Origin of the sequence: Pandoraea capi (assembly GCF_902459735.1) — a bacterium.
GTDB lineage: Bacteria > Pseudomonadota > Gammaproteobacteria > Burkholderiales > Burkholderiaceae > Pandoraea > Pandoraea capi.
This window is the reverse complement of record NZ_CABPRV010000011.1, coordinates 1-57,671: the sequence shown is the minus strand read 5'-3', so window position 1 is coordinate 57,671 and position 57,671 is coordinate 1. Positions and strand designations below refer to the sequence as shown.

Genomic DNA, 57,671 nt, shown 5'->3' with positions numbered 1-57,671 from the left:
CAGGATCGGATGCTGAAGCACTTGCTTCGCGAGCCCGCTGCGCGTGTTCGGAAACATTCCCTTGCGCGCAATCCAGTGCACCGGATAGTTGGCGAGGGCGTTGCACACCACGCTGCTGTCGTCGCTGCCTTCCACGCGAATGATGAGATCGAGTTCGTCGGCCATGAGGCGGCGCTGCAATTGCACGGAGACGTCGACCGTCAACTCGACTTCGAGGGTGGGGTAGTCGGCGGCGAGGCGTCGCAGGTAGTTCGGCAGCCAGCTATGCACGACGGTCTCGATCACACCGAGCCGTAACCGTCCGCGCAAGGTGCTCTCGCCTGACGCTGCCGCTTGCAGACGTCGCGCCGCCTCCACGACCGCTTTCGCATACCCGAGCAGATATTCGCCGTTCGGCGTGAGACGAAACTCGCGGCTTTCCCGATCGACCAGTTCCGTCTTCAATTCCTCTTCGAGCACTTTGAGCCGTTGCGAGATGGCAGCCGGCGTGGCGTGCAGGGCGGCGGCCGTCGCGCGAAAGTTGCGCAGGACGGCGAGCGTGACGAACGTTTCGAGAAAGCGCGTGTTCATGAGGGGCTGCGAGCTGGGAAGCTGCCCAAATCACGCAATGTACGGTGAACGGGGCAGTGAAAATAAATGCAACGAACCTCGGGAAAACCCCCGAGGTCGTTAAGAAATTCTATACGGCGGTGCGAACAAAAACTCGTTAGCGATAACTTTTTTTTCTTTCTATGCTTCTGCCTATCCGATGCCGCCATGGCATCTCCCCCAAAACGCAGGATGCAGGATCCGTCATGAACCAACGCGCCACCCCGCACGACTTCACTTCGCAGCGCGAGACCATCACGCCTTACGAATTCCGTCAGGCGGTGCGCTCGGCGCAGTTCCGTGGTCCGACGGCCGGCTACTGCGGCGACTTCGCGCAGGCGAATCTCGCTATCCTGCCGGTGGCGCACTCGCATGACTTCCTGCGCTTCTGTCAGAGCAACCCGAAAGCGTGCCCGTTGCTGGGCGTGGGCGAGCCGGGCCAATGGCACGTGCCGTCGCTGGGTCGCGAGGTCGATATCCGCACCGACGTGCCGGGCTACAACGTCTATCGCGACGGCAAGCTCGACGCACAGGTCGATAACCTCGCCGAGTTCTGGCAGAGCGACTTCGTGGTGTTCGCCATCGGTTGCTCGTTCTCGTTCGAGGACATGCTCGCCAAGGCGGGCATTCCGCTGCGTCACGTGGACGAAGGCTGCAACGTGCCGATGTATCGCACCAGGATCGCCAACCAGCGCGCAGGCAAGTTCGGCGGCGAGCTGGTCGTGTCGATGCGCCCGATGAAGGGCGCCGATGCGATTCGTGCCGTACAGATCACCACGCGTTTTCCCGGCGTGCACGGCGCGCCGATCCATATCGGCGATCCGGCCGAACTGGGTATCGAGGACCTGTCGAAGCCCGATTTCGGCGACGCCGTGACCATTCGCGATGGCGAACTGCCGGTGTACTGGGCCTGCGGCGTGACCCCGCAGACGGCGCTCATGGGTGCGAAGCTGCCGCTCGCGATTGCGCATCGTCCGGGTTACATGCTGATGACGGATATTCCGAACGCCTCGCTTGCCGTCTTCTGATGGCGACACCGGCGCGCACGGGGCGGCTTGCATGAGTGCGAGTGTCCGGGCGCGTCGAGAGTGAGCTTTCGACGTTTTTGCACAACGTATTCGATGTGATGTATTCGCTTCGGGACATTCGTCTTCGCATCGCATCAACCCCTGCATCACCCGCGTCAACAAGTATCACGTATTAACAAAAGAACCGCGCCATGAAGGGCTGCGGCGGGAGAGGTGTTGCCCGCCGGTGACGACTCACGCCTATCGGATGAGCGCGGCCCGAGTGCAACACACGGCAAGTCAGGACATCACCGGAGTCTTTTTCTCATGGAAAGCAAAACCCCACTCGCGCCCCCCGCAGCGTCGAATGCCTCCGCCCCCGCGGAAGCCAGCGGCAGCCTGTTCGGCTGGTATGGCGACGCCACGCCGCGCGAAAAGCGCGCGTTCTGGAGCTGCAAGGTCGGTTACATGCTCGACGGCATGGATACCCAGATGCTGAGCTTCGTCATTCCGACGCTGGTCGCGACGTGGGGCATCAGCCTCGCCGACGCGGGCTTCATCGGCACGCTCACGCTGCTCGCTTCCGCGCTCGGCGGCTGGGTCGCGGGCATTCTGTCGGACCGCATCGGCCGCGTGCGCACGCTGCAACTCACGGTGCTATGGTTCGCCGTGTTCACCGGGCTGTGCGGTCTCGCGCAGAACTACCACCAACTGCTCGCCGCGCGCGCGCTCATGGGCTTCGGCTTCGGGGGTGAATGGACGGCCGGCGCCGTGCTCATCGGTGAAGTGATTCGCGCTCGCGATCGCGGCAAAGCCGTGGGTCTCGTGCAGTCGGGCTGGGCCATCGGCTGGGGTCTGACGGCGATTCTCTACTCGGTGCTGTTCTCGCTGATGCCCGGCGATCTCGCCTGGCGCGCCCTGTTCCTGATCGGTCTGCTGCCCGCGCTGCTGGTGCTGTTCATCCGTCGCTACGTGCAGGAACCGGAGGTGTACCAGAAGGAGAAGGCCAAGCAGACGAAGTCGGAGGACGCGCCCGGTATGGCGGCGATCTTCAGCCCCGCGCTGCTGTCGACGACGATCCGTGCGGCGCTGCTGACGACCGGCGCTCAAGGCGGTTACTACGCGATCACGACGTGGCTGCCCACGTTTCTGAAGACGGAGCGTCATCTCACGGTGATGGGCACCGGCGGCTATCTCGCGATGATCATCTTCGGCTCGTGGGTCGGCTATCTGGCGAGCTCGTATCTGACGGATCGTCTGGGTCGCAAGCCGAACTTCATTCTGTTCGCCGTCGGCTCGATGGTGATCGCGTTCTCGTACACGTCGCTGCCGCTGACTGACAGCGCCATGTTCTGGCTCGGCTTCCCGCTCGGCTTCTTCGCCTCGGGTATCTTCAGCGGCATGGGGGCGTTCCTGACGGAGCTGTTCCCGACGCGTGTTCGCGGTTCCGGCCAGGGTTTCTGCTACAACGTCGGCCGCGCCGTCGGTGCGCTGTTCCCGTTCCTGATCGGCATGCTCTCGAAAGAGTACGGTCTCGGGACGACGATCGGCATCTTCGCCGGTGTGGCGTACGGCGTGCTGATCCTCGCAGCGCTCACGCTGCCCGAGACGCGCGGTCGTGAACTCGACTCGCTCGAGACACGCACGCACTGATCGCCGAACGACCGCACGACATGTGCCAATGATCCACCGCGGCAGCCGTCGCTGCCGCGTCAGATGCGCTCTGTTGAACCTCTCCCGATAGCGAAATCGCTAGTGTGAGGATCCGTCCGGTGACCTCCGAATGGATCCGCGCCGGGATTCGTGCGTCCTGTGTTTCGGACTGCGAATTGAAAGACCGATAACGGGAGACGATACGACAACGTGTCGTTCTCTCTTCTGATTCTCGTTTGACCTTTGCTTTGCGAGTGACACCATGACGAACGCTCTCACGCCCTCCGCCCAAAACCGCGCCCCTGCGCATCAGACCGCTTCGCGCTGGCAGTTCTGGATCGACCGTGGCGGCACCTTCACCGATATCGTGGCGCGCCGCCCGGACGGCTCGCTCGTCACGCACAAGCTGCTCTCCGAAAACCCGGAGCAGTATCGCGACGCAGCGGTGGCCGGTATCCGTCATCTGCTGGGACTGGCGGTCGGCGAGCCGATCACGCCCGAGCTGGTCGACATGGTGAAGATGGGCACGACCGTGGCGACCAACGCGTTGCTTGAGCGCAAGGGCGAACCGCTCGCGCTGGTGACCACGCACGGCTTTCGCGACGCATTGCGCATTGCGTACCAGAATCGCCCGCGTCTGTTTGATCTCGACATCGCCTTGCCCGAAGCGCTGTATGCGGAAGTGGTGGAAGTCGACGAGCGCGTCGGGGCGCACGGCGAAGTGGTGCGCGAGCTGGATCTCGACGCGGCGCGCCTCGCGCTCGAAGCCATCTACGCCAAGGGCATTCGTGCGCTGGCGATCGTGCTGATGCACGGCTATCGCTATCAATTGCATGAAAAGAAGCTTGCGGCGATGGCGTGCGACATCGGCTTCGCCCAGATCTCCGTGTCCCACGAAGTCTCGCCGCTGATGAAGCTGGTCTCGCGCGGCGATACGACGGTCGTCGACGCGTATCTGTCGCCGATTCTGCGCCGCTACGTCGAGCAGGTCGCGAAAGAGATGCCCGGTGTGAATCTGCAATTCATGCAGAGCAGCGGAGGGCTCACGCGCGCCGACAACTTTCAGGGCAAAGACGCCATCCTGTCGGGTCCTGCGGGTGGCATCGTCGGCATGGTCCGAGCTTCGAGCGCTGCGGGCTTTGAACGCGTGATCGGCTTCGACATGGGCGGTACGTCGACGGACGTCTCGCATTACAACGGCGAGTTCGAGCGCGTGTTCGAGACCCAGGTCGCCGGTGTGCGCATGCGCGCACCGATGATGAGCATCCACACGGTGGCCGCCGGTGGCGGTTCGGTGCTGTCGTTCGACGGCACGCGTCTGCGCGTGGGGCCGGACTCGGCCGGTGCGAATCCGGGACCGGCGGCGTATCGTCGCGGCGGCCCGCTGGCGGTCACGGACTGCAACGTCATGCTCGGCAAGATTCAACCGGCACACTTCCCGAAGGTCTTCGGCCCGAACGCCAACGAGCCGCTCGACCGCGATGTCGTGGTCGAGAAGTTCACCGCGCTGGCCGCCGAGATCGAGCGGGCGACGGGACGTCGTCAGACGCCTGAAGCCCTTGCGGAAGGCTTCCTCGAAATCGCCATCGGCGCGATGGCCAACGCCATCAAGAAGATCTCCGTGCAGCGCGGTCACGATGTGAGCCGTTACGTGCTGACGACGTTCGGCGGCGCGGGCGGTCAGCATGCCTGCGGTGTGGCCGATGCACTCGGTATGACGAAGGTCTTTGCGCATCCACTGGCAGGCGTGCTGTCGGCCTACGGCATGGGGCTGGCCGATCAGACCGCCATGCGCGAGCGCATGATCGAAGCGCCGCTGGCGGACGACGGTCTCGTCGCACTGGAAGACGCGCTTGGCGCGCTCGCCGACGAAGCCGTGAACGTGCTGCTCTCGCAAGGCGTGCCGCCCGCACGCATCGAGACGGTGCGTCGCGTTCACGTGCGCTACGCGGGCACGGACTCGGCGATCGCTGTGCCGTTCGGCAGCGTGGCACAAATGCGTGACGCGTTTGAAGCCGCCTATCGTCAGCGTTACTCATTCCTGATGGATGGCGCGGCGCTCATCGTCGAAGTGGCGTCGGTCGAGGCGATCGGCCTGTCGGACGCCCCCGTCGATATCACGCCGTTGCAAGCGCGCACGTCGGGCGTGCCGCAGCCGGTGGATCAGGTGAAGCTGTACGCGGGCGGCACGTGGCACGAAGCGTCGCTGTTCGAGCGCGACACGCTGCTCGCGGGCGACACCATCGACGGTCCGGCGATCGTTGCGGAAAAGAGCGGTACGACGGTGGTCGAGCCGGGCTGGCAAGCGCAAATGACGGGGCAGGGCAATCTCGTGCTCACGCGTGTGGTGCCGCGCGAGACCCAGCGTGGTCTGGGTACGCAAGCCGATCCGGTGCGTCTGGAAATCTTCAACAACCTCTTCATGTCGATCGCCGAGCAGATGGGGTTGCGTCTGCAAAACACGGCGTACTCGGTGAACATCAAGGAACGTCTGGACTTCTCCTGCGCGTTGTTCGACCGCGATGGCAATCTCATCGCCAACGCCCCGCACATGCCGGTGCACCTCGGCTCGATGGGCGAGAGCATCAAGACCGTGATCGAGCGCAATCGCGGCAAGATGCGCGAAGGCGACGTCTTCATGCTCAACGATCCGTATCACGGCGGCACGCACTTGCCGGACGTCACGGTGATTACGCCGGTGTTCGTCGCGAGTGATGACGACGCCACGCGCGTGGGCGCGCCCGAGCCGCTGTTCTACGTCGGCTCGCGGGGTCACCATGCGGATATCGGCGGCATCACGCCGGGCTCGATGCCGCCCGACTCGACACACGTGGAAGAAGAAGGCGTGCTGATCGATAACTGGCAACTCGTGGCTGCCGGTGAACTGCGCGATCGCGAGACGCGTGAACTGCTCGGCGGCGCACGCTATCCCGCACGCAACATCGACCAGAACATGGCCGATCTGCGCGCCCAGGTGGCGGCGAACCAGAAGGGCGTGGACGAACTGCGCCGCATGGTGGGCGAGTTCGGACGCGATGTCGTGCTCGCTTACATGGGGCACGTGCAGGACAACGCGGAAGCCGCCGTGCGTCGCGTGATCGGTGCGCTCGCCGACGGGCACTATCGCTATCCGCTGGATAACGGTGCCGTCATCGAAGTGACGATTCGCGTCGATCAGGCCACGCAGCGCGCGACCATCGATTTCACCGGTACGTCGGCCCAGTTGCCAAACAACTTCAACGCGCCGCGTGCGGTGTGCATGGCGGCGGTGCTGTACGTCTTCCGTACGCTGGTGGATGACGATATCCCGCTCAACGCCGGTTGCCTGAAGCCGCTGACGGTGATCGTGCCGCAAGGCTCGATGCTCAATCCGGTGTTCCCGGCGGCGGTGGTGTCGGGCAATGTGGAGACGTCGTCGGCGATCACCAACGCGCTTTACGGTGCGCTGGGCAGTGTGGCGTCGAGCCAGGGCACGATGAACAACTTCACGTTCGGCAATGAGACGTATCAGTACTACGAGACCATCTCGGGCGGCAGCGGAGCGGGCAACGGCTTCAACGGGTCCGACGCCGTGCAGACGCACATGACGAACTCGCGTCTGACCGATCCGGAAGTGCTGGAGTGGCGCTATCCGGTGCGTCTGGAAAGCCACCGCATTCGTACGGGCTCGGGTGGTCAGGGACGCTGGCAAGGCGGGAACGGCGCGGTGCGACGCATTCGCTTCCTGACGCCGATGACCGCGTCGATCCTCTCCAATAACCGAGTGCACGCACCGTTCGGCGCGCAGGGCGGCGGCAACGGGGCGCTCGGTGCGAACTACGTCGAACGCGTGGATGGTTCACGCGAGGATCTGGCGCACATCGGACGTACGCAGATGCAGCCGGGCGACATCTTCGTCGTCGAGACCCCGGGAGGCGGCGGTTTCGGTCAGGCGTAAGCGCAAGTTAAGGCAACGCCCTTCGATCACCGCAGACGCGGACGTCGACGTGATGGCTTCGTCGGCACGTCCCGCCGGATAAAGTGACAGCGCATCGTGCAACGCGATGCGCGTAACTTCGGCGTCACTGGGAAATGACTGAAGTGAGGCCGGTTCCCGGAAGCGATGACGGGCTTTGCAAAGGCGGTTCCCTCACGCCTCCGTACGATGCGACATGTCTGAATTGACTGACCGCAACGTACGGAGGCGCTTTCATGTCTGAGTCGTCGCAACAACCTTCCCACGCTGTACCCGAGTCCGCGGGGACGGACGATGTCATCGCCCAATACGAGCGCGTATGCGCCGAAATGCGAGGCGTGGGGCAGAAGCTGCACCGGCAGATGCAGGAGTATCAGTCGGTACTCGACGAGGTCGCACGTCTCGAAGCGACCGATACACCGCAGGCCCGCGAAAAACTTCAGCGACTCGAAGCGCTGGTGCACAGCGAAGACTTCCGGCGCGACGAGCGCGAGATACGTCGCATGTCGGCGGCGCTCACGCATAGCGTCGAGCGTCTGATGGCCGACTCGCCGATGGCGTGCGCGTCGGCCGCTTCGTCGACGGCATCCTCGTTCTCCGCATCGTCTCCATCGTCCCCGACGTCCCCAACGTCCGCTTTGCACGGTGACGCAAAGCCGGGGCAACCCATCAAACGCGCGCCGTTTCGGCGTCGGACGTGCGCCTGATGCGGAGCCGCTCATGATCTATCGACATCAAGGGCAGGCGTCGCGCATGTATTTCCATGCACCGGGCGTGTCCGGCACCGCGTCGCTTCCTTCCGCCGTTTCCCGTTCCGACGATCCGTTGCTCTCGACGATCGCCGTGGCCGACGGCCGTCTGAGTGACTTGCAGACGCAAGCGAACGCGTGGCTGGCGAACGCGCAGGCTCGCATGGCTGTCGCTCGCGAGGCGGGTGCGTTTGTCGCATCGGTGGCAGCGATGGAAAAGCGGGTGAGCGCGGGCGGCAGTCCGCAGCAGTTGCCACAGCCGTTGCGTGACTTTGCCGTGCGTCACGGACTGGTGGCTTCGCACGCGGCGGAGGCGTCGTTCGATGCAGTGGGTCTGCAAAGCCTTGGCGCGAAGCTTCAATCGCTCGCGGCGAACGATGGCGCGTCGAGCACGAGCGCGCAGATCGAACTCAAGCGTCTTGTGACCCGCTACGACAACACCCTCACGTTGTACAACGCCGTCGTCTCCAAACTCGGCGAAATCATGAAAAGGCTCGTGAGCAGCATTTGAGCTGCGCCCACGACCGGCATTTCGCTGTCTCGATTGACCTCATTTTTCAGGAACCCAACGTTATGACTCTTGTGTCCGGCACGAACTCGTCGCTGCGTACCGCTTCGTTCAATAGTCCGCTCATGGGCGGCTTGATCCGGGATGTCTCCATCGGCGGCGTGGTCCAGAAGCTCGACTTCCACGGTACGCTCGCCGCCTACGCCATGTTGATGATGGAGATGAACAACGGCGAAGCGCAGAACATGATTCAGGAGATGCAAAGCCGCCAGAAGGAAGGGCAGGAAGCGCGCGACGCCGCCAACCAGATCGAATCGCTGATCAACGACATCGGCTCGGATACCTCGAAGAAGGTCGCGCTCGGCGATGGGGTGCGCGGCTTCTTCGACAAGCACAGCATCGAGATTACCGTCGACCAGAACGGAACGAAGAAGACGCTGATGCAATGGGAGAGCCGCAGCAAGCGCCTCGGCGAGAGCGGCTATCAGGCGCCGACCGGTACCAATAACGAATACTCTGCCGCGAACCTTCGTGCGCTCAAGGCGGCGGCGGAAGGGTTTGTCGAGAAGGCGTCCGACAGCCGTACCGTCGATCAGATCAAGATCAACAAGAAGCTTCAGGAATACAACGGCGCGTCGACGCTCGTGAACACCATCTACTCGTCGCAAGGCTCGCAGCTCAACCAGATCAACGGGTCGATGCGCACGTGAGCACGCCGGAGGTCCCGGACGTCGCATCGTCGGTTGACGCTGGCGAGCACCCCCCCGATGCGCCGGCCATTCTCTCGCGGTTCTTCGAGCGCGGCGGCGCGTTGCGCATGCTCGCAGATCTCGATGAGGCCGATATCGCAAGTGTGCGGGCCTACGCTGCGCAGCGCTTCCGTGAAGGGCATGTCGCGCGCGCTCAGCGCGTGTACTTCATTCTCGCGACGCTCGACCAATGGTCGTTCGACGACTGGTACGGGCTGGGGCTTTGCTATCAGCGTCTCGGACAGCACGAACAGGCGTTGCCGTGCTTCGCGAAGGCGGGCGTGATCTGTGCATCCGATCCGCGTCCGCCCTATCTCGCCGGAATCAGTTACGAGCACATGGGCAATTTCGCTTTTGCGGGACTGTCGTATCGCGCGACGCTGCGTATCTGCGCACAACTGCCCCAACACGAAACACTCGCGCGCTCGGCCCGGGGCCGGTGCGACGCACTCAACCGCAACACGGAACCCACTTCATCATGACAGTCATTCACTCCATAGGCGCGGGCTACGCGCCGATTGCAGCCGGTGGCGTCGACGCGGTGTCTACGGGGAACGGGACACAGGAAGCGCTCGAATCTGCGGACGCCTCTCGCGCCCGTCGACAGCGCCAGGACTGGCTCGCTACCGAGGACTTCACCCCCGACACGCCGGGCGGCGCCGACTGGCGCGACGCCAACGACGCATTCTCCCGCATGTTGAACCGCCTGCTGACCATCGGCAGTGGCCTGGCTGCGAGCGCGTTGCGGTCGTCGAGTCTTGCCAACGGATCGACGCAGGGTTCGGATCTCGCCGCGCTTGAAAACGTCGATCCGTCCACGCTTGCGATGCTGGCGTCCATGATCGCGATGGACTCGCTGGGCGATACGGCGAAGTCGACGCAGCGCGCCCTGGAGTTGCTCGCAGAGCGGCAGGACAAGCTACGTCAGGAAGACATTCAGAAGTATCGCGAGCAGATGGATGCGAAAACCGAGGACGCGAATCAGGCCCGTAAGGGCGGCATCTTCGGGGTCGTGTTCGACTGGCTCATCGCCGCCGTCGATGTCGTGGTCGGCGCAGTGAAGGTCGTGACGGGCGTACTCACGATGAATCCCATGATGATCGCGGGCGGCGTGGCCGACGTCGGCGCGGGGATCGCGGGATTGGGCGCGGCTTATCACAAGACGATGGCGCTGACCGATCCGAAGAACGCGGCGTATCACGAGAAGGAAGCGGCCAAGTGGGGGCATGCGCAACTGGCGTTCCAGATGCTCGGCATGGTCGTGGGCTTCGGCACGTCGGTGAAGGGGTTCCTCGCCAAGCGCGCGACGACGAAGGCCGCCAGCCGCGTCTTCAAGGCCGGTGCTGCCGAAGCGCTTGAGCAAGCGGTGAAGTCGGGTGACAAGGCCGCCGTCGATGCGATCAAGACGCGGGTGGTCTCTGAGATCGGCTATGTGATCGGCAACGAAGTCGGCAAGCGCGTGGGCAGATCGCTGCTTCAGAGCGGCACGCAGAGCGCACGTCGGCTGGCGCGTGCGGGGTTCAACCGCATGGCCGAGCAGTTCACGCAGCAGATGATCGAAAAGATGGCGTCGCGCGCCTTCGACAAAGTGGCGAAGACGGCGGCCAAACAGGTCGCGCGTGGTAAGGGCGTTAGCGCGAAGGGGCTGACCCGCTCGTTCACGTCGCGCATGAACACGCAAGGCTACTTCGCGCTGGCGCGGGGTTCGTGGTCGCTGTCCCACGCGGTGCGCGGCACGTTCGCGGGCGCCAATGCGCTGGGGCAAGGCATCGTCGGCGTGCAGCGCGCGAAATTGCAGAACGAAGCGCGCGATCTCTCCGTCGACATGATGTGGTTGCAGATGCTCATGCAGATGAACGGCGACGACAAGAAGCAGACGGCAAAGCGCATGGAAACGCTGGTGGGGCAGCAGAACGACATTGCCGTATCCACGGGGGAGCAGGTGCAGAAGACGGGCGAGATGCGCATCCGGATGGCGGCGTCGTCGGCGCGCGCATAAGGCACCCGGACACATTGAAATCATTTGAAATCCACGGCACGGCGACACGTCGTGCCGACTCATTCTGGAGCAGGACATGACGACGACTATGCATTGCGCTTTCACCTTCGCGAATTTCGGTTCGGCGGGCGACGTCGCATCTGGCATCAATCACCGCTCGACGGCAGGCGAGGCGAACGTCGGCACATCGCGTATGACGGGCGTTGTGCCGCGCCTTCGCGAGCAGGTCGACGGCCTGCAATCGGCGCAGATGCTCATCGCGCTGTTCCTCTCGATGCGGGTCGCGGAGCGCAACACCGATCAGGCCTACCGCACGCGTCACGATTCGATGGTGTTCGAGCGTGGGCTGACGGCACGCGCGGAGAAGTTCAACGCCAACCGGTCGCACTACAACTCGGGCCTGATGTCGGCCATCGGCGGCATCGTCTCCGGCAGCTTCTCGCTGGTCGGGGGCGTCGGTTCCGGCGCCGCCGGGTTCGGCGGTGAGCTGGGCAAGCTGCGCGTGGTGGGGACTGCGGTGGGGGAAACGACCAAGGGTGCGAGTCAGTTCGTGAAGTCACCGTTCGACGTGGTGTCCAACGACGACGCGCTGGCCGGTCGCGATAACGACGTGCTCGGCGAGTTCGAGATGTCGCTCTCGGAGGAGACCCGGCGAACCAACGAGCGGCTGCGTCAGCGGATCGACGCGACGAGTGCCGATATCCGCGATGTGTCGCGTTCGATGTACGGCATGATCGGACAGCAGGTCACGAAGATGTACGACACGATTCGCTAAGCCATGACAGTCTGCGAGCGCGCCGTTGCGGCATTTTTCAGGACTCACCGTTTCACGGCGCGCGCAGAGGTTTGCGAACGCATGCATATCATCAAGGGACAACGCGTCGAAAACGGCGAGTTGTCCCTTTGTCTTCGTCTGGAGAAGCTCGCCGCCGGCAACGTGCTGACGATCACCGAATTTCGGCTTCACGCCGAAGCCCGATCCGGCGAGCATGCGGTGCGGCGTTTCTGTCAGCTGATCCGGACGCTGCTTCGCACCGTGCCCCATCTGAGCTACGTGCGCGGCATGATCCTGCCGGGCGTGAGCGACCCGAAGCGCCGCGACATGCGTTTGCGGCTGGGTGCAATTCTCGAGCGCGAGGGCGCATTCTGGCGTGAGGAAGACGGCGATCGCTGGCTCGTGTTCTGTCGCGATTCGCACGGCGTGCCCACGCGTCACATGACGACGCGCGGCACATCGTCGAGCGCGGTGGCGGACTACGGCAGCATGCCTAGCACGCGCCACCAGACGTAATCGAGCGGGAACAGCAGTACGAGCGTGATGAGCGTCATCGCCACTGTCAGACGCGTGCCGTCTCGCATCCCCACGCCCCCGAGGTGCATCGCGATCATCATCGGCGGACTTTGGTACGGCAGCAGCACCGTCGAGAAGACCGGCACTTGCAGCATCAGCACGGTGTAGAGCGGCAGGCCGCTTGCCGTCGACAGTTGCCCCGCGAGCGGCGTGAGCACGGCGGGCAGACCCGGCAGGGTGGCGACGAGACCGATGGCCGCACCGATCGCGATCAGCCATGCGGCGTTGATGACCGGTGTGCCGGGCACCATGCCCACGGCATCCAGACAGAGCCGCGCGACTTTCTCTCCGAGTCCCGTATCGGCGACCACCGCACCGACACCGAGGAATCCCGCCACGTAGATGAGCGGGGTGATCTGCATCTGATCGGTGAAAATCTTTGGCGTGACGATGTGAATCGCGGGCAGCAGGCAGAGAATGGCGGCGGCCACCGAGATCCACGCGGGGGAGATGCCGTGCCAGGCGTCTGTGGCGAAGCCGGCGAGTGCGAGCGCGAGCAGAATGGACAGACGTCGCGCGTCGGCGGTGAACGGCGGAGGTGTCGCGGTGGCAGTGTTCGTGAGCGGGCCGTCGTCCGGGAACAGCCGGCAGACGACCCAGATCAGGATCGCGGCCTTGAGCGCGCCGAGAATGGGGAAGTGCAACAGCAGGTACGGCGCGTAATGCAGCTTCACGCCGTAGAACGAGTCGGCGGCGCCCATCAACACGCTGTTCGGGATGTTCGCGGGCAGGATCGTCGTCGGCGGCATGTAGCTGGCGGCGGCGACCATCATCACGAGGCCGGTGCGGCCGCGACGTCCCTCGGTGAGACCGATGCGGTCCGCGAGCGCGAGCACGATGGGGATGAGCAGCAGAATGCGCCCGGTCGTGGAAGGCATGACGAACGCGAGCCCCACGCTCGCGATCAGCACGGACGCCACGTAGCGCGGGTACGTCGGACGTTTGAGTGCGAAGACGGTCGATGCCAGACGCGAACCCAGGCCGGTCGTGCGAACGGCGAGCCCGGTCACGGCGCCGCCGAAGACGAGCCACCACGCCGCCGAGTGAAAGCCTGCGAAGATCACCTCCGGCTTCGCTACGTGGAGCAGCACGGCGAGCAGAAAGAAGGTGAGGGTCGTGACGGGCTCGGGAAACAGGCCGAACGCCCATGCGCCGATCGTGAAGAGCACGAGCACGGCGGCCTGCGCAGCCGTCGGCGACAATCCCAGCGTTGTGCTACCGTGGCTCGCCGCCCAGAGAGCAAGGGCAAGCGCGGCATAGGCGGCGTAACCACCGAGTGCGCGCAGGCGAGCCCGCAAGCGCTCGCGTCGCGCGGCGTCGGCCGCATGCGCGGACGGGGATGGGTGAGGTGTCTCCGGTGCAACGGACTCGGTCATGGCGCTTGTCGTTTTCGTGTTGGGCCAGTGGATGTGTGACGTTACCCCAAGATGCGACTTCGCGGGAATAATGAAATCATTTCGTTCGAAAGTTGCGATTTCGGGAGTAAATTGGCCGCTTTGCGCCAGATTGGCTCGAACGGAAGGTGAGTCGTCGTGGGCGATGCTTCTGTCGGCGCTGCCGCCCTGGTCGTCAAGTGAGTGAGCGTGCGTTGAACGTGAAAGAAGCAACTAACAGAGTCGAAGACGAAGTCTTCGTCACCCCACCACCGAAACCATGGTTTCTCTACTTGCTGGAGTGTGCGGGTGGACGGATTTATACCGGGATAACGGTTGACGTCGAGGCGCGCTATGCGGCGCATGTCGCAGGCAAGGGGGCGCGGTTCACGCGGGCGTATCCGCCCTCGCGCATTCTGCTCTCGCTCTCGTTTGCCGATCGCTCGGCGGCCTCGCGGGCCGAGTACCGCATCAAGCAACTGACCGCGTCGCAGAAGCGCGGTCTGATCGCAGGGACCTACGTTTGCGATCTCACGGATCTTTGCGGTCCCGGCGACGATGCCGTCGCCAGGACCGACGCAACCGGCCTCAAGGGACCAGACGCGCCTGACGAATGATCCGGCGCACGTCGCGCTGAATCGCGCCGAACTGACCGCGCGACGGAATCGGCGACACCACCAGCGCCCAACTGTCGCCCGGCACCGTCTTTTCCACCACCGTGTAATAAGTCGACTGGGTGCGGAAAAAGTCCGCGATGCCGTCGTGACTGATGCGATAACTCCGGTCGCCCGCACCCGGCAGCATGAACACCCCCAGCGTGTAATACACATCACGATCCGAGTTCACCGGCCCCGACTGCTTGTCGAGCAACAGCGCGCGCAGCGTCTTCTCCGTGAGCAGGCTCGGTCGGCGGATGTCGAACACACGCCACACCTTGAGCAACGCGCCCGTCGACATCTGCCAGCCCGCGAACGGCGCCAGCAGACGCCAGCTGTCCGGCAGCTTCGCATCCGTCACGCCGAGCGGCGCGAAGATGAACTTCTCGCAGAAGTCCTTGTAGTCCTCGCCCGATACCGCTTCGATCACCATCCCGAGCAACAGATACGAGACGTTCGAATACACGAAGTCGGAACGCCCCGTCGAGTGGCCGGCGTCGCCCGCGTCGAGATAGTTGAAGAAGTCGGCACTGCCACCCACGCGACGAATCGCCAGGCCGCTGAACAGGCCGTTGACCGGATCGTTGAAGCCGTTCGTCGCGAGCCCCGCCCGGTGCGCGAGCAGACGCCGCACGGTCAGCTCGCGCAAGCTCGGGTCGAGCGGCTTGCCGTGCTGTTTCGAGTAGACGTCGAGCAACTCGCCGAGCTTGGCATCCAGCGATAGCTTGCCCTGCTGCACGAGCAGCGCAATGCCGATGGCCGTCACCGATTTCGACAAGCTGGCCACGGGCAGCAGTTGCTGGACGTCGTCGCCCGGCGTTGCGGCCTCCAATGCAACGCCACCGTCCGTCTCGGTACGCAGCCAGACGTGCGAGAGGTTGTAGCGCTCCTTGAGTTGCGCCACCCCCTGCGTGATGGTCGACTGACCGATCGGTACCGCCGGTTTGATCGCCGTGGCCGCCCCAGACGAAGGCAGGGCGACGACCGCACTGTTGGCGCTGGCCGTGGCGGCACCGGTCGCCGACGGCTCGGCATTGGCCGGCGTCAGCGGTGACTGAGATGTCTGCGCGAGCGCGACGCTCGTGCTCATGAATGTGGCAGTGCCCAACAGGATCGTCAGGACAACACGGCGTGCAGACGCGCCAGCGTGCCCCATAGCTTGCGCAATGGCATGCGAATTGCGCCGCATGGCCGACTGCGCAGCTTTTTGTGTATTACGTGCCCCTGTCGGACGGCGGCGCCGTACGACGTTCATTCGTTCACTCCCCCCGTGCACAAAACTTCGAACCCCGGATCGACTCTCTTCGGAGTCGGAATGGTTCGGAGTGCACACGTGCCGCACTGCGGCGATATTCGAAATCGAAGTTTAGGAAAAACTTCGGGTAAGTACCCAGTAAAACCCGCGCATTTTACATTAAGTTGCATATATCGCGCCAATCGATCAATAGTCGGACGCAATCGTGCCGTCCCGCACCCGCGCGACGGGGGCTGTGCTGACGAACGTCACCGATATTGCGCTGCGAAAACTGCCTCAAGTCGCGAGAGATCGTAGGAGATCGACGGGTAAACGCCCGTCGCACGGGGCTTTGCCGTCGATGGAAGCTTGACGGCGGCGCGCGTGTCAGTGGTGCACCGGCAAGACCTCCGCGAGACCTGTTACGCATCGCGGTGTAAGCTATCTCCCCGACCGACAGGCGCCGACTCGCCCACAGGCCGTGAGGGCGGCGTCTCGCAGATGACGTCGTGCCGGCCGAAGGATCGACCGAAACATGACTGAACCGCCCCGTGCGCGCCCGAGCCGGCCCGCCGATAACGCTTCTTCTCTGGCCGTTTCCTCGACATCCACGGCCAACGCAGGTCCCAGCGCTGTGGCGTCCGCCGCCGGCGGGGGCGACGGCAACCCGCCCGATATTCCGAATACACCCGGTAGTCCCGGTATTCCCGGTATTCCCGATACACCCGGTAACCCCGCCACGCCCGCGAGCGGCACTTCCGGCGCGTCTGACACGTCTTCCCCGGCCCCATCGCCGGTAGAGGCGGCCTGGCTCGCGCTCCCCGCACCCATTCGTCTGCTGCGACGCTTCCCGTTGAGCGCGGCGCGTCCGTGGTTGATCGTCGCGGGTGTCCTCCTGCTCGGTCTGTTCGTCTTCGACGCGTTGCACCACATGCTGCGGCACGTGCATTACGACAACGTGATCGCGGCCATCCACGACACACCGGTGACGCGGCTCGTGCTTGCCATGCTGGCAACGTTGGCGAGCTACGCGGCACTGACCGGCTACGACATCTCCGGGCTCGCGTTTGCCGGGGCCAAGGTCAAGCGTTCGACGGTCGTGCTGACCTCGTTCATCGCCTACGCGCTGGGCAACTCCGTTGGCCTCGGCGTGCTCACGGGCGGCACCGTGCGCATGCGAATGTATGCCGCCGCCGGCGTCGATGCCTCGAAGGTTGCGCAGGCGGTCGCGTTCAACGCCGGGGCGTTCGGCCTCGGCATGACGGTGTTCGGCTCGCTCGGGATGTTGTGGGGGGCGTCGCGCGTCTCGGCGCTGGTGCCGATTCCCGCGTGGATGCTGCAACTGTTCGCCCTGCTGCTGCTCGCGGGCACGGTGGCGTTCCTTGTGCTGTGCGCACGCAAACGCACTGTGGCGGTCTTCGGGCGCTGGTCGATGCCGTTGCCGCCGCTACGGCTGGCCTTGCGTCAGTTGGTCATTTCCGCCGCCGACCTCGGCATGGCCGCTGCGGCCCTGTGGTGCCTGCTACCCGCCGGTGTGGTCGACCTGCCGACCTTCGTCGTCTTCTATGCGATTGCGATGGCGCTCGGCGTGCTCAGCCACGTGCCGGGCGGCGTGGGCGTGTTCGAGGCGGTGATCCTGCTCGCAACGAACGGCCATGCGCCGATCAGTCAGGTCGCAGGGGCGCTGGTGCTCTATCGCGGCATCTACTACCTGCTGCCGTTGATGCTCGCCGCGTGCCTGCTGGCCGGTTTCGAGCTTCGTCAGGGGCCCGCCGCCCCCATCGGACGTGCGGCCGTACGCCTCTTCCCCGGCCTGCTGGCGGCGCTCACGCTCGTCGCCGGTGTCATGTTGCTGATCTCCGGTGTGACGCCGGCCACGCGCGACGCCGAGGACTTCCTGCGCCGTCATGTGCCGTTGCTCCTTGTCGAGGTGTCGCACTTGCTGGGCAGTGTGGCGGGGTTGTCGATGCTGTTCCTGGCGCGCGGTCTGCTGCACCGGCTCGACGCGGCGTGGTGGGGTTCGCTGGCGTTGACCGTCATCGCGGCGGTGCTGGCCGTTCCGAAGGGCATCGCGCTGTCGGAGCTGTTCGTGCTGGCGGTGCTCGCGACACTGTTGCTCGTCTCGCGCAAGCAGTTCGACCGGCGCTCGTCGCTCTTCACGCAATCGTTCGAGCCGGGCTGGATCATTGCCGTGCTCTCGGTGCTGGGCGCATGTACCTGGCTGATGTTCATGTCGTACCGGCGCGTCGGCTACGCGAATCAGCTCTGGTGGCAGTTTACGTTCGATGGCGACGCGCCGCGCTCGATGCGTGCATTGATGGTCGTTGCCGTGATCGGTCTTGGCCTCTCGTTGTGGCAGTTGCTGCGCCAGTCGCCGGGCGCGATGGTGCCCGCCACCGAGGACGAACTGGCGCGCGCGAAGGCCATCGTGCGCAAACAACCCGCCGCCGATGCGTGCCTCGCGCTCATGGGCGACAAGAGCTTCCTGTTCTCGCCATCCGGCAACGCCTTCATCATGTACGCGAAGCATCGCCGCTCGTGGGTGTCGCTCTCCGACCCGGTCGGCGATCAGAAGGAGTGGCCGGAGCTGATCTGGCGCTTCATCGAACTGGCCGACTCGCATGGGGGACGCGCGGCGTTCTACAAGACGCGGCCCCAGGCACTGCCGCTCTACATCGACGCCGGACTACGCGCGTTCAAGCTCGGCGAGGAGGCGTTCGTCTCGTTGCCGGATTTCGGTCTGCAAGGCTCGCGTCGCGCGAATCTGCGTCATGGCGTGACGCGCGGCGAACGCGAGGGCCTGACGCTGGAGATCGTGCCGCCCGAAGCGGTGGCGCCGTATCTCGCCGAAATGCGCCCGGTGTCGGAGGCCTGGCTGGCCCGGCAGCACACGCGCGAGAAGGGGTTCTCGCTGGGTGCGTTCGACGATGCATACGTCGCCCGTCAGCCGGTGGCGCTCGTGCGTCGCGAGGGACGGCTCGTGGCGTTCGCCACGCTGATGTGTCCCGACGTGCAGCGCATCGAAGCGAGCATCGATCTGATGCGTCAGGTGCCTGATGCCCCGCCGGGCACGATGGACTTCCTGTTCGCGAAGCTGATGCTGCATTTCAAGGCGCAGGGGTATCAGCGTTTCGGCCTCGGCATGGCGCCGATGTCCGGCATGCAGACGCACCAGCTCGCGCCTCGCTGGCATCGCTTTGGCCGGATGATGTTTGCGCACGGCGCGCGGTTCTACAACTTCCGGGGGTTGCGCAGCTTCAAGGAAAAGTTCGATCCGCAATGGGAGACACGCTATCTGATGACGCCGGGCGGCATCGCACCGATGCTGACGCTCGCCGATGTGGCGTCGCTCGTGGGCGGCGGCTGGAAAGGGATGATTGCGAAATGACGCGCAACGCGAATGGAGTGACGATGGCAGCAGATGGACAGGCGGGCGGCTACGCGGGCGGTATTGAGGGCGGCAACCGGAGCGCAATGCGCCACGATGCCGATGCGGGACGTCAAAGGAGACTCACGCGTGGGGTGCGGCATCTGACATGCCTGACAGCCCTGACACGCGCGATGCTCCGTGCGCTGATGCCCGCTACGGTGATCGCCATGACGTTGACGTCGCCCGCCGTGCTCGCACAGACGTCGCCGTCGACACAGGCCCGCAGCAATCCTCTCAACGTACTGAAGCCCGCGCCGAAGGCGGGGCCGGTGGCACAGTCGTCCGCCGCCGATTCGAGCGCGCCGGCACCCGTCATGCCGCAAGCCGCTGCGGCCGCAGCCAGCGCGGCGGCATTCCGCAGCGCCAACGCCAGCGGCATGACAGGGACCGGCGCGCCCGAGATCATGACGCACGGGCGCTTCGAAAACGTTCCCATCTTCCGTCCGCAGGGCGAGCCGAACGCCACGGTGCTGTTCTTCTCCGACGACGACGGCTGGACGCCACGCGCCGAGCGCATGGCCCGCGCGCTGGCCGACACCGGGGCGCTGGTAGCGGGCATCGATACCGCACGGCTCATGGCGAACTACACGAAGGACGATATCGCGTGCGTCTACGCGGCGGGCGATCTCGACAACTTCGGCCGATGGGTCGAAGCGGCCGTCAAACTGCCGGGCTACACGCCGCCGATTCTCGTGGGCGACGGGGTGGGCGGCACGTTCGCTTACGCGATGCTCGCGCAGGCGGGGAGCGACACGTTCTCGGGAGCGTTGTCGGTCGACTTCTGTCCGGTGCTGCCGATGTCGCGTCCGCTGTGTCAGGGCGAAGGCGTGCATTTCGGACGCGGCATCACGCACACCGCAGGCGGCGCGCCGATGCGTCTGCTGCCCGCCCCCGTCATGAGCGCGCCGTGGCTGGCGATGGGCGGCCCCGCCGCGGGTCCGGGCAGTCCCGGACGCGCCCCGCGCTGCTCGGACCACGTCGCTCAGGAGTTCGCCGCGCGCACACCGAATTCGAGCTGGCTCGTGGGCGGGCTGGCCGGCAGCCTTGGCGCGCTGGACACCAGCGGCATCACCACGACGCCGGGGGCGGCGTCCACACCGGTGCTGGCCGATTGGGTAACGCAGTACAAGAACGCTTTCCGTCGGCTGAATGCCCATCACGTGGCGGGTACGGCGCGCCCGCCCGCCGCGGTGGCCGACCTGCCGGTGATCGAGGTGCCCGCGACGGGCAAACCGGCTGCGAATCTGGCCGACACCTTCGCGATCCTGCTCTCGGGCGACGGCGGCTGGGCCGGACTCGACCGCGACGTCGCCGGCGCACTGGCGGCGCACGGGATTCCCGTCGTGGGTGTCGATTCGCTGCGCTACTTCTGGTCGGCGCGCACGCCGGCGTCGGGCGCGCTCGACATCGACCGTCTCATGCGCTTTTACCAGACCCGCTGGAACAAGAAGCGCGCGATTCTGATCGGCTACTCGCAAGGCGCAGACGTGTTGCCGTTCATGGTCAACCGGCTGCCGCCCGTCGCTCGCGATCGCGTGGGGTTGCTCGTATTGATGGGGCTCGGCCAGAAGGCTGACTTCGAATTCCGCATGACCAACTGGGTGATGTCGAGCCAGAACGGGCTGCCGATCCGGCCTGAAGTGGAGCGGCTGCCCGACGGCATGGCGATGTGCGTCTACGGCGCGGACGAGGACGACAGCAATTGCCCGGGGCTCGATCCCAAGCGCGTGCAGATCGTGAAAATGCCCGGCGGTCATCATTTCGACGGTAACTACATCGGGCTGGCCGACCTGATTCTTCAGGGACTCGCCAAGCGCTAACGTCTCAGGTAGCCGATATTTCTCGCCTTGCCTTCCGTGCGGGCGCTCCGTACACTGCGGCCAGTTTTTCCCATCGCCCGCGTACCCGATCGCGTACCTGCCGGGTACCCGGCCATGCCCCCGGCGAGGCGATGCGGACCTCACACACCGATTCCACGATACGGCACGACAGACAGGAGAAGATCGAACATGTCAGAGGGTTACTTCCCGAAGTGGCAGCAACAGGACACGGCCTCCGGGCGCGTGATCGCGCCCGATGAGCGTCTGGCGTGGCCGCAGACCATCGCGATGGGCGTGCAGCACGTGGTCGCCATGTTCGGCTCGACCGTGCTGGCCCCGCTGCTCATGGGCTTCGATCCGAACCTCGCGATCTTCATGTCGGGGATCGGCACGCTGCTGTTCTTCGTGCTCGTCGGCGGGCGCGTGCCCAGCTATCTCGGCTCCAGCTTCGCGTTCATCGGCCTGGTCATTTCGGTGACGGGCTATGCAGGCAGCGGCCCGAACATGAACATCCCCGTCGCCCTCGGCGGGATCATTGCCTGCGGCGTGCTTTACGCCGTCATCGGGCTGATCGTGATGGTCGTCGGCACGCGCTGGATCGAAGCGCTCATGCCGCCGGTCGTGACGGGCGCGGTCGTGGCCGTCATCGGTCTGAACCTCGCACCGGTCGCCGTGAAGGGCGTGTCCGCCACGAGCTTCGACACGTGGATGGCGCTCGCGACGGTGCTGTGCGTCGGCCTCGTGGCCGTGTTCGCGCGCGGCATGGTGCAGCGTCTGCTGATTCTCGTGGGGCTGCTGCTGGCCTACGTGCTGTACGCCGTGCTGACGAACGGCATGGGGTTGGGCAAGCCGATCGACTTCGCCGTCGTGGCGAACGCCGCATGGTTCGGTCTGCCGCATTTCGCCGCCCCGGTGTTCAAGCCGGAAGCGATGGTGCTGCTCGCGCCCATCGCCATCATTCTGGTGGCCGAGAACCTGGGGCACATCAAGGCGGTGAGCGCCATGACGGGCCAGAACCTCGACCGTTACATGGGACGCGCCTTCCTGGGCGACGGGCTGGCAACCATCGTGTCGGGCAGCGTCGGCGGCACGGGCGTGACGACGTATGCCGAGAACATCGGCGTGATGGCCGTCACCAAGATCTACTCGACGCTGGTGTTCGCGGTCGCCGCCGTGCTCGCGCTCGTGCTGGGCTTCTCGCCGAAGTTCGGCGCGATCATCCAGACGATTCCGGGGCCGGTGCTGGGCGGCGTGTCGATCGTCGTGTTCGGTCTGATCACGGTCGCCGGCGCACGCATCTGGGTGCAGAACAAGGTGGATTTCTCGGATAACCGCAACCTGATCGTGGCGGCCGTCACGCTGGTGCTGGGTGCCGGTGACTTCACGCTGAAGTTCGGCAACTTCTCGCTCGGTGGTATCGGTTGCGCTACGTTCGGCGCGATCATTCTTTACGCGTTGCTGCGTGGGCGAGGCGCGTCGCGCCCGGCGGCGATGTAACGATCGAGCGCTTGCGTGGCAGTGCGGCAGCGCTGCACGATCGGAACGGCACGACGATTACGTCGTGCCGTTTTCGTTTGTGGCGGCGGTGTCGCCCGCCTCGGCGGGTGAGGCTTGCAAACGTTCCAGGAGTTGTCGGGCGTAGACGGGCAGCGCGTCGCGCTCGCGCACGCACAACACGAGGGTGCGCAGTGCCCACGGATCGACGAGCGGCACGATGCCGATGCCCAGGGTGGCGGCCGAGCGCCGGGCGGCGCTCAGCGGAACAATGCCCAGTGCGGCACCGGCGGCGACCGCGCGACACAGGCTGTCGAAGTCGCGCAGACGCAGGCGATACCGCAGCGGACGCCCCGCACGCCTGGCGTGCCCGTCGAGATGCTCGGCCAGCGCGCTCTGCTCGGGCAAGCCGATGAACTCCGCGTCGAGCACGTCGACGAACGCGACCTCATCGCGCGCGGCCAGCGCGTGGCCCGGCGGTGTGACGATCACCAGTCTGTCCTGCCGGAACGGCACCGTCTCCAGTCCCGTCAATTCGATCCAGTCGGACACGACGCCGATGTCGGCCGCGCCTTCGAGCACCGCCTGAACGACGGCGGGGCTCGTCTGCTCGCGCAGCGCAATCTCCACATTCGGATGCTCTGCGAGAAACGCGCCGAGCAGATCGGGGAGGAATTCGGACATGGCGACCGTATTGGACGCGATGCGCACGTTGCCCTTGAGGCCTGCGGCGTATTCGCCGAGTTCGCCGCGTAGCTGCTCGATCTGTGCGAGAACACGGCGTGCATGGACGAGAAGGGCGCGGCCTGCGGGCGTGGGAATGACACCCTGACGATGGCGCATGAACAGCGCAACCCCCAGCGTCTCTTCGAGGCCACGAATGCGCGCGCTCGCAGAGGCCAGCGTCAGATGCGCCCGCTCGGCGCCGCCCGTGATGCTGCCGGCTTCGGCAACCAGCAGGCACAGACGCAAATCGGTCAGGTCGAATTTCACGGCATCGTCTCGTGGCAGGAAGGCCCCGCACGGGCACGGTTCAGGGGGCGCGGTGTCGGGGCAATGGCGTCAGTGTAACGACTTGCGAGGGGCGTGCGACGCCGCGCGCAGCGTCGCACGACATCCCACGTAAGAAAACGCGGCGATTTGCGTGAACGGCTATGTCGGTGTCTGAAATATCGGGTCGCGAATGGCGCGTTGCCGCGAGGTCAAGCGCAATGGCGACTGACTTGGGAAAGGGCGCATGGTAAACTACGCGCTTTCAAGACACGGCCGTACCCGCGACGGTCTTGCCCGCCAAGCCGCAGAGTTTCATTCGCCGGCGGGTTGTCTTGCAGGCGTCTTCAGACGCATCGCCCGGATGAGCGCGATGCGCGTCGCACGCCCGACGCGGGCATTCCATCAAGAACAAACAACATCGATACGCGCGGGGACACACATCGTGGAGTCCGCGCATTGGTCTTTATATGTCTTTTGAAACGCTCGGCCTCTCGGCCGACATCCTGCGTGCGGTAGCCGATCTCGGTTACACGCAGCCGACTCCGATTCAACTGCAAGCGATTCCGGCCGTCCTGCAAGGCGGCGATCTTCTCGCCGGTGCCCAGACCGGGACCGGTAAAACGGCGGGCTTTACGCTGCCGATTCTGCAAATGCTCTCGTCGCGAGCGCGTCCGGCCGCCGCCAATGGCAAGCGTCCCGTGCGTGCGCTCGTGCTCACGCCTACGCGCGAACTGGCCGCACAGGTCGAGGAAAGCGTCACGCAATACGGCAAGTACCTGCGTCTGACCTCCATGACCGTGTTCGGCGGCGTGTCGATGGTGCCGCAGGTCAAGCAACTCTCGCGCGGCGTCGACATCCTCGTCGCCACGCCGGGACGTTTGCTCGACCATATGCAGCAGAAGACCGTCGATCTGTCGGGTGTCGAGATTCTCGTGCTCGACGAAGCGGATCGCATGCTCGACATGGGCTTCATTCGCGACATCCGACGGGTGTTGGCGGCGCTGCCCGCGAAACGTCAGAACCTGCTGTTCTCGGCCACGTTCTCCGACGAAATCAAGCAACTCGCCGACGGCCTGCTCAAGTCGCCCGCGCTGATCGAGGTCGCGCGTCGCAACACGACGGCCGAGACCGTCGCGCAGAAGATTCACCCGGTCGATCGCGATCGCAAGCGCGAACTGCTCGAACATCTCGTGCGCGAGCACAACTGGTTCCAGGTGCTCGTGTTCACGCGCACCAAGCACGGCGCGAACCGTCTGGCGGAACAACTCACGAAGGGCGGCATTCCCGCGCTGGCGATTCACGGCAACAAGAGTCAGGGCGCACGAACGCGCGCGCTCGCCGAGTTCAAGAGCGGCACGCTGCAAGTGCTGGTCGCGACCGATATCGCCGCGCGCGGCATCGACATCGACCAGTTGCCGCACGTGGTGAACTTCGATCTGCCGGAAGTGGCGGAAGACTATGTGCACCGTATCGGTCGCACGGGCCGCGCCGGGGCGAACGGGGAAGCCGTCTCGCTCGTGTGCGTGGACGAACATCTGCTGCTCCAGCAGATCGAGCGTCTCATCAAGCGCACCATCGATCGTGAAGTGATTCCGGGCTTCGAGCCGGATCCGCACGCGGTGGCGCAGCCGATTCGCAAGAATCAGCAAGGCAATGGCCGTGGCGCGGGTGGTGGTCGTGGTGGGCGCAATGGCGGCGGCGGGGCAGAAGAAGCCCGTCAACCGGCTCGTGCACCGCGCGAATCGCGTGACGGTGGCCGTGCGCCGCGTCAGGGTGGTGAGGCGAAGCCGCCGAAGCCACGCCTCGAAGGCGAACGCGGTGGCCGTCAGGGCGGCGGTGGCAAGGGTGGTAATGGTAGTAATGGTGGTAACGGTGCCAATGGTGGGAATGGCATCAACGTCGGCAATGTCGGGACCAGCCAGCGTCAGCCGGCCAAACGTCAGGGCGGGCAGGGCGATTCGCAACGCGCACCGGCCCGCACGTCGCAAGGCTCGGGTGCGCCGCGTCAGGGGCAAGGCGCACAGAACACCGGGCGCGGGCAGGGTGGCGGCGGAGGCGAGCGTGGTGACTTCGGTCAGCGCGGTGCGCGACCGGCTCGCCGCGACGGTGCCGGCGGTGCCCTGCTGATGGGCAAATCGAAGCGCGACTAAGCGCTTCGCCGAGGTATCGACGATGTGCACGCGGCTCAACATTCCGATGAATTTGAGCCGCGGCATGGAACTGCGCGAAGCCGCGAAGCGACTTCGCGATAGCGGTCAGGGTCATGCCGTATGCGGCGACACGTGCCATGACACCGGTCATGACACCGGTCGCAACGTCAGTCAGCAAACCTGCAGCCATTCGCGTGAAGACGTGCACGGCAACGCGTGCGACGACGTGTGCCATGGTTCATCTGGCGATACGTGCGGCTCATATTCGACAGGTACCCAGCGTGCCTCCGGGTCGACCCTGACGGGCGGTCTGCGCAAAATAAGTAAAATATTAACTTTTTGCGCCCGAGACTCTCATGATCGCCCGTGTCACCCGGCTGTTCCCCTTGTGGGCTGCGCTGCTGTCCGTCTTTGCCTTCTTTTCGCCCGGCAGCTTCACCGGCATTACGCCGCACGTCACGGCGCTGCTCACCGTGGTGATGTTCGCGATGGGCGTCACGCTCACGTTCGACGACTTCAAGCGAGTGCTCACCCGTCCCGCCCCCATCGTTGCGGGTGTGGTGCTGCACTATCTGGTCATGCCGCTGGCCGCCTGGATCATTGCACGCGTGCTGCACATGCCCCCCGACTTGACTGCGGGCATGGTGCTTGTGGGCAGCGTAGCGAGCGGCACGGCGTCGAACGTCATGATCTATCTCGCCCGAGGCGACGTGGCCCTTTCGGTCACGATCAGTGCCATGTCGACACTCGTCGGCGTGTTTGCGACGCCGTTGCTCACGCGTCTGTACGTCGATGCCTCGATTACGGTGGACGTCGAGGGCATGTTGTTGTCGATCCTTCAGATCGTGGCGCTGCCGATCGGCGCCGGTCTGCTCATCAATCACTTCTTCGGCCGTTTGGTGCGTGCCATCGAAGGTATTCTCCCGCTGGTCTCGATGGTCGCCATCGTGCTGATCATCGGCGCTGTGGTCGGCGCCAACCAGAGCAACATTGCCACCGTGGGTCCCCTGGTCATGGTCGGCGTGATTCTGCACAACGGACTTGGGCTGGCCGGTGGTTACTGGGGCGGCCGTCTGCTGGGCTTCGACGAATCGATCTGCCGCACGCTGGCGATCGAAGTCGGCATGCAGAACTCGGGGCTTGCCGCCACGCTCGGCAAGATCTACTTCACGCCGCTGGCCGCGTTGCCGGGCGCACTCTTCTCCGTCTGGCACAACCTGTCGGGCTCGCTCCTTGCGGGCTACTGGCGCGGTCGCCCGACGGGCACGGCCAACGACGCGAACGCATCGCAAGCGTCGGCAACGCGTCCCACGCACTGAGTTTTTCCGGTGTCGCACACCCTTGTGTGCGACACGCAACGGGTGTCCGCTCCGTCATCGCGGGCATTTGCCTTTCTGTCTCCCATCGCCTAAAACATCGATATACCGTTCGCAGCGGTGGGAGAGTCTGCCTCACGGCGCCCGTCCGTGTTCCCTTTCCCCCGCTCGCCCACAGGGCGTATTCCGACGTGACCCGCATCGGCACGAACGTGTCGCGTACCCATCGGGTGCGCGCGGCGTTTTGTGACGTGGTCCGGCGTACGAGCGAGCGGTCTGGAGTTACTCAAGCATGTTGCGAAAGAATCCGCGCGGGGATTATCCCGTGGTGCACGAGACCTCGTTTGTCGATCCCACGGCCATTTTGTGCGGCCAGATCATCGTCGGCGAGAACGTCTTCATCGGGCCTTATGCGGTGCTGCGCGCCGACGAGGTCGATGAGCACGGCAAGATGGAGCCGATCGTGATCGGCGCCAATTCCAACATTCAGGACGGGGTCGTGATCCATTCGAAAGACGGCGCACGCGTTTCCATCGGCGAGAACACGTCCATCGCCCATCGATCCATCGTGCATGGACCGTGTGTCATCGGTAACAACGTCTTCATCGGCTTCAACTCGGTGCTGTTCAACTGCGTCGTGCACGACGGCGTTGTGGTACGGCACAACAGCGTGGTCGACGGGCGCGATATTCCCGAGAATTTCTATATTCCCTCGACCACACACATCAGCCGCGAGACCGATCTCGCGACCATCCCGAAGGTCACGGTCGATGCGCGTGAGTTCTCCGAGTCGGTGAGCCGTACGAACGTGCAGCTCGCGCGCGCCTATCGGCGTATTCAGAACGCGTTCTGACGAAGGCATGTCCGCTCGCCGTTGCCGCTTCGACGAAGTTGCCGGCGAGCCTCATGAGACGCATGAGCGCTGTGACCGTGAACGTTTTTGGTGGAGTCCGTCATGTCTTTGCGTGTCAACGGTATTGTCATCGACGCACGCCGCGTCGCCGATGAGATCGATCAACATCGGGACGCGGTCGACCCGGAAGCCGCAGCGCAGCGTGCGCTCGTGAGCCGTGAATTGTTGCGACAGCGGGCGCGCGATCTGCGTTTGCTGGCGGAGGACGAAGGCGAGAGCGACGCCGCTGTCGTCGACGCGCTGTTCACGCGAGATGTGCAGGTGCGGCGTCCGTCGGAGGCGGAGTGTCGCGCCTATTTTCACGATCACGCCGGGCAGTTCCGCATCGGCGACAAGGTGCAGGCCAGTCACATTCTGTTCGCGTTGTCTGCGGGCGCACCGGTCTCCAGCACGCTGGGACGTGCGCAATCGGCGCTCGATGCCGTGCTCGCCGAGCCGTCGTCGTTTGAAACGGTGGCGCAGACGATGTCGGATTGCCCATCCGCACGCGACGGCGGCAGTCTCGGCATGCTCGCGCGCGGCAGCGGGGCGCCGGAGTTCGAGCTGGTGCTGTTCTGCGGTGACCGGCTCGGGGTGCTGCCAAGACTCGTCAACACGCGTTACGGTTTCCATGTCGTGCGGATCGAGCGGCGTGTGAAAGGGCGTATGCCGCCGTTCGAGCGCGTGGCCGATCGCATCGCCGCGCAGTTGTACGAACAGGCGCGTGCGCGGGCACTGCGTCACTACGTAGCCCTGCTGGCCGATGCCGCCGAGATCAGCGGTGAGAACGACAGCGAGGGGCCGATACGCGTGCAGTAATCGCGCGAGCGCCGCTCACTCGCCTCTCCCGATGTGCCATGCATGAAGGGCGCTGCCTGAAGACGACGGATGACGTCGATTCAGGCAGCGCCCTTTGTCGTTCGGCGACGGGGCATCGATGCATCGTCGATGCCGTACCGGCGAATGGTGGTGGCGAAGGGTGGCGACGATGGCGGCTTAACCTGGCTTAACCCGGCCCAACCCGGCCCAACCCGGCCCAACCCAGCCCAACCCGGCCCAACCCGGCCCAGCCCAGATTAACCGGCGATCAGTTCGAGCGTGACCGTGTCGAGCGTGAACGAGCCGTCGTCCTGAATCCGGAAGTGTTCGCGTACGCTGTCGGCCATCGCTGTCTGCAATGCGCGAATGGCGACCTGCATCGGCTCCGGTGTGCGCATGCGTGTCGTCCACGTCTTGAAGTCGAGTTCGAGCGATCGGGGCGTGACCGACGCCACCGAGAATCCCGCGCCTGCGGCCATCGTCAGCCATTCGCCCGTCGAGTAGTCGCGCACGTGGGACGTGTCGCGCAGCACCTCTACCGCTTGCAGGTACGTGTCGAACAGAGGCTGCCCGGTGGAGGCGACGTCGCAGATCGCCACGCGTCCGCCCGGTTTGAGCACCCGGCGCATCTCGCGCAACGCGGCGCCCACGTCGGCCCAGTGATGGGCGCTGTAACGACTGAAGACGAGATCGAAGCTTGCATCGTCGAACGGCAGCGATTCGGCCGCACCGAGTTGCGTGTCGATGTTCTGCAGGCCACGCTTGGCTGCTTCGCCGGCGACGACGCCGAGCATGTCGGCCGAGAGGTCGTAAGCCACCACGCGCGCCACGTGAGGCGCAGTGAAGAAACTGACGTGGCCCGCGCCACAGCCGAGATCGAGGACCTGAGCGCGCGCGTGCGCACGCGCGATGCTGGCAAGCTGCTCCAGATCCGCGCCTTGCGCATGGTTGGCGCTCGTCAGATAGGCGGACGCCTGCGGGCCGAACTGGCCGGTGACGACGGCGTTGTGCGAGTCGTGGGAAGGCGTGGCTGCGGTTCGGCGAGTGTCGCTCACGGGCGTCTCCTTCGTATGTGGGGCGGAACGTTGAGGGTGAATGTGCCGGTGTCGGGGGCTTGCGCGACATCGATGAGTGTCACGATAATGGCTCATCAATACCGGTACAAGTTGCCTATTTATCCTGGTATGAAAACTACCCCCATACCCTCACATTCTCATCCTCCTCAGCATCCTACTCCGCCGGGCGAGTCGGGATCGCATGCGGACGACGCGCGTCAGCGTCGCGCGCTTGGCGATTTCCTGCGCGCGCACCGCGAGCGACTGACGCCTGCGGCCGTCGGCTTGCCGCCGATGGGACGCCGCCGCACGCCGGGGCTACGCCGCGAGGAGGTGGCGCAGTTATGCGGGTTGTCCTCGACCTGGTACACGTGGATCGAGCAGGCGCGGGAGGTGTCGATTTCGGCGGGGGCGCTGGCTGCCGTCGCCAGTGCGTTGCGTCTCTCGCGCGCCGAGCGTGCGTATTTGTTCGATCTCGCGGGCAAGCGCGATCCGGAGCGCGGCGCGGAGCCGCTGCCGCATCACGCCGCCGCGCAGGTGCAGGCCGCGGTGGCGGCCGTGGCCGCGCCCGCCTACGCGCTGGACCGTTGCTGGGATGTGCTGGCATGGAACGATGCCGCCGCCGACATCTTCCGTGGGTGGCTCGACGTGTCCGATACCGCCGGGGTCTCTGACGTATCCGGCGCGACCGGTGCCACCGGCACCATCGGCACCCCCGGCACGAAGAACCTGCTGCGCTACATCTTTCTCGATGCCGCTGCACGGACGTTGATTCAGGATTGGGAGAGTCGCGCGCGACGCGTCGTGGCCGAGTTCCGCGCCGAGTGCAGCGCGTATCTGGACGACACGCCCGTGCGGGCGCTGACCGATGCCTTGCAGCGGGAGAGTCCGGTGTTCGCGGCGCTCTGGTCGCAGCAGGATGTTGTCGAGCGTGAAGGCGGGCGGCGCGGTTTTCATCATCCCGAGCGGGGCGACATCGACTTCGCGCAGGTCACGTTCCGGTTGTCGGGGCACGACGACGTGAAGCTCGTCATGCTGCTTGCCTGAGACGTCCTGCACGCCTCGTCGATCCACCGTCCCTCATCGTTCGCGTGTGTTCGTCCTTGTTCGTACTCGTCCGCCTTGTCTGCTGACTAGCCGCCCGCCTACACCGCCGGGCGCAGCCAGTGCACCAGGAAGGTGGCTGTGGCCATGCCGAGCAGCGTCATGATGAGTGAGCCGCCTACGTGCACGATCACGATCAGCGACGCCGCGCCGAAATGGCCTTCGCGCAGCAATTCGGTGACTTCGGCGGAAAACGTGGAGAAAGTGGTGAGGCCACCGAGGAACCCCGTCACGACGAACAGCCGCCATTCGACCGGTATCGACGGAATGTGGCTGAACAGCGCGACGGCAACGCCGATGAGGTAGCCGCCGCCGAGATTGGCGACGAGGGTGCCGAGGGGAAGCGTAGGCAGGATGGCGTTGAGTTGTACGCTGAGCGCCCAGCGCAGCAACGCACCGAGTGCGGCGCCGATGCTGATGGCAACGACCGAAGCCAGCATGGGTATTCCCTCCCGCAGATGAGAAATCGCCAATTCGTCGTACGAAGCATGGCGGGCCCGCAGCAAAAAAACGGCCAGCCGGGTTAGGGGCTGACCGTTCTCGCCTCTCAAGCGAATACTACGCGCGTTGCCATTCGTATGGCCAAAGAACTTAGTCCTTCGGGAACGACGTGGCACCGCCGTGCGCGCCCGACCACTCGGCCGGTGCGTGCAGGAATTTCTCGACTTCGTCCAGCGTCTTCGTGTCGAAGTGGTTCTGCTGCTTGGCCACGCGCAGCACATCCCACCACGTGGCGAGCGAGTGCAGCTCCACGTCGATGTCCTTCAGCACCTGACGGCTTTCCGGGAAGATGTCGTAGTGGAACACCACGAACACGTGGTTCACCTTCGCACCGGCTTCGCGCAGGGCCTTGCAGAAGTTGATCTTGCTGCGGCCGTCGGTCGTCAGATCTTCGACGAGCAGCACGCGCGAGCCTTCCGGCAGATCGCCTTCGATCTGTGCGTTGCGGCCGAAACCCTTCGGCTTTTTGCGCACGTACTGCATCGGCAGCATCAGCTTGTCAGCGATCCAGGCAGCGAACGGAATCCCTGCGGTTTCACCGCCGGCGACCGTGTCGAACTGCTCGCAACCCACGTCCTGAATGATGACGGCCTCAGCGAAATCCATCAGCGTACGACGCACGCGCGGGTACGAGATCAGCTTGCGGCAGTCGGTGTAGACCGGGCTGGCCCAGCCCGAGGTGAAGATGTACGGCTTCTCGGCGTTGAAATGCACCGCGCCCACTTCGAGCAGGATCTTTGCGGTGATGTCGGAAATCGCCTGGCGGTCGATGCCAATCATGATGCGGTTCCTTAGCGTAGCTGCCCGCCGTGCGGCGTGCAGCCAGGAGTCATGGGTGAGTCAGCGGCATACCGTGCGCTATACGTAGATGAATAACTGTGCGCGGCAAAAACACCTGCTGAGGCGGCGGGCGGCACGTCTTGCAACGACTCGCCTGCGCTTAAACGCGAATTATGCCACAAGTTTCAGCAGATGCGAGGCCAATTATGCACTGAGCGTACATTTATCGATGGGTGAGTACGCGCGGTGTGCGCGCACGGCGCATATGAAAAAATGGCAACGATAGATGAATCCAAAAAAAGAGACAGTTGCCGAGCCTTTATGACAGGCATACACTCTCGCCGAAATTCAGACCCGATCAGACGCCATCCACACGCCACCATGCCTCACGACTCTTCGCCTTCTCTTGCCACACCGGCAGCTCCGGCCCCTGCTGCCGCGAAGCACGACCACGCCTATGCGAACCGCGCCCTGTGGGCCTCGGCGGTCGGCTACGCCATGGACGGCTTCGACCTGCTGATTCTCGGCTTCATCCTGCCGGCGATCGCTGCCGACCTGGCGCTCTCCAGCGCCCAGTCGGGTGCGCTGGTGACGTGGACGCTCATCGGCGCGGTCGTCGGCGGCATTGTCTTCGGCATGCTGTCGGACCGCTTCGGCCGAGTGCGCGTGCTGTCGTGGACGATTCTGCTGTTCGCGGTCTTCACCGGTCTGTGCTCGCTGGCGCAGGGCTATTGGGATCTGCTGGCGTACCGCACGATCGCCGGTATCGGTCTGGGCGGCGAGTTCGGCATCGGCATGGCGCTTGCGGCGGAAGCCTGTGCGCCGGAGCGCCGGGCGCGCGCGTCGTCGTTCGTGGGGCTGGGCTGGCAGGCGGGCGTGCTCGCCGCTGCGCTGCTCACGCCGTTGCTGCTGCCGGTGATCGGCTGGCGCGGCATGTTCGCCGTCGGTCTGCTGCCGGCGGTGGTGTCCTTCATCATGCGCCGCACGCTCGGCGAGCCGGAGATGTTCCTCGCGCAGCAGCAACAACCACGTGAGCGCGCCCCGCTCAAGCTGCTGGTCAAGGACGGCGCCACCACGCGCGCCAGTCTCGGCGTGGCGATTCTGTGCTCGGTGCAGAACTTCGGCTATTACGGCCTGATGATCTGGATGCCCTCGTATCTGTCAAAGACGTTCGGCTACTCGCTCACCAAGTCGGCCATGTGGACGGCAGTGACGGTGCTCGGCATGGCGTTCGGCATCTGGTTGTTCGGCCGTCTGGCGGATCGCTTCGGCCGTCGCCCCACGTTCATCGGCTATCAGATCGGTGCGGTCGTGATGGTGTTCGTCTACGCGCAGCTTCAGTCGCAGTTCTCACTGCTGATCGGTGGCGCGGTGATGGGCATGTTCGTGAACGGCATGATCGGCGGCTACGGTGCGCTGATTTCGGAGCTGTATCCGACGGCGGCCCGTGCAACGGCGCAAAACGTGCTGTTCAACATCGGTCGTGCCGTGGGCGGTTTCGGACCGCTGACGGTCGGTGCGCTGGCTGCGGCGTTCTCGTTCAAGATCGCGCTCGTCTTCCTTGCCGGTATTTACGTCCTCGACATTCTGGCCACGCTGTTCCTGATTCCGGAGCGTCGCGGCGAGGCATTGCAGTAAGACAATTTACGTATTGCGCTGCACGCGTCGCCCTGCTGCGCGTGCAGCATCAAGGTTTCATCTGAGGGTGTACACTTTGCGTCCTGCGGTGCACACCGGCCACTGTCAGTCCCCCGATCAGACGCGCGCGAGCGCGGCTTTCAGGACCGGGGAAGCGATGGTCATCACGCCATCGCGCTGAGAAGAACCCCGTCGACGACACAATCGTCGAATCCCTCCGGTCGGCTTCTTCCCCCCGCCGTGATCCGTCAAAAGACGGTCGAGCCCGCCTGCACCCCCATGCGGCACTGGCCCGGCCGTCGCCAAGTCATTAGGTATCGAGATATGGATGAACAACTGAAGCAAAGCGCCCTGGCGTACCACGAGAACCCGCGTCCGGGCAAAATCTCGGTCACGCCGACCAAGCCGCTGTCGAACCAGATCGACCTGTCCCTGGCTTACTCCCCCGGCGTGGCTTACGCCTGCGAAGCCATCGCAGAAGATCCGCTCGCGGCCAACCGCTACACGTCGCGCAGCAACCTCGTCGGCGTGATCACCAACGGCACCGCCGTGCTGGGTCTGGGCAACATCGGCCCGCTCGCCGCCAAGCCGGTCATGGAAGGCAAGGGCTGCCTGTTCAAGAAGTTCGCCGGTATCGACGTGTTCGACATCGAACTCGCCGAGCACGACCCGGACAAGCTGGTCGAAGCCATCGCCATGCTCGAGCCCACGCTCGGCGGCATCAACCTCGAAGACATCAAGGCGCCCGAGTGCTTCTACATCGAGAAGAAGCTGCGCGAGCGCATGAAGATTCCGGTCTTCCACGACGATCAGCACGGTACCGCCATCATCGCCTCGGCCGCTATCCTCAACGGCCTGAAGGTCGTCGGCAAGGATATCGGCAAGGTGAAGCTGGTGTGCTCGGGCGCCGGCGCTGCCGCGATCGCCTGTCTGGACCTGCTCGTGAATCTCGGCCTCAAGAAGGAGAACATTCTCGTTCTCGACTCGAAGGGCGTGATCCACACGGGCCGCGACAAGCTCGACGAGAGCAAGGCGCGCTATGCCGTGGCGACCGAAGCCCGTACGCTGGCCGACGCCAGCAACGGCGCCGACGTGTTCCTCGGCTGTTCGACCGCCGGCGTGCTGACTGCCGACATGGTCAAGACGATGGGCACGAAGCCGCTGATTCTCGCGCTCGCCAACCCGGAACCGGAAATTCGCCCGGAAATCGCCAAGGCGGCGCGTCCGGACTGCATCATCGCGACCGGCCGTTCGGACTACCCGAACCAGGTCAACAACGTGCTGTGCTTCCCGTTCATCTTCCGTGGCGCGCTCGACGTGGGCGCCACCACCATCACGGAAGAAATGAAGCTCGCCACCGTGCGTGCCATCGCCGAACTGGCGCAGGAAGAAGAGCAGAGCGAAGAAGTCGCGCGCGCCTATGAAGGCCAGTCGCTCGAATTCGGCCCGGAATACATCATTCCGAAGCCGTTCGATCCGCGTCTGATCATCAAGATCGCACCTGCCGTGGCACAAGCTGCCATGGACTCGGGCGTGGCCACGCGTCCGATCAAGGACATGGACGCCTACCGCGAAGAACTCGGCACGACCGTGTACCGCACCGGCTTCATCATGCGCCCGGTCTTCGCTGCCGCGCGTGCGCGCTTCGGTAGCGACGCCGCCCGTATCGTGTTCGCCGAAGGCGAAGACGAGCGCGTGCTGCGCGCCGCCCAGTTCGTGCTGGCCGAACGTATTGCCAAGCCGATCATCATCGGTCGTCCGGCCGTGGTGGAAATGCGTCTGCAAAAGATCGGCTCGAAGCTCAAGCCGGGTGTCGATTTCGAAGTCGTGAATCCGGAAGACGACACGCGCTATCAGCGCTGCTGGCAGGCGTATCACAACCTTGGCGCGCGTCACGGTGTGACGCCGGAAGTCGCCAAGGCCGCCATGCGCAAGGACAACACGCTGATCGGGGCGATCCTCGTGCATCTGGGCGAAGCCGACGGCATGATCTGCGGCATGATCGATACGTACCATCGCCATCTGGATGTGGTCGATCAGGTGCTCGGTCGTGCAGCGGGTGTCGAGAACTACGCGGCGATGAACCTGCTGATGCTGGAAAAGCGCAACCTGTTCATCAGCGACACGTACGTCAACGAAGTGCCGACGTCGGAGCAACTCGCCGAGATGACCGTGCTGGCCGCGAAGGAAATCGAGCGTTTCGGCATCGCCCCGAAGGTGGCGCTGCTGTCGAACTCGAACTTCGGTAGCGTGAAGTCGGCATCGGCGCAGCGTATGGCGCACGCCGCCGAACTGCTCGCCGAGCGTGCGCCGCAACTGGAAGTCGACGGTGAAATGCACGGCGACGCGGCCCTGTCGGAGACGATCCGTCGCGCAGCCTATCCGGCATCGCGTCTGTCCGGTGAAGCCAACCTGCTCGTCATGCCGAACGTGGAAGCGGCGAACATCACGTACAACCTGCTCAAGATGACGGGCGGCGAAGGCGTGACGGTCGGCCCGTTCCTGCTCGGCTGCGCCAAGCCGGCTCACATCCTGACACCGGCCGCGACCGTGCGCCGCATCATCAACATGACGGCCGTCGCTGCGGCGAACGTCACGCGTTGACGCTCAGGCGGACGCGCCAGAAGGGCACGGCCCCGATGCGCGCGTCCGCCGGAAGCGCATAAAAAATCCCGCCGTACGCTTGCGCGTCGGCGGGATTTTCTTTGGGCAGTGGCTTGGCTTCGACGGTCTTAAGTCACCAGGCCGTGAAGCCGTAAGCCCGAGTCACGCTGCGCATCACGCCGCAACACGGTGCGAGCCACCGTCGCGGAACTGCGCGAGCAACTTCGTCCACTTGATGCGCGTCGCCGCCACGTTCTGCTCCTTCACGTGGCCGTAGCCGCGCATCTCCTGCGGCAGTTCGGCGAGTTGCACGGCGAGCGACAGGTTGTGCTCGTTCAGATGCGTCACGAGCTCCGTCACCAGCGCTTCGTACTCACCGATCAGCGCACGTTCCATACGACGCTCTTCCGTGCGACCGAAGATGTCGAACGCGCCACCACGCAGGCCCTTGAACTTCGCGAGGATACCGAACGCCTTCATCATCCACGGGCCATAGGCCTTCTTGATGAGATGTCCCTTGTCGTCGTGTTTGGCCAGCGACGGCGGCGCCAGATGGAAGCGCAGCGAGAAGTTACCTTCGAACTGCTCGTTGATCTTCTTCATGAACGCCGGGTCGGTGTACAGACGCGCGACTTCATACTCGTCCTTGTACGCCATGAGCTTGTACAGCGCACGGGCGACAGCTTCGGTCAGCGGCATGTGCGAGACGTCGTTCGGCAGGGCCGATTCGGCAGCGCGCACACGATCGACCGTCTGCTTGAAGCGCTCGGCATACGCGCGATCCTGATACGCCACGAGCTGGTCGTAACGACGCTGGATCAGCGTGTCGAGCGCGCGCGGCGAATGCAGCGTGATGAGCTTGCCGCCCGTGGCCGACGATTCCGGCGCTTCGTTCTGCTGCGCGAGCTTGCGCACGGTCGCGAGATCGTGGGCTGCGCGACGTCCCCATTCGAACGCCTGCTTGTTCTTCTCGATGGCCACGCCGTTGAGTTCGATGGCGCGCACCAGCGCCGCGTACGACAGCGGCACCCAGCCCTTCTGCCAGGCGTAGCCCAGCACGAACGGGTTCGTGTAGATGGTGTCGCCGAGCAGACGCAGCGCGAGATGGTTGGCGTCGACGAAATCGACGTTGTCACCGGCAGCCGCACGGATATCGTTCTCCGTGCTCGAACCGGGGAAGCGCCAGTTCGGGTTGCGGATGAACTCGGCCGTCGGCGTATGCGCGCTGTTCACGACGAGGTTCGTCACGCCGTGCTGCACGCGCGAGAGCGTGTCGTCGCTGGCCGTGGTGATGGCGTCGCAGCCGATCACGACGCGTGCGTCGCCCATGGCGATACGCGTGGCGTGAATGTCTTCCGGTTGCAGCGCGATCTGCACGTGGCTCGTCACCGCGCCACCCTTCTGGGCGAGACCGGTCACGTCGAGCGTGGTGACGCCCTTGTTCTCCAGGTGCGCCGCCATGCCGAGCAGACCACCGATCGTGACCACACCCGTACCGCCCACGCCCGTCACCAGAATGCCGTACGGACGCGCGATTGCCGGGAGCGCCGGTTCGGGCAACGGCGGCAGGCCGCTGCTGTCGACCTGCGCGGTCTTCGGCTTGCGAAGCTGTCCGCCTTCCACCGTCACGAAGCTCGGGCAGAAGCCGTTCAGGCACGAGAAGTCCTTGTTGCACGTTGACTGGTTGATCTGACGCTTCGTGCCGAATTCCGTCTCCAGCGGCTCGACCGACAGACAGTTCGACTTCACCGAGCAGTCGCCGCAGCCTTCGCAGACCGACTCGTTGATGACCACGCGCTTGGCCGGGTCCGGGTATGCACCGCGTTTGCGGCGGCGGCGCTTCTCGGTCGCGCACGTCTGGTCGTAGATCAGGATCGTCGTGCCCTTCACCAGACGCAACTCGCGCTGCACGCGGTCGAGTTCGCTGCGGTGATAGATGGGAACGTCGCCGACGAGCTTCACGCCGTCGTATTTCTCCGGCTCATCGGTCACGATGACGATCTTCTCGGCGCCTTCGGCGTCGACCTGCGCCACGATCTGCGGCACGGTGAGCGTGCCGTCGACCGGCTGGCCGCCGGTCATGGCGACCGCATCGTTGTACAGGATCTTGTAAGTGATGTTGACCTTCGCCGAGATCGCTGCGCGAATCGCGAGCAAGCCCGAGTGGAAGTACGTGCCGTCGCCGAGGTTCGCGAAGATGTGTTCGTCGCACGAGAACGGCGCCTGACCGATCCAGGGCACGCCTTCACCGCCCATCTGCGAGAAGGTGTCGGTCTTGCGGTCCATCCACACGGTCATGTAGTGACAGCCGATGCCCGCGATGGCGCGCGAGCCTTCGGGCACGTTGGTCGACGTGTTGTGCGGGCAGCCCGAGCAGAACCACGGCTTGCGCTCGGCCGCGACGCGCGGCTTGGCGAGCGCCTGTTCCTTGGCTTCGATCACGCGCAGGCGCGTCGCGATGCGATCGCGCACGTCGCTCGGCAGCTCGAACTTTTCCAGCCGCGTGGCAATGGCCTTGGCGATCAGCGCAGGCGAGAGTTCGTAGTGGGCGGGCAGCAGCCAGTTGGCCATCGGCACTGACCATTCGCCGCCGGCGCCATCCTTTTCGTCGAACTTGCCGTACACGCGCGGGCGCACGTCGTCGCGCCAGTTGTACAGCTCTTCCTTGATCTGGTATTCGAGGATCTGACGCTTTTCCTCGACCACCAGAATTTCCTGAAGTCCTTGTGCGAACGCGCGCGCACCCTGCGCTTCGAGCGGCCACACGCAACCTACTTTGTAGAGACGGATGCCGATGCGCTGACACGTGGCGTCATCCAGCCCGAGGTCGGCAAGCGCCTGACAGACGTCGAGATACGCCTTGCCGCCGGTCATGATGCCGAAGCGGGCGTTGGGCGAATCGATCGTCACGCGGTCGAGCTTGTTGGCGCGCACGTAGGCAAGACCGGCGTACCACTTGTGGTCGATCATGCGCGCTTCCTGCACCAGCGGCGGATCGGGCCAGCGGATGTTCAGGCCGTCGGGCGGCATGATGAAGTCTTCCGGCAGGCGGATGTCGACGTTATGCGGATCGATCAGCACCGAGGCCGACGATTCGACGACATCCGTCACGCACTTCATGGAAACCCACAGGCCCGAGTAGCGGCTCATCGCCCAGCCGTGCAGGCCGTAATCGAGGTACTCCTGCACGTTCGATGGAAACAGCACGGGAATGCCGGCGGCCTTGAAAACGTGTTCGGACTGATGCGCGAGTGTCGAGGATTTGGCGGCGTGGTCGTCGCCGGCGAGCACCAGCACGCCGCCATGTTTGGACGAGCCTGCCGAGTTGCCATGCTTGAGCACGTCCATCGAGCGGTCGACGCCCGGGCCCTTGCCGTACCACATGGAGAACACGCCATCGAATTTGGCGGGATACAGATTGACCTGCTGCGAGCCCCACACGGCGGTGGCGGCGAGGTCTTCGTTCAGACCCGGCTGGAAGACGATGTTATGGCTGGCGAGGTGCTGCTTGGCCTTCCATAGCGAGAGATCCAGACCGCCGAGCGGCGAGCCGCGATAGCCCGAGATGTAACCAGCGGTGTTGAGCCCGGCCGCGGCGTCGCGTGCCTGCTGCAACATCGGTAGTCGGACCAGGGCCTGGATGCCGCTCATGTAAGCGCGACCGCGCTCGAGCGTGTACTTGTCGTCGAGCGTGACCGATTCTAGTGCGGCCAGCAAACTCGGGTTGACGGGGGCGTTCATGGGGTGTGCTCCTCACTCTCACTGATTTTGGGATCGCCAAAAATTTCCTGCCCCTCCCGCTCTCGTGAAGCAGGACGGCAGCGTGAATGCCGGCCTTTTAGTCGCTTGTCCCGAGTGTTCACGTGCGTGATGTCACCCAGTGGGCGGGGCCTTTTTTCGTGATGCAGTTGCCAGTCGGACCCATGGTATCACCGGTGTCATGGCGTTGCCTGATGGTGGCGGCAACGTCTCATAGGTTTCCGAACGAGCGCAGTATAGCGATGATTATGACGTTTACGTAAACGTAAGACGGCTGGCGTAAACCCTGTCTGGCGTTCTTTTCGGACACCCCCACATAAGCGGCAGGTGCGGCATTGAACCGCATTCGTATTTTGGGATTTGGCTTCAAAATGGCGCGATTGTGTCGTGATTGTGTCGACAATGGTACGTTTGTCGGCGTCATCTGACACACGGGTAACAACGTGTAACGGTTCGGGGCTTCAGGGAACGGAGTTGGCAGAATGCCTACTAATGCGTTACCCGATGCGTCACGGTGGTATGACCGACACGTTGGGTACGTTCCATAGCGTGCAACGAAAGCACGCAGCTACAAATAAAGCGATACGCAAGAAGGAGTCACTGTGAATCAACGAAACATCGCCAAATTCCTGCTGGTTTCCGCTTCGTTCCTGACCCTGGAAGTGAGCGTCGCCCGCGCCGATGAGCTGGCGCGCGACAAGACGGCCGAACCCACTCCGATTACGCAGCAGCGCACGACCCAAACGCCGCAGCGTTACGAAGGCCCGCTCGACCAGCGCACGATCGATCCGCGAGAATTCCAGCGCCGCTAAGTCACGTTTTGGTTTCGTGACTTCGGCCCGATCCACCTGAGTGCGTTGCCCGGCGGCCATACCCGTCAGACAGCGTTACACTCCCGAACCGCAAAGGCGCAGCCCCACCGGGCGAGCGCCTTTTTCTTTTCCCTTCGGTATTGCTCGACTGCGTTGTAATCTCTTGTAACCACGTATACCCGCATCACACTTCCTTATATCTGGTGAGTTGCGCAATAATATTGCGCATAAATACCAATAACAGGGAGAGATATGTCAAAGCTGGAGTTGGACAAGATCGATCGGCGCATCCTCGCCTTGCTGCAAAGTAACGGGCGCCTTTCCAACCTCGAAATCGCCGAACAGGTGCGGCTCTCGCCGAGTCCGTGCCTGCGCCGCATTCGCCGTCTCGAAGAGGCCGGCGTCATTCGCGGTTACGTGGCGCTGCTGGAGCCCACGCGTCTGGGGCTTGGCCTGCTCGCCTACGTCAATGTGCGGCTCGACAAGCGGCATCCCGGCGACGGGCAGGGAGGCTCGGTCATCGAGCACTTCCGCAGCGTGGTCGATTCGTGGCCGGAGGTCGTCGGTTGTTACGCGATGGCGGGTGACATGGACTACCTGCTGCGCGTGCACGTGCGCGACATGGCGCACTTCTCGCGCTTCATGCAGACGCAGTTGCTCGTGCATCCGAGCGTGGTCGACGTCAAAACCAGCTTTGTCCTCGATCAGTTGAAAGAGACGACGGCGCTGCCGTTGCCGTAATCGGCAAGCGTCATGCTGTCATTCTGACGACGACAAAAAACCCGGCCAAGGCCGGGTTTTTCATGAGACGCGCGGTTGCGCGCGAGTGCGGGATGTTCGCCCGGACGCGCTCAGGCACTCACTCAGGCAGCGCGTTGATTCGGCAAAATCGCGCCGACCAGACGGCGGGCGTTGCGCAACTGACGCTTGAGCGCGTAATCGAATGCCGCGATCTGCTCCTGCATCATTTCCGAGAGCATCGACTGCGTGTCGGCCGGGGGAAGGCTCAGGTAACCGTCCGCTTCGCCGTAAGCGAAGTTGATTTCCATGCCAGCCTTCTTGGCGATACGCATCATGCGGGCGTTACGCGACAGGCAATGCATGTAGAGGGTATCGACACGCTTGTTGCGGCAATGGATCGACGCACGTTCGAACAAACGCGAACCGATGCCACGCCCACGCGCGGATTCGAGCACCGAGACGCCGAATTCTGCGACACGGCCATTCTTGCCCTCGGGCAATTGCGCGACGTGCGCCACGGCAACGAGTGCGAGGTTGTCGTCATAGACACCGAACACGCTGTCACGGGAGAAGTCGAGGCTGGCGACGTAGCGGGTAATCACATCGTCTGACACGGCCTGACCGAAACGCAGCAGGCGGTCTTCTTCGCCGAGCGCCAGGAAATGGCGCTGGAGTCGGTGGATGTCGCCGGAGGTGAGCTCACGAATCAGCACGCTTGACCGCTCGTTGGCGGCAACCGTCGCGTGTGCGACGTCGGGCGTGTGGTTCGGGGCAGTCATGGCGTAATCCTTGAGTATTCTTTAGTGCGTGCACTGCATTGTGCGACGCAAAAGAATTATACCCGATCGGGTAGGTAAAAACCCTAGGAAAAGAATAATCGCCTGTGGAGGGAAGCGTCTAAGTCGCTGAAGAATGGCGTCTTTTCTGGCTTTGACACCGAACAGCCGTCACAACGCAGTTGCTGCGAGGCAACAAAAAAGGGCGAGATATCGCCCTTTTTGTGTGAGTGAGTACTTGCAATCTTTAGAGGCGCGATGGCGTGGCAGGCGCGGGAATCGCGGCTTCGATGCCGTCCGGCAGCGGGGCGGCCAGACCGTGTTCGAGCACGGCAATGACCTCGTTGGCGAAGTCGCGGTAGCGCATGCGGCCGCCGGGTTTGAGCCACGTGAAGGTCCAGTTGATCATGCCGAAGAGCATCATCGTGAGCGCCGTCTGGTTGTGCTTGGCCACGCGCTCCGGGAACGCCCGGGTGAGTTGGCGCGCAAACGCGGCAACCACGTCGCGCTGACGGTTGAGGACGATCTCGCGTTGCTCGTCGTTCAGGAATTTCACGTCGTTGAGCAGCGCGATGTGACGCGTCTGCGACGTCTCGTACTCATCGAGGAACGCACGGATCAGCTCGTGGAACGTGTCGCGCTCCGACAGACCACGTCGCTGGCCGAGCGCTTCGACCTCGGTGACGATCAGCATCAGGCGCTTGGTATAGCGCTCCAGCAGATCGAAGAGGATGGCGTCTTTGCTGGCGTAGTAATGATAGAGACGGGCCTTGGACGTGCCGCAGGCGGCGGCCAGTTCGGACATCGACGTGCTCGGATAGCTCGCGCGCGCGAAGGCGTCGGCGGCGACGTCGAGAATCTGTTCGCGCTGCGATTCGTGATCGGGCGCTTTGGTACGTGCCATAAACGGGGGTTACTCCAGTCGTAAATCGCACGCGCTCGCGGCCGTGGTGTCGCCGCGTAACGCTAGCCGGCCTGCCGCACCGAGTTCGCGGCAGCGCCACAAAAGAAAACTGTCGGTGGCGAAGAAACCCTCGATGCGGGGCATCAGTTCGCCGAGAAACGCGGCCATCGGGGTCCATGCCACCGGGGCGCGCGCCAGAATCTGATCGTCGATCTCGGCGAACGTCGCGCCTTCGAACGTGTTGTGCACCCAGCGTCTGACCTGCATATTCACTTGCTTGAGCGCCCGCCATTCCAGCGACAGACGACCGATGCGAAGCAGCGAAATCGGGGCGATCCGCACAAACCGTTCGGCCAGCACTGCCGGGGCGTACATGCCGACGCTCGTGCGGCGGTTGGCGTCGCCCGCGCTGCCGTCAGGTGACAGATCGCTGCCACGCAGGACAATCTCGTTCAGGCGGGCAGGCGTGCTGCGAAGCATGAAGGCGACGCGTCGCAACATCAACTGATCGGACGCGCTGTCGCCATGCCAGCAAACTACCGCATTGTCGCCTTCGACGAGCCGTTGCAGCGAGGCCAGCTCTTCGCGCAAGTCGCCTGCGTAATCCCGGCCGGCCGATGGCGCGACGCGCTGCCAGAACGCGGCACGCTGCCGTTCGTTCTCGTCGATCTCTCGCAGCGGGCCAACGGCCAGATCGTCGCGCAGGACAAGGACAGGGTCGGCGCGTTGCGCTTGCGCCATCGCCGCGCGCAATTGCTGCGCGGCGATATCGCCACAGACGACATGGATGGTATTCATGCCCGGTAGTTTACGGTATTCCCGCTACCTCGGGTTGACGCTCCCGTAATGCCGGAAATAATCGACGCATTGGCGGGATTTCATGCCGCTTTCGCCTGCGATGAGGTGACGTTCGCACCTCACGGCAAACAGGCGTTCAATATGAGGAAGACTGCCCTCCCGGCCGATCAGCGCTCGTCGTAGCTCACCACCACGCGCTCGGTGAGCGGGCGCGCCTGACAGGTCAGCACGAAGCCCTGTTCGACTTCGTAATCTTCCAGCGTGTAGTTCTTGTCCATTGCCACTTCGCCTTCGAGCACCTTCGCGCGGCACGTGCAGCACACGCCGCCCTTGCAGGCATACGGCAGCGACAGGCCGGCGGCGAGGCCGGTGTCGAGGATGCTCTGGCCCTCGTACGGCTGGCGCAGACGGCGCTCCTTGCCGTCCATGACCACAACCAGCTCGGCCATCGGCGTGTCGTCGGTGATGACGACAGGCTTCACGCCCGCTTGCGGCGACGGCACGCCGAAGCGCTCGACGTGGATCTTTTCCTTGGCGACGCCGGCGGCGGCCAGCGCAGCTTCGGCGGCGTCCATCATCGGGCCGGGGCCGCAGATGAAGGCTTCGTCGATGCTCGATGCCGGGATCAGCGTCTCAAGGAACGCCGCGCACTTCTCTTCGTTGAGCAGACCGTTGAACAGCTCGACTTCCTGCGCCTCGTCCGAGAGCACGTGATACAGGCGCAGTCGGCCCAGATACGTGTTCTTCAGGTCTTCGAGCGCTTCGGCGAACATGATCGCGGGCACCGAGCGGTTGCCATAGACGAGCGTGAACTGGCTGTCCGGCTCGGCGGCGAGCGTCGTCTTGATGAGCGCGAGCATCGGCGTGATGCCCGAGCCGCCGGCGAATCCGACGTAATGCTTGGCGTTGTCCGCCGACAGTCGCGTGAAGAAACGCCCGTCCGGCGTCATCACGTCGATTTGCTGACCTGGCTTGAGCTGGTCGTTCGCGAAGTTCGAGAACTTGCCGCCCGGCACGCGCTTGATGCCCACGCGCAATTCGCCGGTGGCCTCATAGTCGGGCACGCCAACGCAGATCGAGTACGAGCGACGGGCTTCTTCGCCGTCGATATCGGTTTTGAGCGTGAGGAACTGGCCTTGCGTGAAGCGATAGGCGTCGCGCAGGGCGTCCGGCACCGTGAAGGCGATGGAGATGGCGTCGGCGGTTTCGGGCCGGATTTCGCGAATCGTCAGCGAATGGAATTGCGGGGTCGTCATCGTAGGCTTCCCTATCGGGTCAATCTGGCCATCAATATGGCTTGAAGTAGTCGAACGGCTCTTGGCACGAACGGCAACGGTAATGCGCCTTGCAGGCGGTCGAGCCGAAGGCGGAGACGACTTCGGTATCGTGCGAGCCGCAATGCGGGCAGGGCACGCCGTCTTTCGGGCGGCCGTAGAACGTGATCTTGCGCGGGGCGTCTGCGGAGACGGCGTGCGTGCCGGTCGGCGGTGCAATGCCGTAGCCGCGCAATTTTTCGCGCGCTTCCGGGCTGATCCAGTCGGTCGTCCAGGCGGGCGCGAGCACCGTCTTGACGTGCCACGGGCCGAGGCCGGCGCGCGTCATGGCCGCGGCAATGTCCTCGGCGATCTGCTGCATGGCCGGGCAGCCGGAATACGTCGGCGTGATTACGATCTCGAACGCCGTGGCGCCCTGATCGTTCGTGACCACGCGCACATCGCGCAGAATGCCGAGCTCCCGAATCGACACGACCGGAATTTCCGGATCGGGCACGGCTTCGAGCGTTTGCCAGGCGAGCGGCAACGATGCGGCCGACGCCGGCGTCAGCACGTCGGGTGCCACGGCAGGCGTGAGCGGCAGATTCGTCATCGCGTCGGCAAACAGGTTCGTCTTGTGCATGATGTGCGCGGGCGGCTTACCAGTTGGCGCCCGGATGCTGACGGGCCAGTCCCTGCATCTCGCCGAGCAGATAGCTCATGTGCTCGGAGTGATGGCCGAACTTGCCCGTGCTCTCGAACGCACCACCGACGGGCGACGTCAGCGTGGCTTCGGCGAGGGCGTCGTTGACGGTGGCTTGCCACGCGTCTTTCAGGTCGGCCATCGTGACGCCCGTACCGGCGGCGGTCACGGTGTCTTCAAGGGCATCGCGCTTGAAGATCTCGTTCATGTACGGCACGAGATAGTCGAGTGCGGCCTGCGCGCGGCGGTGCGATTCTTCCGTGCCGTCGCCGAAGCGCACGAGCCAGTCGCGCGCGTGGTGCAGGTGGTAATGCGCTTCCTTGACCGACTTGGCGGCAATGGCGGCGAGGTCTTCGTCCGCCGATTGTGCGAGGGCTTGCCACACTTCGACCATCAGGGCGGAGTACAGGAAGTTGCGCACGATGGTGACGGCGTAGTCGCGCTCGGCGGCCGTGGTGCCGGCGGTCGGGCCGTAGTGGGGCAGTTCGACGAGCGTCCAGTTACGGAAGGCGAATTCGTCGCGCCAGAAGGCGTAATCGTCTTCCTGCTTGGCGAAGCCGGTGAGTGCCGTTTCGAGCTTGGCGGCGTGCTGATACAGCATGCGTGCCTGACCGATGAGGTCGAGGCTCAGGTTCGTGAGGGCGATGTCCTCTTCCAGCACGGGGCCGTGACCACACCATTCCGCGTTGCGCTGACCGAGGATCAGCGCGTTGTCGGCGAGGCGCAGCAGATAGGACAGATGTTCCTGCGTCGGTTTCATGTTCTGGGGTCTCGCTTGGGGCGCGCCGGGGACCTCGTCGGGTCGGTCGGCGCGCAGCCGCTTACATGTGGTTCACTTCTTCCGGCAGTTGGTAGAAGGTCGGGTGACGGTAGATCTTGTCGGCGGCCGGATCGAACAGCTCGGCCTTGTCTTCCGGTGCCGACGCGGTGATCGCGACCGACGGCACCACCCAGATGCTCACGCCTTCCTGGCGGCGCGTGTAGACGTCGCGCGCCATGCGCAGGGCCATTTCGGCGTCGGCGGCGTGCAGGCTGCCGCTGTGCTTGTGTTCGAGGCCCATCTTGCTGCGCACGAACACTTCCCAGAGGGGCCATTCCTTGTTAGTTGCTTGCGTCATGATCGTTCCTGATGTCTTGTGAGGGCGGCGTGACTGGCGACGAGCGCTCAGGCGGCCTGCTTCTGCGCGCGCTGGCGCTGTTTGGCAGCGTGGGCGAGGGCGGCTTCGCGCACCCAGGCGCCTTTCTCGTGGGCCGCCACGCGGGTGCCGACACGTTCCTTGTTGCACGGGCCGTCACCCCCGACGACGCGCCAGAATTCGCTCCAGTCGATCTCGCCGTAGTCGTGGGCGCGACGGCTCTCGTTCCACTTGAGATCCGGGTCGGGGAAGGTCACGCCGAGCACCTTGGCCTGTTCGATGGCGGCGTCGACGAACTTCTGACGCAGGTCGTCGTTCGAGATGCGCTTGATGCCCCACTTCATGGTCTGCGTGCTGTGGATCGACTCCTTGTCGCTCGGACCGAACATCATCAGCACCGGCCACCACCAGCGGTTCACGGCTTCCTGCACCATGTCGCGCTGGGCTTGCGTGCCGCTCATCATCGAGAGCAGGGCGTCGAAGCCCTGGCGCTGGTGGAACGACTCTTCCTTGCAGACGCGGATCATGGCGCGCGCGTACGGGCCGTACGAGCAGCGGCACAGGGGCACCTGGTTCATGATGGCGGCGCCATCGACCAGCCAGCCGATCACGCCGACGTCGGCCCACGTGAGCGTGGGGTAATTGAAGATGCTGGAGTATTTGGCTTTGCCGGAGTGCAGCGCGTCGATCATCTCGTCGCGCGACGTACCGAGCGTTTCGGCGGCGGAGTAGAGATAGAGACCGTGGCCGGCTTCGTCCTGAACCTTGGCGAGCAGAATGGCTTTGCGCTTGAGGCTCGGTGCGCGCGAGATCCAGTTACCTTCCGGCAGCATGCCGACGACTTCCGAGTGCGCGTGCTGGGAGATCTGGCGCACGAGCGTCTTGCGGTACTCGGCGGGCATGTAGTCCTGCGGCTCGATCTTCTGTTCGGCGGCGACGCGTTCGTCGAAGCGAGCTTGCTGCGCCTGCTCTGCATCGCTCAGGGTGCGCACACCCTTGGGGCTGTTGCCGGCCAGATCGATGGCTTGCGTATACATAGAGGAAGGCCTCCGCGGCATGTGGGGATATGGAACGCATTATAAACCGACCGGCCGGTCGGTCAATAAATGTTTTCCATTAGGCCGGGGAGGTTGTTAGGACAAACGGGTGCGCACCGTCACGACCTCGCCGTCGCGGTAGACGACTAGCTTGCACGAGTGGCGCTCGCTTCATGTACCGCTTCTTCTCGACGGCGGTGACGTATCCGCTGATGTTTGCGATCAGCGTGGCGATGACGCCGTGGGGCCAGATCGTCACGGCCTTTCACTGGATCAACATCGTGACGGCCGTCTCGACGGTGCTGTCGCTCGTGCTGACCGGATTCTTCGTCGCGAAATGGGTCGGCATGTATCCCGTCGAAGCCGCCATCGTCAATGCGACGCATAGCGGTCTGGGCGGCACCGGCGATGTGGCCATCCTCACGGCGGCGAACCGCATGGAGCCGATGCCGTTCGCGCAGATCGCCACGCGTATCGGCGGTGCGCTGATCGTGATGCTGGCGCTCGCGGCGTTCGCCTTCTTCCGGTGAGTCCGGCAAGCGCTGACGTGTGATGACAAAACCGCAGGGCTTTCCTTACCCCTGCGGTTGCCCGAAGTTCTCGCGGTACTGCTGCGGCGATACGCCGAAACGGCGCTGAAACACCTTGCGCATGTTGTGCGGATCGCCGAAGCCGCATTCCCAGGCCACGGTCTTGAGCGGCGCGTTGCCGTTCTCGAGCATCACCCGTGCTGCGTCGACGCGGGCGGCGCTCACGAAGTCGGCGGGCGTCACGCCCGCATCGCGCGCGAACACCCGCGAGAAGTTACGCACGCTCATCTTCGCCACCGCCGCCAGATCCCCGACCGACAGCGGTTCGGCCAGATGCGCCAGCACATACTGCTGCACCTGCGCGACGGGTGAATTCGGTTCGGCGTACGGCGTCAGATACGGGCTGAACTGTGACTGTCCGCCGGCGCGCTGCGTGAAGACCACCAGACGCTTCGCCACGTTCAGCGCGACCTCCTGTCCGTGATCCTGCGCGAGCAGATGCAACGACAGATCGATACCCGCCGTGACGCCCGCCGAGGTGTACAGACTCCCGTCCTGAATGAACAGCCGGTCGACTTCGATGTTCGCCCCGGGGGCGCGCTCGGCCAGCACGTCGACGTCGTTCCAGTGCGTGGTCACGCGTTTGCCGTCGAGCAATCCCGCCGCTGCGAGGATCAGCGCGCCGTTGCAGATCGAACCGTAGCGTCGTGCACGCGGGACCATGTCGTTCAGCCAGCGGTAGACGTTCGGGCCAAGGTCGTCCGTCAATAGCGACGGGCCGCCCGCGACCAGCAGCAAATCGACATGCCCGCCCACATCCTGATAGTGACGGCGCGGCAGCAGCGTCATCCCGTTCGAGCAGGCAATGGCGCCGTGCTGTGTGCCGATGACTTCCGTCTGATATTGATCGCGCGGGAGCAAGAAGCGGTTGGCTTCCGCGAAGACGTCGAGCGGGCCGCTCACATCGAGCGACTGCACGCCGGGAAACACGAGGAGGGCGACGTTACGGATCATGGCGATTCGAGGTCGGTAGTGTCGGCAGAAAGATGAGCGAACGGGGAACGAAAGCGAAAGGGCGCGTGAAATGAGGTACGAAGCGGGTGAACGGTGCCCAGTCGCACCGTCGCCCTGGCAGCGATGCGACCCATTTTGGCAGAAAGCGGCGCATCGGCAACACTTCGGCCGACGGCTGGCGCGAAGATGCCGCTGCTTGGCGCAATCGGACCGTTGGCGCCGCCCGGTGTGCGGGCGCGGGGCTTCGACAATCGCTGTGAGCGACGGCAACGATCGTCGCGCCCCCCAACACTGCGCACCCTGTGAGGTTATCGATGTCGATTCAAGCCAATGCTTCCGCCGTCCGCTATCCGGACGAAGCTTCGCTCGCCGAGCGCGTCGGCCCGGCATTCTCCGTGGACGGCATGCTCGCCGCCCGTAACAAGACCCGCGCCGCGATCCGCGATATCGCGGCCAACGTGCGACCCGGCATGGTCGAAGAAGACGCCGTCGCCATGGCTAAAGGCGTGCTCGTCTCGGCGGGTCTCGAACTGAGCTGGCACCCGACGCGGGTCCGCTTCGGCAGCAATACGCTCAAGCCGATGCGTCAGCCGTCCGAACCGGGCGTGGTGCTCGGCGAGCACGACATCTTCTTCATCGACATCGCGCCGCGCTTCGAAGCGTGGGAAGGCGACGGCGGAGCCAGCTTCGTCGTCGGCGAGCATGCCGAATACCAACGCTGCGCCAGCGACGCCGAGGCGCTGTTCCACGACGTTCGCCAGAAGTGGCAGCGTGAAGGTTCGACGGGGCAGGCACTCTACGCCCACGCGGACGAGGTCGCCCGCCGCATGGGCTGGACACTGAACTTCGACTTGCCGGGGCACCGCGTGTCGGACTTCCCGCACGCGGCCATCCACACAGGCTCGCTCGCAGACTTCGAGACGACGCCGTCGGCCATGCGCTGGATCCTGGAGATTCACCTGCGCGATCCGCAGAACCGCTTCGGCGCGTTCTTCGAAGACATGCTGCTCGAAGACAGCTACTACTGATTTGTCGCCGGTCGGCCGTCGATCCGTACCCTCGGACTCGTCGGCCCGCCGGCAGCCCGTTGTGGCATACGCACCACGCGTAGCGACGACGGGCGACAGGCCGCCCCGTGTGCCCCGGACTTGTTTGCTATACTGCGAACGATTCTCATTTGCAAAACGGTGCCTGAGCCTCGCGGCCGCACCTGGCCCGGGGACAGGAGGGGCGTATGCCCGCCGACGACACACTGCAACGCGACACTTCGTTGCAGGGACTCTACACCGATCACCACGGCTGGCTTCATGGCTGGCTGCACCGCAAGACCGGCTGCTCCCACCGCGCGGCCGATCTTGCGCACGACACGTTCGTTCGTCTGCTTGAACGCGACCCGCCCGGCGTGCTGGCATCGCCGCGCGCGTTCCTGACGACCGTCGCCCAGCGGGTGCTCTATAACTACTGGCGTCGTGAACAGATCGAGCGCGCCTATCTCGACGCGCTCGCCCAGCAGCCGGAAGTCCTCGTCCCGTCACCCGAAGAGCGCGCCATCGTGCTCGAGACGCTGCTCGAAATCGACCGCTGTCTCGATGGCCTGCCGCCCCTCGTCAAACGTGCATTCCTGCTGGCCCAGCTCGATGGGCTGACCCACACCGAGATTGCCGCCGAGCTTGGCATTTCGCTGGCGACGGTGAAGCGTCATCTGGTGCGGGCGGGTACGCAGTGCTTCTTCGCGATGGGGACGGCATGACGCGCGCGGCTTCGTTGGCTTCGTCGTTCGACGCCGGGATCGCGCAGCAGGCTGTCGAGTGGTGGGTGACGCTGCAAAGCGGCGACGCCACCGACACGCTGCGCGCGGCGTGCGCCCGCTGGCGTGAGGCGCATCCGGAGCACGAGCGCGCGTGGCGTCATATTGAAAATGCCGACGCCCGCATGCGGCATGTCTCGGGCACGCTCGGCGCCGCAGTCGCGCAGGCCGCGTTGCGTGCGCCGCGTTCGCGGGCACGTCGCATGGCGGTAAAGGCCATCGCCGGCGCGTTGTTCGTCGGTGCCGGCGCGTGGGTAGCGAGCGATCCGTTGACGGTCCAGCGGCTGCGTGCCGATGCACGGACCGGCGTGGGCGAGCGGCGCACGCTGCGTCTGACCGACGGTACGACGCTCGTTCTCAATACGCGCAGCGCCGTGCGGCTGTCGATGGAGGGGGACGTGCGCCGCATCGGGCTCGTGGAAGGCGAAATCATGGTGACCACCGGCAAGGACGCCGGGCACGTGCCGCCACGAGCGCTGGAAGTGGCGACCGTGCACGGCACGCTCCGGCCGATGGGCACACGTTTCGTGGTGCGGCAGACGGAAGACGCGGCGAACGTCTCGGTGCAGGTGTTCGAGGGCGCCGTGCGCGTGACGCCAAAGGTATCAGGCAGCGACGCGGCCAGTATCCGGATCGTCCACGCAGGCGAGCAGGCGCAGTTCGATGCCGGTGGCGTCGGCCCGGTGCTGCCGCTGGCGGACGGCGACGGCGCGTGGGCCGACGGCATGTTCGTGGCCGTCGACATGCGGCTCGACGCCTTTCTCTCCGAGCTGTCGCGCTACCGTCGCGGCTATCTGCGCTGCGATCCGGCGGTGGCGTCGCTGTGCGTGTCCGGCACTTATCCGCTGGCTGACACCGACGCCATTCTCGGCGTGCTGCCGCACGCACTGCCGGTGTCGGTCGCATCCGTCACGCGCTATTGGGTGACGGTCGGACCACGGGGCTGATGTCGGGCGAAGTTGCCGCAGACGGTGCGGCGCAGGTGCCGGGCAGTGTGCCGACGGGGTTCGCCCGCTCTCGTGCGGTGGCCGCTCGCAGCGGCTGAGCGATGGTCCGATCGGTCGACAGCCGGTCACGACAAACTTTTTTCGCATTGTTCTACGGTCAGTGAGCTGTTTCGTCGGTCTCGCGTGACAAGGGAAGTGAAACCTTCTCTCTTGCCTGTACGAGATATCATCATGGCCGTCGCTTTACCTGAATCGCCGCACATCCCGGACTTCCCGCACCTTCAGTGCACCCGCGCCGCTACCACCGGCTGGCATCGACACCGCATTTGCGCGGGCGTCGCCCTGACGTTCGCCTCGTTCGCGTCGACGTTCTGGACCGACGTCGCTCACGCACAGACGGCGGCCCAGCCCGCGACGACAGCCAGTGCCGCCGTCGCCCGCAGTTACGACATCCCGGCAGGCCCGCTCGACGCCGTGCTTACGCGCTTCGGCCGGGAGGCCGGCATCCTGCTGACATACACCCCCGCGTTGACGACCGGCCGTCAAAGCCCCGGCGTGCAGGGGCGTTTCGATGTGCCGGGCGCGTTCGGACAGTTGCTGGCGGGCACGGGGCTGACGGCATCGCCGCAGGGCGCGGGCTATACGCTGGTCCCACAGGCGGCGCCCGTCGCCGCGACGATGGCGGCCGGTGGTGGTTCGGGCGACGTCGCGCTGCCGACCACGCATGTGCGGGCGCAGGCCTGGTCCGACGCTTACCGCATGCCGGTGGACGCCAACGTCACCCGCTCCGACGCGCCGGTGCTCGACATCCCCCAGGTCGTCAACGTCGTGCCGCATCAGGTGCTGGCCGACCAGCGCGCCCGTACGCTGGACGACGCGCTGGTCAACGTGAGCGGCATTGTTCAGGGCAATACGCTGGCGAGTACGCAGGACACGCTGCTCAAACGCGGCTTCGGCGGCAACCGCGACGGCTCGATCATGCACAACAGCATGCCGCTCGTGCAGGGACGCGGGCTGAACGCGAACGCCGATTCGGTCGAAGTGCTCAAGGGGCCGACGTCGCTGCTCTACGGGATCATGGACCCGGGCGGCGTGATCAACGTCGTGAGCAAACGTCCGCTGCTCAAGCCTTATACGGCGGTGAGCGTGGCTGGTACGACCTACGGTCACGGCAAGAACGGCGTGGAAGAGACGCTCGACACGACCGGTCCGATCGGCGATTCGGGGCTGGCGTACCGGCTGGTCGTGGATCAGAACAACCAGCAGTACTGGCGCGTCTTCGGCTCGCAGCGCGAGACGCTCGTTGCGCCGACGCTTGCCTATTACGGACGCGACACGCAGGTCGTCGCCTCCTATGAATACCGTAACTTCCTGACGCCGTTCGATCGTGGCACGGCGCTCGACCCGGCGACGAACCGGCCACTGGCGATCTCGGCGCGGGAACGTCTGGACGACGTGCACAACGAGATGCGGGGGCAGTCGCATCTGGCGCAGATTACCGTCGATCATCAGTTCAACCCGGACTGGAAGGCCCACTTCGGCTATAGCTACAACACCGAGACCTACGATGCGGGGCAGCTGCGTATCACTGGGGTGAACTCGAAGACGGGTATCGTCTCGCGCAGCAACGACGGCACGCTCGGCTCGGACAGCACCGACAGCTTCGGCACGGCGTACCTCGACGGCAAGGTGACCCTCGCGGGCATGCGACACGATCTGCAGTTCGGCGGCGACTGGGAGTATCGCCGCATCTATCGGCGCGATCTGATTCGTCAGGCGGCGAAGTGCACGTTCTCGTACCTGAATCCGGTCTACGGCTGCGAGGTGATCCCGACCACGGTGTCCGCCAGCGACAGCGATCAGACCGATACGCTGCACGACGCGTCGGTCTTCTTTCAGGACGCGATCCACGTGACCGATCGATGGATCGTCGTGGGTGGGGTTCGCCTGCTGACGTACAGCCAGATCGCCGGTAAGGGCCGTCCGTTCAAGGCCAATACCGATATCAGCGATTCGAAGTGGCTGCCGCGTGCGGGCGTCGTCTATAAGTTGCGGGACTACCTGTCGCTCTACGGCAGCTATTCGGAGTCGCTCAAGCCGACGTCCACCATCGCGCCGTTGTCGACGGGCGTGGTCATCGACTCGAACGTGCCGCCGGAGCATGCCAAGTCGTATGAAGTCGGCGCGAAGCTGGATATGCCGAACGGGCTGAGCGGTTCGCTGGCCGTGTTCAACATCGACAAGCGCAACGTGCTCGTGTCGCAGGCGGTACCGGGGAGCAGCACGCTCGACTGGCGCACGTCCGGTGCGGCGCGCTCGCGGGGTGTCGAGCTGGACGTGTCGGGACGGATCGGAGAGCGCTGGAACGTGATCGCGAGCTATGCGTTCACCGACGCGAAGACCACCGACGATCCGCTATATACGGGCAATACGCTGGTGAATGCGGCGCGACATACGGCGTCGCTGGCTGGCGTCTATGACTGGGGGCCGATGCTGGGCGACGGCAGTGGCAACCTGCGGCTTGGCGCGGTCGGGCGGTATATCGGGTCGCGTCCGGGAGATTCGGCGAACAGTTTCACGCTGCCGGCGTACTTCGTCGCCGACGTGTTCGCCACGTACGACACCAAGATCGGACGCCATCCCGTCCACTATCAGCTCAATGTGAAGAACGTGTTCAACAAGACGTATTACCCGTCGAGCGTGAGCCAGACGGTCGTCGCCATCGGCGATGCACGCTCGGCAACGCTGTCGGCGACGTTCGAGTTCTGACGGCGGCTGCGGTCGGTGGAAACGGATTGCCAGCACTCATACCGGTGGCGACACTAGGTAGGTACCCCGCCTCTCTTGTGTGAGACCACCGGAATCTACAAAAACCCGCGCAAGCGGGTTTTTTGTCTTGAGCCGGGCGTTTTCGGCCGTTGCTTGCGCCGTCGTCTGCGCCATTCGGGGCGGCTGCCGCTGCATGGGCGACCTCAATGGGCGCGATATCGGCGATCAGGGCGATGCAGGAGGTACATGGATGATGCAGACGGCGATACGGATTTCCCGTGACTGCGAGCTACGACTCAGAGCAAGTCGTCACTCGGCATCAAAGTGAAGGCGCCTGCCACGGCGTTACGCCAGAAGGAGGCGTAGGGCTCGACGTCGAACGTTCGCGGCTGACCGTTCTCCTCGCCTACCCAACGCAGCGCGGGCACGGTCGGTGGCGTCGACGTTGGCGGCGTGGTGCCCGCCGGCGCCAGTTCGACGCGAAAGCTCGTGCGGGGCAACGTCGCCCGCTCGAAGATACGTGCCATGCGTTCGGCGAATTCCGGACTGTGGATCACGATCGCCAACTCAGTGTTCAGACGTACCGAGCGCGGGTCGAGGTTGAACGAGCCGAGCACGACGTCACGCCGGTCGATCACATAGGCCTTGCCGTGCAGACTCGCCCGGGACGAGCCGCCGAACGTCACCCGGCGGGGCTGACGCTCGCCGTCGTCGCTCCGGATCGGCTTGAACTCATACAACTCAATGCCAGCTTGCAATAGCGCCGGACGGTAGCGGGCGTAGCCAGCGTGGACCGGCACGACGTCGGTCGCCGCGAGGGAGTTCGTCAACACGCGAACCTTGACGCCGCGCTGTGCCAGCGTCGACAGGAATCGGACACCGCCGTCGAGCGGCACGAAGTAAGGCGAGATGATCAGGACTTCGTTTTGCGCTTTCGCGGCAAGCTGGCGGAGTTTGTCCGCGGGCGCGCTTTTTGTCTCGGCGGCAGGGGCGTCGAGCTTGTCGGGGGTGTCGGCGGCGAGTTCAGCCGGCGCCCAGAAGAGGGGGAGCGTGCCGTCGCGCAGGCTGGCGGCGAGGGGCGGCTGATGGAGCGCCTCGTGACCGGCCGGGACATTGTCGGCGTTGCGCCAGTGCTCGGCGAGGGCGTCGCGGCTGGCGTCCAGCGTCTCGTTATCGATTTTGGATTGGACTTGCTTCAGGGGATAGGACTGCGGGCTGGTCCAGAAATGATCGAAGCTGCGGGAGATGGCTTCTACCACGGGGCCCGCGCAGAGCAGGTCGAAGTCGCGGAAGGAGAGGTCGGGGTTGGCGTCGAAATACTCGTCGCCCAGATTACGTCCGCCAACGATGGCCAGTTGGTTGTCGGCCACCAGCGCCTTGTTGTGCATGCGGCGGTTCAACTGATCGAACTGCGTGAGCAGATTCCCGGCGCGCTGGAGCAGCGTGGTGTCGCGCGTGCCGAACGGATTGAAAACACGGATCTCGATGTTGGGGCTCTGGTCGAGCGCGGCGAAGGCCGGATCGGTGTGACGGCGATTGATGTCGTCGACCAGCATGCGAACGCGCACGCCTCGATGGGCGGCGTCGAGCAACGATTGCAATAACAGCCGGCCGGTAATGTCTTCGCCCGCGCTGTAGTACTGCACGTCGAGACTATGCTGCGCCGCCTGGACAAGTGCGAGACGCGTGGTGAACGCGGCGGAGCCTGTCGCCAGCAACTGGAAGCCGGACTGGCCCGCGTGCGCCTGAATGGCCGGGGCCAATGCCGAGGCGAGCGCGCCGGGCGTCGTCGCCGGGGTATGAGACGTCCACTGGGAAGGCTCCGGCGGCGGCCGCACCGATGTACAGGCAGCGAAGACTAGTAAGAGAGGGATGAGCGAAGCCAGGCGCCGCCATCCAGAGGCATACCAACGAGGCGACTCGCGTAACCCCGGCGCTTGAGGGCTGCGAGAGGGAAAGCGGCGGGGGGCCTGCGAAGGGAGCATCTCGAACGCTCTTATATATATAGAAGCCGCGAGGAAGGGGGAATCGACGCCGGGACAGCCTTTCCATATAGGCAGGCTTTCAGGAAGCATATGCGATTTCATTCGTTGCGTCGCCGGGGGGAGCCCGGATACATTGAATCCGTCTCCTCCATGTGTCCTGTCTCATGGATCTTGGCCCGCCCACGACGCGGGCCTTTTTTTGCCCTTTTCAAATTATTTTCACAAAGGGGTTGCCAAGGTTCGGGGTTTTCACTAATATCTCGTCTCTCGCAACGACAGCGA

General features: G+C 64.6%; 45 protein-coding genes and 1 pseudogene (1 of these 46 running past the window's edge). 28 read left to right on the top strand and 18 right to left on the bottom strand.

From position 1 onward, the window contains the following. Positions 1 to 570 carry the 5' portion of a LysR family transcriptional regulator gene (locus PCA20602_RS20335; protein ID WP_069344600.1) on the bottom strand. Its footprint begins 363 nt before the window's first position, so 570 of the gene's 933 nt are visible here — the first part of the coding sequence; the start codon lies at positions 568 to 570; its stop codon lies off the left edge, out of view. Between the two features lie 224 nt (positions 571 to 794). On the opposite strand from PCA20602_RS20335, the gene PCA20602_RS20330 reads away from it, so the two are divergent. The 10 genes from PCA20602_RS20330 (at position 795) to PCA20602_RS20285 (ending at position 12,499) form a co-directional block, all read left to right on the top strand. Continuing rightward, a complete protein-coding gene (locus PCA20602_RS20330) occupies positions 795 to 1,616 on the top strand; it encodes a putative hydro-lyase (RefSeq protein WP_281354665.1) in 822 nt (273 codons plus the stop codon). A gap of 306 nt (positions 1,617 to 1,922) precedes the next feature. After that, a complete protein-coding gene (locus PCA20602_RS20325) occupies positions 1,923 to 3,248 on the top strand; it encodes an MFS transporter (RefSeq protein ID WP_150722749.1) in 1,326 nt (441 codons plus the stop codon). Between the two features lie 262 nt (positions 3,249 to 3,510). Further along, entirely contained in the window at positions 3,511 to 7,185 is a 3,675-nt protein-coding gene (locus PCA20602_RS20320; RefSeq protein WP_150722748.1) for a hydantoinase B/oxoprolinase family protein, read from the top strand. A gap of 254 nt (positions 7,186 to 7,439) precedes the next feature. After that, positions 7,440 to 7,910, top strand: coding sequence for a hypothetical protein (locus tag PCA20602_RS20315; protein ID WP_150722747.1), 471 nt, complete (start codon positions 7,440 to 7,442; stop codon positions 7,908 to 7,910). 13 nt (positions 7,911 to 7,923) lie between these two features. After that, positions 7,924 to 8,463: a hypothetical protein gene (locus PCA20602_RS20310; RefSeq protein ID WP_150722746.1), complete on the top strand. Its 540-nt coding sequence runs from the start codon at positions 7,924 to 7,926 to the stop codon at positions 8,461 to 8,463. 62 nt (positions 8,464 to 8,525) lie between these two features. Beyond that, complete coding sequence (locus tag PCA20602_RS20305; protein WP_150722745.1) at positions 8,526 to 9,170, top strand: hypothetical protein; 645 nt, start codon at positions 8,526 to 8,528, stop codon at positions 9,168 to 9,170. Then, positions 9,167 to 9,691 carry a tetratricopeptide repeat protein gene (locus PCA20602_RS20300; protein ID WP_150722744.1) on the top strand — a complete coding sequence of 175 codons (525 nt, stop codon included), beginning with the start codon at positions 9,167 to 9,169 and terminating at the stop codon, positions 9,689 to 9,691. The genes PCA20602_RS20305 and PCA20602_RS20300 overlap by 4 nt, the downstream gene beginning before the upstream one ends. Further along, positions 9,688 to 11,208, top strand: coding sequence for a type III secretion system translocon subunit SseC family protein (gene sctE / locus PCA20602_RS20295; RefSeq protein WP_150722743.1), 1,521 nt, complete (start codon positions 9,688 to 9,690; stop codon positions 11,206 to 11,208). The genes PCA20602_RS20300 and sctE overlap by 4 nt, the downstream gene beginning before the upstream one ends. A gap of 76 nt (positions 11,209 to 11,284) precedes the next feature. Continuing rightward, the gene (locus PCA20602_RS20290; protein WP_150722742.1) at positions 11,285 to 11,983 is read left to right on the top strand and encodes a hypothetical protein; all 699 of its coding nucleotides are present in this window, start codon (positions 11,285 to 11,287) and stop codon (positions 11,981 to 11,983) included. A gap of 81 nt (positions 11,984 to 12,064) precedes the next feature. After that, complete coding sequence (locus tag PCA20602_RS20285; RefSeq protein ID WP_150722741.1) at positions 12,065 to 12,499, top strand: hypothetical protein; 435 nt, start codon at positions 12,065 to 12,067, stop codon at positions 12,497 to 12,499. Here the strand turns inward: PCA20602_RS20285 and PCA20602_RS20280 are convergent. Next, a complete protein-coding gene (locus PCA20602_RS20280; protein ID WP_150722740.1) occupies positions 12,463 to 13,935 on the bottom strand; it encodes an SLC13 family permease in 1,473 nt (490 codons plus the stop codon). The two genes, PCA20602_RS20285 and PCA20602_RS20280, sit on opposite strands and share 37 nt — an antisense overlap. 218 nt (positions 13,936 to 14,153) lie before the next feature. Between PCA20602_RS20280 and PCA20602_RS20275 the strand changes: the two genes are divergently transcribed. Beyond that, positions 14,154 to 14,549 carry a GIY-YIG nuclease family protein gene (locus PCA20602_RS20275; RefSeq protein WP_150722739.1) on the top strand — a complete coding sequence of 132 codons (396 nt, stop codon included), beginning with the start codon at positions 14,154 to 14,156 and terminating at the stop codon, positions 14,547 to 14,549. Here PCA20602_RS20275 and PCA20602_RS20270 read toward each other — a convergent pair. After that, positions 14,521 to 15,678, bottom strand: a complete 1,158-nt coding sequence (locus PCA20602_RS20270) for a serine hydrolase domain-containing protein (RefSeq protein ID WP_174981379.1) — start codon at positions 15,676 to 15,678, stop codon at positions 14,521 to 14,523. The genes PCA20602_RS20275 and PCA20602_RS20270 overlap by 29 nt on opposite strands. Before the next feature lie 856 nt (positions 15,679 to 16,534). Between PCA20602_RS20270 and mprF the strand changes: the two genes are divergently transcribed. From mprF to PCA20602_RS20255, 3 genes are all read left to right on the top strand, one after another. Beyond that, positions 16,535 to 19,210: a bifunctional lysylphosphatidylglycerol flippase/synthetase MprF gene (mprF, locus tag PCA20602_RS20265; RefSeq protein ID WP_174981388.1), complete on the top strand. Its 2,676-nt coding sequence runs from the start codon at positions 16,535 to 16,537 to the stop codon at positions 19,208 to 19,210. Positions 19,211 to 19,233: 23 nt separating this feature from the next. After that, positions 19,234 to 21,072, top strand: a complete 1,839-nt coding sequence (locus PCA20602_RS20260; protein ID WP_217432479.1) for a virulence factor family protein — start codon at positions 19,234 to 19,236, stop codon at positions 21,070 to 21,072. A 189-nt stretch (positions 21,073 to 21,261) separates the two neighbouring features. After that, complete coding sequence (locus tag PCA20602_RS20255; RefSeq protein ID WP_069343557.1) at positions 21,262 to 22,569, top strand: solute carrier family 23 protein; 1,308 nt, start codon at positions 21,262 to 21,264, stop codon at positions 22,567 to 22,569. A gap of 57 nt (positions 22,570 to 22,626) precedes the next feature. Here the strand turns inward: PCA20602_RS20255 and PCA20602_RS20250 are convergent, their stop codons facing one another. After that, complete coding sequence (locus PCA20602_RS20250; protein ID WP_150722737.1) at positions 22,627 to 23,559, bottom strand: LysR family transcriptional regulator; 933 nt, start codon at positions 23,557 to 23,559, stop codon at positions 22,627 to 22,629. A 467-nt stretch (positions 23,560 to 24,026) separates the two neighbouring features. Here PCA20602_RS20250 and PCA20602_RS20245 point away from each other — a divergent pair, with 467 nt between their 5' ends. The 4 genes from PCA20602_RS20245 (at position 24,027) to PCA20602_RS20230 (ending at position 28,736) form a co-directional block, all read left to right on the top strand. Next, on the top strand, positions 24,027 to 25,709 hold the full coding sequence (locus PCA20602_RS20245) for a DEAD/DEAH box helicase (RefSeq protein ID WP_150722736.1): 1,683 nt from the start codon (positions 24,027 to 24,029) through the stop codon (positions 25,707 to 25,709). Positions 25,710 to 26,065: 356 nt separating this feature from the next. Then, positions 26,066 to 27,028 carry a ketopantoate/pantoate/pantothenate transporter PanS gene (gene panS / locus PCA20602_RS20240; protein ID WP_150722735.1) on the top strand — a complete coding sequence of 321 codons (963 nt, stop codon included), beginning with the start codon at positions 26,066 to 26,068 and terminating at the stop codon, positions 27,026 to 27,028. A gap of 289 nt (positions 27,029 to 27,317) precedes the next feature. Continuing rightward, positions 27,318 to 27,878, top strand: a complete 561-nt coding sequence (locus tag PCA20602_RS20235; protein ID WP_069343553.1) for an LbetaH domain-containing protein — start codon at positions 27,318 to 27,320, stop codon at positions 27,876 to 27,878. A gap of 102 nt (positions 27,879 to 27,980) precedes the next feature. After that, the gene (locus PCA20602_RS20230) at positions 27,981 to 28,736 is read left to right on the top strand and encodes a peptidylprolyl isomerase (protein WP_150722734.1); all 756 of its coding nucleotides are present in this window, start codon (positions 27,981 to 27,983) and stop codon (positions 28,734 to 28,736) included. Between the two features lie 257 nt (positions 28,737 to 28,993). Here the strand turns inward: PCA20602_RS20230 and PCA20602_RS20225 are convergent, their stop codons facing one another. Beyond that, the gene (locus tag PCA20602_RS20225) at positions 28,994 to 29,791 is read right to left on the bottom strand and encodes a class I SAM-dependent methyltransferase (protein WP_150722733.1); all 798 of its coding nucleotides are present in this window, start codon (positions 29,789 to 29,791) and stop codon (positions 28,994 to 28,996) included. A 129-nt stretch (positions 29,792 to 29,920) separates the two neighbouring features. On the opposite strand from PCA20602_RS20225, the gene PCA20602_RS20220 reads away from it, so the two are divergent. Next, positions 29,921 to 30,838: a helix-turn-helix transcriptional regulator gene (locus PCA20602_RS20220; protein ID WP_150722732.1), complete on the top strand. Its 918-nt coding sequence runs from the start codon at positions 29,921 to 29,923 to the stop codon at positions 30,836 to 30,838. A gap of 98 nt (positions 30,839 to 30,936) precedes the next feature. Here the strand turns inward: PCA20602_RS20220 and crcB are convergent, their stop codons facing one another. Next, entirely contained in the window at positions 30,937 to 31,335 is a 399-nt protein-coding gene (crcB, locus tag PCA20602_RS20215; RefSeq protein WP_150722731.1) for a fluoride efflux transporter CrcB, read from the bottom strand. A 151-nt stretch (positions 31,336 to 31,486) separates the two neighbouring features. After that, the gene (locus tag PCA20602_RS20210; RefSeq protein ID WP_039393823.1) at positions 31,487 to 32,176 is read right to left on the bottom strand and encodes an orotate phosphoribosyltransferase; all 690 of its coding nucleotides are present in this window, start codon (positions 32,174 to 32,176) and stop codon (positions 31,487 to 31,489) included. A 381-nt stretch (positions 32,177 to 32,557) separates the two neighbouring features. Here PCA20602_RS20210 and PCA20602_RS20205 point away from each other — a divergent pair, with 381 nt between their 5' ends. Together PCA20602_RS20205 and PCA20602_RS20200 are read left to right on the top strand one after the other, a co-directional pair. After that, positions 32,558 to 33,814 carry an MFS transporter gene (locus tag PCA20602_RS20205; RefSeq protein ID WP_150722730.1) on the top strand — a complete coding sequence of 419 codons (1,257 nt, stop codon included), beginning with the start codon at positions 32,558 to 32,560 and terminating at the stop codon, positions 33,812 to 33,814. A gap of 324 nt (positions 33,815 to 34,138) precedes the next feature. Then, the gene (locus PCA20602_RS20200) at positions 34,139 to 36,418 is read left to right on the top strand and encodes an NADP-dependent malic enzyme (protein WP_150722729.1); all 2,280 of its coding nucleotides are present in this window, start codon (positions 34,139 to 34,141) and stop codon (positions 36,416 to 36,418) included. Between the two features lie 174 nt (positions 36,419 to 36,592). On the opposite strand, the gene PCA20602_RS20195 is transcribed toward PCA20602_RS20200, so the two are convergent. Then, positions 36,593 to 40,159: an indolepyruvate ferredoxin oxidoreductase family protein gene (locus tag PCA20602_RS20195; protein ID WP_150722728.1), complete on the bottom strand. Its 3,567-nt coding sequence runs from the start codon at positions 40,157 to 40,159 to the stop codon at positions 36,593 to 36,595. 620 nt (positions 40,160 to 40,779) lie between these two features. Between PCA20602_RS20195 and PCA20602_RS20190 the strand changes: the two genes are divergently transcribed. Both PCA20602_RS20190 and PCA20602_RS20185 read left to right on the top strand, forming a co-directional pair. Beyond that, positions 40,780 to 40,989 (top strand): hypothetical protein, encoded by a 210-nt coding sequence (locus tag PCA20602_RS20190; RefSeq protein ID WP_039393813.1) that lies wholly within the window; start codon positions 40,780 to 40,782, stop codon positions 40,987 to 40,989. A 252-nt stretch (positions 40,990 to 41,241) separates the two neighbouring features. After that, complete coding sequence (locus PCA20602_RS20185; RefSeq protein ID WP_150722727.1) at positions 41,242 to 41,730, top strand: Lrp/AsnC family transcriptional regulator; 489 nt, start codon at positions 41,242 to 41,244, stop codon at positions 41,728 to 41,730. A gap of 122 nt (positions 41,731 to 41,852) precedes the next feature. Here PCA20602_RS20185 and PCA20602_RS20180 read toward each other — a convergent pair whose 3' ends face one another. From PCA20602_RS20180 to paaA, 8 genes are all read right to left on the bottom strand, one after another. After that, a complete protein-coding gene (locus PCA20602_RS20180; RefSeq protein WP_069343544.1) occupies positions 41,853 to 42,509 on the bottom strand; it encodes a GNAT family N-acetyltransferase in 657 nt (218 codons plus the stop codon). Between the two features lie 244 nt (positions 42,510 to 42,753). Beyond that, positions 42,754 to 43,410, bottom strand: coding sequence for a TetR/AcrR family transcriptional regulator (locus PCA20602_RS20175; RefSeq protein ID WP_150722726.1), 657 nt, complete (start codon positions 43,408 to 43,410; stop codon positions 42,754 to 42,756). Positions 43,411 to 43,419: 9 nt separating this feature from the next. After that, the gene (locus tag PCA20602_RS20170) at positions 43,420 to 44,208 is read right to left on the bottom strand and encodes a DUF1835 domain-containing protein (protein ID WP_150722725.1); all 789 of its coding nucleotides are present in this window, start codon (positions 44,206 to 44,208) and stop codon (positions 43,420 to 43,422) included. Between the two features lie 167 nt (positions 44,209 to 44,375). After that, the gene (gene paaE / locus PCA20602_RS20165; RefSeq protein ID WP_069343541.1) at positions 44,376 to 45,464 is read right to left on the bottom strand and encodes a 1,2-phenylacetyl-CoA epoxidase subunit PaaE; all 1,089 of its coding nucleotides are present in this window, start codon (positions 45,462 to 45,464) and stop codon (positions 44,376 to 44,378) included. Between the two features lie 31 nt (positions 45,465 to 45,495). Beyond that, positions 45,496 to 46,104, bottom strand: a complete 609-nt coding sequence (paaD, locus tag PCA20602_RS20160) for a 1,2-phenylacetyl-CoA epoxidase subunit PaaD (protein WP_246182259.1) — start codon at positions 46,102 to 46,104, stop codon at positions 45,496 to 45,498. 16 nt (positions 46,105 to 46,120) lie between these two features. After that, a complete protein-coding gene (gene paaC, locus PCA20602_RS20155; RefSeq protein WP_150722724.1) occupies positions 46,121 to 46,924 on the bottom strand; it encodes a 1,2-phenylacetyl-CoA epoxidase subunit PaaC in 804 nt (267 codons plus the stop codon). A 61-nt stretch (positions 46,925 to 46,985) separates the two neighbouring features. Then, positions 46,986 to 47,282, bottom strand: a complete 297-nt coding sequence (gene paaB / locus PCA20602_RS20150; RefSeq protein WP_069343539.1) for a 1,2-phenylacetyl-CoA epoxidase subunit PaaB — start codon at positions 47,280 to 47,282, stop codon at positions 46,986 to 46,988. Between the two features lie 47 nt (positions 47,283 to 47,329). Then, complete coding sequence (gene paaA / locus PCA20602_RS20145; RefSeq protein WP_069343538.1) at positions 47,330 to 48,337, bottom strand: 1,2-phenylacetyl-CoA epoxidase subunit PaaA; 1,008 nt, start codon at positions 48,335 to 48,337, stop codon at positions 47,330 to 47,332. 161 nt (positions 48,338 to 48,498) lie between these two features. Here paaA and PCA20602_RS20140 point away from each other — a divergent pair. Then, positions 48,499 to 48,867: pseudogene (locus PCA20602_RS20140) on the top strand (2-hydroxycarboxylate transporter family protein); the annotation flags it as partial. A gap of 45 nt (positions 48,868 to 48,912) precedes the next feature. On the opposite strand, the gene PCA20602_RS20135 reads toward PCA20602_RS20140, so the two are convergent. After that, positions 48,913 to 49,881 carry a GlxA family transcriptional regulator gene (locus tag PCA20602_RS20135; RefSeq protein ID WP_150722723.1) on the bottom strand — a complete coding sequence of 323 codons (969 nt, stop codon included), beginning with the start codon at positions 49,879 to 49,881 and terminating at the stop codon, positions 48,913 to 48,915. A 314-nt stretch (positions 49,882 to 50,195) separates the two neighbouring features. Here PCA20602_RS20135 and PCA20602_RS20130 point away from each other — a divergent pair, with 314 nt between their 5' ends. From PCA20602_RS20130 to PCA20602_RS20115, 4 genes are all read left to right on the top strand, one after another. Then, on the top strand, positions 50,196 to 50,909 hold the full coding sequence (locus PCA20602_RS20130) for a M24 family metallopeptidase (protein ID WP_150722722.1): 714 nt from the start codon (positions 50,196 to 50,198) through the stop codon (positions 50,907 to 50,909). Between the two features lie 206 nt (positions 50,910 to 51,115). Further along, complete coding sequence (locus PCA20602_RS20125; protein WP_150722721.1) at positions 51,116 to 51,631, top strand: sigma-70 family RNA polymerase sigma factor; 516 nt, start codon at positions 51,116 to 51,118, stop codon at positions 51,629 to 51,631. After that, positions 51,628 to 52,635 carry a FecR domain-containing protein gene (locus PCA20602_RS20120; protein WP_150722720.1) on the top strand — a complete coding sequence of 336 codons (1,008 nt, stop codon included), beginning with the start codon at positions 51,628 to 51,630 and terminating at the stop codon, positions 52,633 to 52,635. Before PCA20602_RS20125 ends, PCA20602_RS20120 begins: the two co-directional genes overlap by 4 nt. Positions 52,636 to 52,866: 231 nt before the next feature. Further along, the gene (locus tag PCA20602_RS20115; protein ID WP_150722719.1) at positions 52,867 to 55,404 is read left to right on the top strand and encodes a TonB-dependent siderophore receptor; all 2,538 of its coding nucleotides are present in this window, start codon (positions 52,867 to 52,869) and stop codon (positions 55,402 to 55,404) included. 296 nt (positions 55,405 to 55,700) lie between these two features. Here the strand turns inward: PCA20602_RS20115 and PCA20602_RS20110 are convergent, their stop codons facing one another. After that, positions 55,701 to 57,389, bottom strand: a complete 1,689-nt coding sequence (locus PCA20602_RS20110; RefSeq protein ID WP_150722850.1) for a phospholipase D family protein — start codon at positions 57,387 to 57,389, stop codon at positions 55,701 to 55,703. Positions 57,390 to 57,671 lie beyond the last annotated feature (282 nt).

Bases quoted from the DNA above. Each gene is read 5' to 3' on its own strand.
- PCA20602_RS20325 (WP_150722749.1), top strand. From the start codon at position 1,923: ATGGAAAGCAAAACCCCACTCGCGCCCCCCGCAGCGTCGAATGCCTCC.
- PCA20602_RS20260 (WP_217432479.1), top strand. From the start codon at position 19,234: ATGGCAGCAGATGGACAGGCGGGCGGCTACGCGGGCGGTATTGAGGGC.
- paaE (WP_069343541.1), bottom strand. From the start codon at position 45,464: ATGACGACCCCGCAATTCCATTCGCTGACGATTCGCGAAATCCGGCCC.
- PCA20602_RS20235 (WP_069343553.1), top strand. From the start codon at position 27,318: ATGTTGCGAAAGAATCCGCGCGGGGATTATCCCGTGGTGCACGAGACC.
- PCA20602_RS20330 (WP_281354665.1), top strand. From the start codon at position 795: ATGAACCAACGCGCCACCCCGCACGACTTCACTTCGCAGCGCGAGACC.
- PCA20602_RS20200 (WP_150722729.1), top strand. From the start codon at position 34,139: ATGGATGAACAACTGAAGCAAAGCGCCCTGGCGTACCACGAGAACCCG.
- PCA20602_RS20290 (WP_150722742.1), top strand. From the start codon at position 11,285: ATGACGACGACTATGCATTGCGCTTTCACCTTCGCGAATTTCGGTTCG.
- PCA20602_RS20110 (WP_150722850.1), bottom strand. From the start codon at position 57,389: ATGCTCCCTTCGCAGGCCCCCCGCCGCTTTCCCTCTCGCAGCCCTCAA.
- PCA20602_RS20180 (WP_069343544.1), bottom strand. From the start codon at position 42,509: ATGACTGCCCCGAACCACACGCCCGACGTCGCACACGCGACGGTTGCC.
- PCA20602_RS20245 (WP_150722736.1), top strand. From the start codon at position 24,027: ATGTCTTTTGAAACGCTCGGCCTCTCGGCCGACATCCTGCGTGCGGTA.
- PCA20602_RS20230 (WP_150722734.1), top strand. From the start codon at position 27,981: ATGTCTTTGCGTGTCAACGGTATTGTCATCGACGCACGCCGCGTCGCC.
- PCA20602_RS20255 (WP_069343557.1), top strand. From the start codon at position 21,262: ATGTCAGAGGGTTACTTCCCGAAGTGGCAGCAACAGGACACGGCCTCC.
- PCA20602_RS20170 (WP_150722725.1), bottom strand. From the start codon at position 44,208: ATGAATACCATCCATGTCGTCTGTGGCGATATCGCCGCGCAGCAATTG.
- PCA20602_RS20135 (WP_150722723.1), bottom strand. From the start codon at position 49,881: ATGATCCGTAACGTCGCCCTCCTCGTGTTTCCCGGCGTGCAGTCGCTC.
- PCA20602_RS20310 (WP_150722746.1), top strand. From the start codon at position 7,924: ATGATCTATCGACATCAAGGGCAGGCGTCGCGCATGTATTTCCATGCA.
- PCA20602_RS20285 (WP_150722741.1), top strand. From the start codon at position 12,065: ATGCATATCATCAAGGGACAACGCGTCGAAAACGGCGAGTTGTCCCTT.
- paaB (WP_069343539.1), bottom strand. From the start codon at position 47,282: ATGACGCAAGCAACTAACAAGGAATGGCCCCTCTGGGAAGTGTTCGTG.
- sctE (WP_150722743.1), top strand. From the start codon at position 9,688: ATGACAGTCATTCACTCCATAGGCGCGGGCTACGCGCCGATTGCAGCC.
- PCA20602_RS20305 (WP_150722745.1), top strand. From the start codon at position 8,526: ATGACTCTTGTGTCCGGCACGAACTCGTCGCTGCGTACCGCTTCGTTC.
- PCA20602_RS20205 (WP_150722730.1), top strand. From the start codon at position 32,558: ATGCCTCACGACTCTTCGCCTTCTCTTGCCACACCGGCAGCTCCGGCC.
- PCA20602_RS20115 (WP_150722719.1), top strand. From the start codon at position 52,867: ATGGCCGTCGCTTTACCTGAATCGCCGCACATCCCGGACTTCCCGCAC.
- PCA20602_RS20185 (WP_150722727.1), top strand. From the start codon at position 41,242: ATGTCAAAGCTGGAGTTGGACAAGATCGATCGGCGCATCCTCGCCTTG.
- paaA (WP_069343538.1), bottom strand. From the start codon at position 48,337: ATGTATACGCAAGCCATCGATCTGGCCGGCAACAGCCCCAAGGGTGTG.
- PCA20602_RS20280 (WP_150722740.1), bottom strand. From the start codon at position 13,935: ATGACCGAGTCCGTTGCACCGGAGACACCTCACCCATCCCCGTCCGCG.
- PCA20602_RS20195 (WP_150722728.1), bottom strand. From the start codon at position 40,159: ATGAACGCCCCCGTCAACCCGAGTTTGCTGGCCGCACTAGAATCGGTC.
- PCA20602_RS20130 (WP_150722722.1), top strand. From the start codon at position 50,196: ATGTCGATTCAAGCCAATGCTTCCGCCGTCCGCTATCCGGACGAAGCT.
- PCA20602_RS20315 (WP_150722747.1), top strand. From the start codon at position 7,440: ATGTCTGAGTCGTCGCAACAACCTTCCCACGCTGTACCCGAGTCCGCG.
- paaD (WP_246182259.1), bottom strand. From the start codon at position 46,104: ATGCACAAGACGAACCTGTTTGCCGACGCGATGACGAATCTGCCGCTC.
- PCA20602_RS20175 (WP_150722726.1), bottom strand. From the start codon at position 43,410: ATGGCACGTACCAAAGCGCCCGATCACGAATCGCAGCGCGAACAGATT.
- PCA20602_RS20270 (WP_174981379.1), bottom strand. From the start codon at position 15,678: ATGAGCACGAGCGTCGCGCTCGCGCAGACATCTCAGTCACCGCTGACG.
- crcB (WP_150722731.1), bottom strand. From the start codon at position 31,335: ATGCTGGCTTCGGTCGTTGCCATCAGCATCGGCGCCGCACTCGGTGCG.
- panS (WP_150722735.1), top strand. From the start codon at position 26,066: ATGATCGCCCGTGTCACCCGGCTGTTCCCCTTGTGGGCTGCGCTGCTG.
- PCA20602_RS20120 (WP_150722720.1), top strand. From the start codon at position 51,628: ATGACGCGCGCGGCTTCGTTGGCTTCGTCGTTCGACGCCGGGATCGCG.
- PCA20602_RS20125 (WP_150722721.1), top strand. From the start codon at position 51,116: ATGCCCGCCGACGACACACTGCAACGCGACACTTCGTTGCAGGGACTC.
- PCA20602_RS20220 (WP_150722732.1), top strand. From the start codon at position 29,921: ATGAAAACTACCCCCATACCCTCACATTCTCATCCTCCTCAGCATCCT.
- PCA20602_RS20320 (WP_150722748.1), top strand. From the start codon at position 3,511: ATGACGAACGCTCTCACGCCCTCCGCCCAAAACCGCGCCCCTGCGCAT.
- PCA20602_RS20210 (WP_039393823.1), bottom strand. From the start codon at position 32,176: ATGATTGGCATCGACCGCCAGGCGATTTCCGACATCACCGCAAAGATC.
- paaC (WP_150722724.1), bottom strand. From the start codon at position 46,924: ATGAAACCGACGCAGGAACATCTGTCCTATCTGCTGCGCCTCGCCGAC.